Here is a 55763-nt window from a genome sequence, read left to right on the forward strand (position 1 = left end):
AGTCCCATCACACCTTGGGCAACGCATTCCATCCCCCCGTCTCAAATCACAGGAACGGACAAGAATCCACAATGCGGCCAATGTAAACAGTCCCCCTTGCAGGGGAGGAATGGGGGATCGGGTAATCTTGTCTCCCCCCCCTGCCCCCGCTACATCGCTTCGCGTGAAAATCGCTTCCTGGAACATCAATTCGGTGCGCTTCCGCGCCGCCATCGTCGAGCAATTCCTGACGGAAGCCGCGCCCGATGTGCTGTGTCTTCAGGAGACGAAGGTCGTCGACGACGACTTCCCCTTCGATCTGTTCCGCTCGCTCGGCTATGAGCATATCATCATCCATGGCCAGCGGATGCACCACGGCGTCGCGATCGCCAGCCGCGTCCCCATCACCGAGGACGACCGCCTCGACTGGCAGGCCAATGCCGAGGCGCGGCACGTCGGCATCCGCCTGCCGAACGGCGTGCGGCTGGAGAATGTCTATATCCCGGCGGGCGGCGACGTGCCCGACCGCGAGGTGAATCCGAAATTCGGCCAGAAGCTCGATTTCCTCGGCCGCATGATCGACTGGTCGGGCAAGCTCGACTGCCCCACCATCCTGACCGGCGACTTCAACATCGCGCCGCTCGAATCGGACGTGTGGAGCCACAAGCAGCTGCTCGACGTGGTCAGCCACACCCCCATCGAGGTGGAGACGCTGGCGAAACTGCAGGCATCGAACGACTGGGTCGATCTGGGCCGCCACTTCATCCCCGCGCCGGAGCGGCTCTATACTTGGTGGAGCTACCGCGCGAAGGACTGGGCGGCGTCGGATCGCGGGCGGCGGCTGGACCATATGTGGGCGACGCGCGACGTGGCCGAGAAGGCGGTGTCGCATCAGGTGTTCGAGGGGTGCCGCAGCTGGCTGAAACCCTCTGACCATATCCCGATCATGACGGAATTCGATTTTTGAGCGCTGATGCCAAGGCCGCGGCGCGCGCGATCGACGCGCTGCGCCGGGGCTGGCCGATCGCGATCGCGGGCCAGCCGCTGCTCGCGGTCGAGACGGCCGATCCGTTGCGGCTGGCCGCCTTCGATCCGGGGGCCCGCGCGCCGGTGCTGATCTCGGCGGGGCGGGCCGCGACGCTGAAGCTGACCAACCAGCTCGACGCCGCCGATCCCGACGCCGCCGTGCTGGTCGAGCGCGCGCCGTGGATCGACTTCGCCGCCGCCACCGCGCTCGCCGATCCGCAGTTCGACCTCGCGACGCCGCTCAAGGGCCCCTATCGCGCGCTCCCCCTGCCCGATCCGGCGGTCGCGGCGGCGGCGGTGCGATTCGCGCGCATCGCAGGGATGCTGCCCGCCTTCTTCGTCGGTGGGACCGGCGTCGAGGCCGAGCTGTCGCTCGCCGATATCGCCGCGCACGAGAATGCCGAGGCGCTGGCCATCGCCACCCGCGCACGGCTGCCCGTCGCGGGCGCTGAAAATGCAGAGATCGTCGCCTTCCGCTCGCCCCATGCGGCGGGCGAGCATGTCGCCCTGCAGATCGGCCAGCCCAATGGACAACCGCCTTTGGTGCGCCTGCACAGCGAATGCCTGACCGGCGACGTGCTGGGCAGCCTGAAATGCGATTGCGGGCCGCAGCTCCATGCCGCGATCCAGGCCATTGCCGAGGCAGGCTGGGGCATCCTGCTCTATCTGCGGCAGGAAGGGCGCGGGATCGGCCTGGTCAACAAGCTGCGCGCCTATCAGCTTCAGGATCAGGGTTTCGACACGGTCGACGCCAATACCCGGCTGGGCTTCGCGATCGACGCGCGCGATTTCGGGGTGGCGGCGCGGATGCTGACCCTGATGGGGCAGGACCGGGTGCGGCTGCTGACCAACAACCCGGCCAAGGTCGCGGGGCTGGAAGCGGCGGGGGTGCGCGTGGTCGAGCGCGTCGCGCACAGCCTGCCGCCCAATCCGCACAACGAACGCTATCTGGCGACCAAGCGCGACCGGACCGGGCACCAGCTTTGATAGGGGTCGCCCCGGCGCAGGCTGGGGCCTTTCGAGCAAGGTGGGTGCGGGGCGCGGAAAATCCCAGCTTTTGCCGGGCTGATGTCACCAGCCTCCGTTCAGCCTGAGCGAAGTCGAAGGCCATGGGCCGACCTTATGGCACGGTGCAGGGCGTGCACTTCGACTTCGCTCAGTGCGAACGGAGGGCAGGAAAACGGGACGGCCGGTTCACAACCCCAGTTCGCGCCGCACATCGGCATAATCCTGCGCGATCGCCGCGACGCCGATCTCGCGCAGCCGCTGGTCGTGGCCGATGCCGCAATGCGTCCCCATGCACATGCCGATGACATGGCCGCCGCTGGCCACCGCTCCGGTCGCGCCGACGGGGGAGTCCTCCAGGATCGCGCAATCCTCGATTCGCACGCCCAGCCGGTCGGCGGCAAAGAGATACAGGTCGGGCGCGGGCTTGCCGCGCGTCACATGCTCGCGCCCGCTATAGACATGGTCGCCGAACGCCTCGCGCAGGCCCAGATGGCGCAAGTGCCGGTCGAGCCAGACGGTCGGGCTGGATGACACCACCGCGCGTGGGAAATCGGCGGGCAGCGAGCGGACGAAATCGACCGCCCCCGCGATCGCCGCGACGCCCTCTTCCATCGCACGGACATCCTCGACCCGGCGCGCCTCGTAAAAGGCCTCGGGCAGCGTGTGGCCGATCCGCGCCTCGATGGTCGCGACGAAGTCCTTCCCCGCCAGCCCCATATAATGGTGCATCGCCTCTTCGGGCGTATGCGGGTGGCCATTGGCGGTCAGCCATTGGGCGAGGTGGCGATTGCCCTCATATTCGCTGTCGATCAGGACGCCGTCGAAATCGAACAGCAGCGCGGCGAAGCGGCTCATCCGCGTGCTCCGAACAGCGCGCTGCCGACCCGGACATGGGTGGCGCCCAGCATCGCGGCGACCTCATAATCCTCGGACATGCCCATGCTGAGCTTCGCCAGCCCCAGCTCGCGCGCCATCTTGGCGAGCAGCGCGAAATAGGGCGCGGCGTCCAGCCCGTGCGGCGGGATCGCCATCAACCCGACGATCGGCAGCCCGGCGGCGCGCGCCGTCTCCAGCATGGCGGGGGCCTCCGCGATGGCGCAGCCGCCCTTCTGCTCCTCCTCGCCGATATTGACCTGAAGGAAACAATCGGGCCGCCGCCCGCTCTTCTCCATCGCCTCGGCCAGCGCGGCGATCAGCGAGGGGCGGTCGACGGTGTGGATCGCATCGAACAGCGCGACCGCGTCACCGGCCTTGTTGGACTGGAGCTGGCCGATCAGATGGAGTTCGACGCCCGCATAATCGTCGCGCAGCGCGGGCCATTTGGCCGCCGCCTCCTGCACGCGATTCTCGCCGAAGACACGGTGCCCGGCATCCAGCAGCGGGCGGATCGTGTCGGCATCATGCGTCTTGGACACCGCGATCAGCGTCGGGCTGGGGTGATCGCCCAGCTTCGCGGCACGCTGGAGCTGGGTGGAGACGGTGGAGAGGCGGGAAACGCTGTCGTCGGTCATGCCCCGCGCTATAGTGCCCGCAATGGCCGACCGATACCCCGAGACATGGCTGATGACCGACGAGCGATTGGGGGACGGGCTGTGGTCCGCCTTACGGCGAGTGCCGCCGGGATCAGGGGTGGTCTTTCGCCACCATGCCACGCCCCCGGCCGCGCGACGGGCGATTCATCGGCGGGTGTTCCGAATCGCGCGCGCGCGGGGGCTGCTCCTGCTGGTGGCGGGCGGTGGCCTGCCCGGCGACGGCGTGCACAAGCGCGGCCGGGGTAAGGGTCTGCGGAGCTGGTCCGCGCATGACCGGGCGGAGGCGGTCGCGGGATGGAAGGCCGGGGCCGACCTGTTGTTCGTATCGCCGCTATTCCCCACCCGCTCGCATCCCGGCGCGCCGAGTCTGGGTCTGCCACGCGCCGCGCGGATCGGGCGGGGGCTGGACCTTCCCCGAATCGCGCTGGGCGGGATGACCGCGAAACGCTTCCGCCGGTTGCGCGGGCGATTCGAGGGCTGGGCCGCGATCGACGCCTGGGTGGCGGTTTAACGCAGCGAGCCGCCTCGCCATTTGATCCGTCATCCCAGCGAAGGCTGGGATCTTTGGCGATGATCCATTGTGGCTTTCAAATTTGGTTCGCGCAGAGGCGCGAAGGACGCAGAGAGTAGGGCATCCCTCTCATTCCTGCTTGTTGGGCATAGTAATAACACGTCGTCCGAAGCGTCGATGGGCCAGCCAATCCGAAGATCCCAGCCTTCGCTGGGATGACGAACTGGGGCCGATGACCATTCAGCGCTGCCTGTCCTTCCCTCGCCCTTCGCAGAGGGGAGAGGGTTGCGCAGACTTGGTCTTTGCGAAAGCAAAGGCCTAGTCGGAGCTGGGTGAGGGGTGGGCGCTCGCTTCGCGAGCGCGCGAGCCGGTCAGGCCCAGAGAGACGCCTCGGAACCGCTCGCTACCAAGCGGTTCGCGCTTAGAAGCGGAAGGCCGTACCCAGATACACCGCCTGGCTGTTGCGACGATCATCGTCGAGTCGCGCCAGACGCTCACGGTCCGAGCGATAGCGAACACCCGCGGTCACATCGAGATTACGCGTCAGCGAATAGGACCCGCCCATATCAAGCGAATAGCTGGACGGCATGTCGACCAGCTTGGCCGTCGCGTCGATCGGGCGATCGGTCGACGCCTTCACCCGGCCGGTGAAGCGATTCGCGGTATAGCTGACCGCGACATCGGCACTTTCGCGGCTGCCCGGCATGCCCGCCAGATCGACGCGAGTCACGTCACCCGACACCGCCAGCCGCTTCCAGCCGACCGCAACGCCCAGATTGTAGGAGATCGGCGCCAGGCCGACCGTCGGCGCGGTGTTGGCCGCGATCCGCTCGTCATTGGTGCGGCTGGTCCGCGCACGCACCGCGACGGTCACCGCACGGCTGACGCCGCGCTGGCTTTCCGCCGGGGTGAAGCGCAGATCGCCCGCGTCGAGCCCGCTCTTGGCGAACAGCGCCGCCAGCCGGGGATCGGCCGCCGCCGGGGTGAAGCCGCCGCTGGCGCGCAGCGACAGGCTGCGCTTGATGGGCTTGCCCCCCTGCTCCACCGCGCCGATGGCGGGCGCGACCAGAGCCGTCGTGGCGGCGAGCGCCCCGATAGCAATTCCGATCACCACACGCCCGAACGACACGGTCCACCCCTTTATGGAAACCCCTTTGTAGGGATCGTCCTAACATGAAAAGGCAGGTGAGCGATCCCATTGTTACGCGCCCATGGGCGAATCTTGTCCGACTGTTGCGCACGATCCACAGAATCGGGGAAACGCCGCCCATCGTCCGGGCGCTTGCCGGGGTGGCGGGGCCCCTGTAGAGGCTATAGCCAACCCTTATTCCCAGTCAGGACAATGCCGATGCTTCGCCGTTCCGCCACCGCGTTCGCGGTTATCGCCGCCCTGTCGCTCGGCGCCTGTGCCGGCAAGAAGGATCGCCCCCAGGCCGATCTGGCCGCGTCGAAGGTCACGACGATCGGCGTCAATTCCTATCTGTGGCGCGCCAGCCTCGACACGCTCAGCTTCATGCCGCTGGCCGAAACCGACTCGAACGGCGGCGTGATCGTCACCGACTGGTATATCAACCCGCAGGTCCCGTCCGAGCGGATGAAGGTCACCGTCACCATCCTCGACCAGGACCTGCGCGCCGACGCCCTGCGCGTCACCGCGCTGCGCGAGGTGAACCGTGGCGGCCAGTGGGTCGAGGCGCCCGTCCAGGCCGCGACCATCCAGAAGCTGGAAGACATCATCCTGACCAAGGCGCGCGACCTGCGCCGTGCGTCGATCACGAACTGATAAAAGACGAGAAGAATGGCCTCGCGTTTCAACGCCCTGAAATCGGATTCGACCTGGCAGCGGATCTGGGAGGAGCGGCGCACCTTCGCCGCCGACGATCACAGCCCCAAGCCGCGCAGCTATGTCCTTGAGATGTTTCCCTATCCTTCGGGGCGCATCCATATGGGGCATGTCCGCAACTATACGATGGGCGACGTGCTGGCGCGCTATCGGCGGATGATCGGGCATGAGGTGCTCCACCCGATGGGCTGGGACGCGTTCGGCATGCCCGCCGAGAATGCCGCGATGGAAAAGGGCGTCCATCCGGGCGGCTGGACCCGCGACAATATCGCGACGATGAAGGCGCAGCTGAAGCGGCTGGGCTTCGCGCTTGACTGGACGCGCGAGATCGCGACCTGCGAGCCCGATTATTACGGGCATGAGCAGGCGCTGTTCCTCGACCTGTATGCGGGTGGCCTGGTCTATCGCAAGGAATCGGCGGTCAACTGGGACCCGGTCGACATGACCGTGCTCGCCAATGAGCAGGTGATCGACGGACGCGGCTGGCGTTCGGGCGCGCTGGTCGAGAAGCGCAAGCTGAACCAGTGGTTCCTCAAGATCACCGACTTCGCCGACGAGCTGCTGGAGGGCCTCACCACCCTCGAGCATTGGCCCGACAAGGTGAAGCTGATGCAGGAGAACTGGATCGGCCGCAGCCAGGGTCTCCAGTTCCGCTTTGCGCCGGTCGCCCCCTTCGCGACGCCGATCGAGGTCTATTCGACCCGCCCCGACACGATCTTCGGGGCGAGCTTTGTCGCGATCGCGGCGGATCACCCGATCGCGCGGCAGCTGGCCGAGACGAATGCCGAGGCGGCCGCGTTCATCGAACGTTGCAAGGCGGGCGGCACGACCGCGGCCGAGCTGGAAACCCAGGAAAAGCTGGGCTTCGACACCGGCTATCGGATGCAGCATCCGATGGACGCCAGCATCACCCTGCCCGTCTATATCGCCAATTTCGTGCTGATGGATTACGGCACGGGTGCGGTGATGGGCGTGCCCGCGCATGACCAGCGCGACCTGGACTTCGCGCGCAAATACGGCCTGTCCGTCACCCGCGTCGTCGCCGATGGCGACACGACCGCCCCGGTGTTTGAGGGCGACACGGCCTATACCGGCACCGGCCAGCTGGTGAATTCGGGTCCGCTCGACGGCATGGACGTGGAGGCCGCGAAGGCCGCCGTCATCGCGCGCGCCGAGAGCGAAGGCTGGGGCCAGGGCCAGACCGTGTACCGCCTGCGCGACTGGGGCGTCAGCCGCCAGCGTTACTGGGGCACGCCGATCCCGATCATCCATTGCGAGGATTGCGGCGCGGTGCCGGTTCCCAAGGACCAGCTGCCGGTGACGCTGCCCGAGGACGTCACCTTCGACGTCCCCGGCAATCCGCTCGACCGGCATCCGACCTGGAAGCATGTCGACTGCCCCAATTGCGGCAAGCCGGCCCGGCGCGAGACCGACACGCTCGACACCTTCGTCGATTCGTCCTGGTATTTCATCCGCTTCGCCAGCCAGCCCAAGGATCGCCCGTTCGATCCCGAGGTCGTCAGGAAATGGCTGCCGGTCGGGCAATATATCGGCGGCGTCGAGCATGCGATCCTGCATCTGCTCTATGCCCGCTTCTGGACGCGTGCGTTGAAGCATATCGGCCTGATCGACGTGGCGGAGCCCTTTGCGGGCCTGTTCACGCAGGGCATGGTCACGCACGAAAGCTACAAGTCGTCGGACGGCCGCTGGCTGGCGCCGGGCGAGATCCGCGACGGCATCGAGATCGCGACCGGACAGCCGATCACCGTCGGCCGCGTCGAGAAGATGTCCAAGTCCAAGAAGAACACCGTCGATCCCGAACCCATTGTGGATCAGTACGGTGCGGACGCGGTGCGCTGGTTCATGCTGTCCGACAGCCCGCCCGAGCGCGATCTGCCCTGGTCCGAATCGGGCATCGAGGGGTCGTGGCGCTTCGTCCAGCGCTTGTGGCGCCTGTTCGACGGCTCGGAGGCCGCCGAGGGCGAGGACAAGGCGCTGTCCCGGAAGTTGCACCAGACCATTGCGGGCGTCGCGGCGGATATCGAGGCGCTGGCCTTCAACAAGGCGGTCGCCAAGCTGTACGAGCTGGTCAACGCGATCGAAAAGGCCAAGCCGTCGGCCGCCCGTAACGAGGCGATCCGCACCACCATGCTGCTGGTCGCGCCGATGGTGCCGCATCTGGCCGAGGAAGCCTGGGCCGGTATGGGCCAGGATGGCCTGATCGCCGACGCCGCCTGGCCGGTGGTCGACGAAAGCATGCTGGTCGAGGACGAGGTCACCGTCGCGGTACAGGTCAACGGCAAGCTGCGCGACACGCTGACCGTCGCCAAGGGGCTGCCCAAGGACGTATTGGAGGCGACCGCGCTGGCGTCGGACAAGATCGTCCGCGCGCTGGACGGCGCAACGCCCAGCAAGGTGATCGTGGTGCCCGACCGTCTGGTGAATATCGTCGCATGACCCGCCCCCTTCCCCTGCCCCTCTTCTGTCAAATCGCCGCCGGTCTGGCGCTGACGCTGGGCCTGTCGGGCTGCGGGCTGCATCCGCTTTATGCGGGGGGCGGCTCGGGCTCGGTCGCGACCGCCTTGTCGCAGATCGAGGTCGCACCGATTCAGGGGAAAGCTGGCTGGCTGATGGCCAATGCGCTCAACGACCGGCTGGGCGGCAAGACCGGGAATGCGCGCTATCGCCTGGACGTGAAGCTGGACGACCAGATTCGCGGGCTTGGCGTGCGGCGCGACGACTCGGTGGTGCGCGAGCGGCGAATCCTGCGCGCGCGCTATCAGTTGGTCGACCAGACGAGCAATGCGGTGCTGGTCGACGCCACCGCCGGATCCGATGCCGGGATCGACGTGGTCCGGTCCGAATATGCCACCATCGCGGCGGAAAATACCGCGCTGGAGCGGCTGTCGGTGATCGTCGCGGACGAAATCGTCGCGCGGCTGGCCACCTATGCCCGGTCGCGCCCCGGCGAGGCGATGGCCCCCGCGCGGCCGTGACGGCGCGACTGCTGTGAAGGCCCCCCTCTCTTGAAAGCCAGCGCCAACCAGATCCGCCAGGCGCTGGGCCGCCCCTCGCCCGACATCCGCCTCTATCTATTGCACGGGCCGGACGAGGCGGGGGCCGCCGAACTGGCGCGGTTGCTGGCCAATGCGATGGGGCGCGATGCCGAGCGGATCGATCTCGATTCGGCGACGCTCAAGAGCGATCCCGCCCGCCTGACCGACGAAGCCGCCGCGCTGTCGCTGTTTGGCGGGCCCCGGCATATCCGCATCGCCAGTGTCGGCGAGGAAGGGCTGGCGGCGTTCACCGCGCTGCTCGAAGCGGAATCGGCGGGCAATCCGGTCGTCGCCATCGCCCCATCGGTCAAGACGACCGCCAAGATCGTCAAGCTGGCGCTGGAATCGCCCCGCGCCATGGCCTTTGGCTGTTACGCCCCCACGGCGGCGGATGCCGAGCGGCTGGCGGCGACGATGGCAGGCGAAATGGGGCTACGGCTGGCGGCGGGCGTGGCGGCGCGGCTTGTCGATGCCGCTGCGGCCGATCGCTCGGTCATGACCCGCGAGTTGGAGAAACTCGTCCTCTATGTCGACGCCGCCCCCGATCGCCCGCGCGAGATCGACCATGGCGCGCTGGACGCCATCGGCGCCGATCTGGGCGAGGTCGAGATGGGCGATGCGGTCGAAGCGGTGGTCGAGGGCCGCGTCGCCGATCTGGGTGGCGAACTGGCCTTGCTGGACGAAGGCGGCGCCTCCCCCATCCCCTGGCTGCGCGCGCTGGCCCGCCGCCTGGTCGCGCTGGCCGAAATGCGCGCCGATATCGACAAGGGCGAGCCGGTCGATGCGGTGATGAAGCGCCACCGCGTCTTCTTCCGCGACGAGGCGCGCACTGCCAAGGCGCTGCGCCGCTGGACCCCGGCGATGCTGGCGCGCGCCCTGGCTCGGATTCGCGCGGCGGAGCGGGCGGTGATGGCGCCGGGCAATGCCGGTGCCGTGCTGGCGGAGGCCGAGGCGACGATCATCGCACAGGGCATTGCCCGGCGGGGGTGATCGCCCTTGGGCTTCGACTTCGCTCAGCCTGAACGGGGCTTGGAGTTCTTTACCAACACCCGTTCAGGCTGAGCGAAGCGGGGCCCACCCCATTCAGAATTCAAAAGCGAGTTGCGCCTGTCTGCGGAACAGACCAGCGTCCCCCTTTCAAATACCCTCACCGGTCAGCCGCTGGCATACCATGTCGAGCTGATCGAGCGTCGAATAGCTGAGGGTCAGCGTGCCGCCCTTCTCGCCATGCGCGATCCGCACCGACAGGCCCAGCAGATCGGCGAGTTGCCCCTCCAGTGCCGCGATATCCGCGTCGGCCGCGTCCATCCCGTTGCCGCGCGGACCCGATTTGTCCGACTCCGCCGACGCCTTGCGCCCACCGCCCTTGGCCTCGCGGGTCAGCTTTTCGGTCTCGCGCACGCTCAGCGCGCGTCCGATCACCTGATCGGCCAGCGCCTCGACATCCTCCGCCCCCAGCAGCGCACGGGCATGGCCCATCGACAGGGCGCCGGTGACGACCTGCTTCTGCACCGATTCGGGCAGTTCGAGCAGCCGCAGCAGGTTCGCGACATGGCTGCGCGACTTGTGGACGATCTTGGCCAGCGCCTCCTGGGTATGGCCGAACTCGCCTGCCAGCCGCTGATAGGCCTGCGCCTCTTCGATCGCGTTGAGGTCCTGGCGCTGGATATTCTCGATCAGCGCGATTTCGAGCGTCTGGGCGTCGTCAAAGTCGCGGACGACGACCGGCACCTCGTGCAGCCGGGCACGCTGCGCCGCGCGCCAGCGGCGCTCGCCCGCGACTATCTGATAATCCTTGCCATGGGGGCGCACGACGATCGGCTGGATCAGCCCGCGCGCCGCGATCGAGGCGGCGAGTTCGTCGAGCGCGGCTTCCTCGAAATGGCGACGCGGCTGGTCGGGGTGCGGCGACAAGGCCCCCACGGGCAGCATCCGCACGCCACCGGGGATCTGCTGGTCGCCCGGCTGGATCGGCGTCTCGCGCGCAATGTCACCGAGCAATGCCCCCAGTCCGCGCCCGAGGCCGGGACGCGGGCGCTTGGCCGTTTCCGTGCTCATGCCGCGGCCGCTCCCGGCTGGGTGGTCAGCGGCAGGCGCGCGATCAGTTCGCGGGCCAGCGCGATATAGGCCTGGCTGCCGACGCAGCGATGGTCATAGATCAACGCAGGAAGTCCATGGCTGGGCGCCTCCGACAGCCGGACGTTGCGCGGAATCACCGTATCGAACACCACACCTCCCAAAACCGCGCGCACATCCGCCGACACCTGATCGGTCAGCCGGTTGCGCCGGTCGAACATCGTCAAAGCCACGCCCAGGATCGCCAGCCCCGGATTGAACCGCGCGCGTATCCGCTCGACCGTGGTCAAAAGCTGCGACAGCCCCTCCAGCGCGAAGAACTCACATTGCAGCGGCACGAACAGCGAATCGGACGCCACCATCGCATTGATCGTCAGCAGCCCCAGCGAGGGCGGGCAGTCGACCAGCACGATGTCCCAATTGCCCTGCGAGCGGCGCATCGCATGGTCGAGCCGATGGGTGCGATTCTCATAATCGACCAGCTCCAGCTCGGCCCCCGACAGGTCGACCGTCGCAGGCACGACGTCGAGACGCGGCACCTGGGTATGGACGACCGCATCGTCGATCCGCGCTTCCCCCAGCAGGACGTGATAGCTGGAGAACATGCGCTGGCTGTTGGGAATACCCAGCCCCGTCGAGGCATTGCCTTGCGGATCGAGGTCGATCAGCAGGACATGCAGCCCGGTCGCGGCCAGCGCGGTCGCTAAATTGATGGCGCTGGTGGTCTTGCCCACCCCACCCTTCTGGTTCGCGATGGCAACGCAGATCATCGGGCCCCTACTCGGTCGAGGATCACGATCGACGAGTCCGCCGAGGTGATGCTATGTTCCACGTGAAACACGAAGCGCCAGTGCCGCTTGAGGGTCTTGATTTCGCGCTCGTCCAGGCGGCCGCGCGGGAGCAGCCACCGCGTATCCTGTTTGCCGCAATGGGCGGCTGCGCGCAAAAGATTTTCGACTGTCGCCACGGCGCGAGCAGAAATAATATCCGCCTTGATCTCAACCGCCTCGATCTTGGAGGCATGGACGCTGACCCGGTCGGCAATCCCCAGCGTCTCGGCACAGTCGCGCAGGAAATCGGCGCGGCGCTTGCGGGGCTCGACCAGCGCGACCTTGCCCGGCCAGGCCAGCGCCACGACCATGCCGGGAAAGCCACCCCCCGTGCCGATATCGACCCATTGCCCATCGGGCCGATCCGCCAGCGGGATCAGCTGTACCGAGTCGAGCGCGTGCCGCGACCAGATGGTCGAGATGGTCGAAGGCGCGATGAGATTCTGCTGGTCGTTTTCCACGACCACCAGATTGAGGAAATGGTCGATCCGGTCGGCGGCTTCCGCCCCGAAACGCGCGACGACCCAGTCGCGGGCCTGGTCTTCGGTCATGCCGCCATCTTTCGTGCGTGGAGAAGAACCGCCGACAAGGCGGCGGGGGTGATGCCGCGAATGCGCGATGCGGCCGCCAGCGTCGCGGGACGCGCCAGACCCAGCCGGTCGATCATCTCCTGCGACAAACCGGGAATGGCGGCATAGTCGATCGTGGCGGGCAACAGGATCTGCTCGTCGGCGCGCAACCGCGCGACCTCCTCGGCCTGACGCTCGACATAAGGCGCATAGCGCGCATCCTCGAGCGTCTCGGCCACGACGGCCGGGTCACACCCCTCGGCCGCCTCGGGCGCGACATGCGCCAGCGTGACGCCGTCGAAGCGCAGCCACTCATAGGCGGACCGGCGGGCGCCGTCCTGCGCGATCGCCGCTCCGCTGCGCGCCAAATCGGAGGCGGTGCGGATGACCGCCAAACGGTCGCGCAGGGTCGCCCGCTGCGCCTGCCGCCGCCGCCGATGCGCCAGCCGCTCGGGCGACAGGCATCCCGCCGCCTCGGCGATATCCCCCAACCGCGTCTCGGCATTGTCGGCCCGCAGCGACAGCCGATATTCGGCGCGCGCGGTCAGCATGCGATAGGGTTCGGTCACGCCCTGCAACACCAGATCGTCGATCATCACGCCCAGATAGCTGGAGGCGCGGTCGAGGATCACGGGGTCCAGCGCACAGGCCAGCGCCGCCGCATTGAGCCCGGCGATCAGCCCCTGCCCCGCCGCTTCCTCATACCCCGTCGTGCCGTTGATCTGTCCCGCACAGAACACGCCGGGAAGCGCGCCCAATGCCAGCCGCGCATCGAGCGCGCGCGGGTCGATATGGTCATATTCCACCGCATAGCCGGGCAGCGTGATGACCGCGCGCTCCAGCCCCGGCATGGAGGCGATCATCGCCGCCTGCACATCGGTCGGCAGCGAGGTCGACAGGCCGTTGGGATAGACGATCGGATCGTCCAGCCCCTCCGGCTCCAGAAAGATCTGATGGCTGTCGCGGTCGGCGAAGCGCTTGATCTTGTCCTCGATCGACGGGCAATAGCGCGGGCCATTGGCCTCGATCGCGCCGGTGAACAGCGGCGAGCGGTGAAAGGCCGCCGCGATGATCGCATGGGTCTCTTCGGTCGTCCGGGTGATCGCACAGGCGATCTGCGGCAGCGGTCGTGCCGCCGTCATCGGCGACATGGTCCAGGGATCGGTGTCGGACGGCTGCTCGTCCAGCCTGGCCCAATCGATGGTGCGCCCATCCAGACGCGGCGGCGTGCCGGTCTTCATCCGCGCCATCGGCAGGCCCAGGCCACGCAGCTGCTCGGCCATGCGGGTCGCGGCGCGCTCGCCGATCCGCCCGCCCAGATGCCGCTCCTCACCCCGGAACAGCCGTCCGCCCAGGAAGGTCCCGGTCGCCAGCACCACCGCGCGACACGCCAGCACCGACCCGTCGGCCAGCTGCACGCCGGCCACCCGGCCACCGTCCAGCACCAGCGCCTCGGCCTCGCCCTCGACGACCGTCAGGCCGGGTTGCGCCGCCAGCATCGCCTGGATCGCCCCGGCATAGCGCCGCCGGTCGGCCTGGACGCGGGGGCCCTGCACGGCCGTCCCCTTGCTCCGGTTGAGCATCCGATAGTGGATCGCGCCCTGATCCGCCGCGCGACCGATCAGCCCGTCAAAGGCGTCGACCTCGCGCACGATATGGCCCTTCCCCAATCCGCCGATCGCCGGATTGCAGGACATGGCGCCCAGGCCATGACGATCGAAGGACAAAAGGGCCGTCTGCGCGCCCCGGCGCGCGGCCGCTGCGGCGGCCTCGGTTCCCGCGTGACCGCCACCGATCACTACGACATCAAACATGCCCCCGCCCTATCGCAAGCGGCGCGCAGCGTCAAAGCGATCCGTGGCAAAACGTTCCACGTGGAACATCACTTGCCCAGGCAGAAGCGTCCGAACAGAGCATCGAGCATCGTCTCGGTCGCGCTGACCCCCAGCACCGCCGCCAGCGCCTGCCGCGCCACGCGCAACTCCTCGGCGATCAGCAGCACGTCATCGCTCTGAACGGTGAGCAGCGCCTGTGCCGCACGGCGGCATTGATCCTGCTGGTGCCGCTTGAAACCCAGCGCATCCTCGCGCGGGAGCAGCGTCGCCGCGTGCGCCGCAATCGCGGCCCAGACCATGGCGACCGTCGCCGCCTCGTCCCGCCGCACCGCCAGCGCCCGCCCCTCGGGCAAAGCCTCGCGCCCCGGCAGATCGGCGCGTCCGTGCAGCCAGATCGCATCGTCGCGCGGCGGTGGAGCATCGGCCATCCATAGCAGAATGTCGGCCTGCTCGATCGCCTCCTGCGCGCGCGTGACGCCGATCGCCTCGATCACATCATCGGTATCCTCGGCCAGCCCCGCCGTGTCGGTCAGCACATAGGCGATGCCACCGCGCAGCACGCTCGCCTCGATCCGGTCGCGCGTCGTCCCCGCAATCGGCGAGACGATCGCCGCCTCGCGCTCGACCAGCAGGTTGAGCAGGGTCGACTTGCCGCTATTGGGCGGCCCCGCCAGCACCACCCGGATGCCGTCGTGCAGCCGGTCGACCGGCGGCTGGTCGACCGCCGCCAGCATCGTGGCGGCCAGCGCCGTCATATCGCTTCTGATCCGCGCCACCATGGCAGCGTCGAGCGGCACGTCATCCTCCTCGGCGAAATCGAGCATCGCCTCGATCCCGGCGGACAAAGCCGAGAGCCGGTCCATCCAGCCGCGCAGCGCCTGGCTCACCCGTCCCTCGACCGCGCCGATCGCGGCCCGTCGCTGTCGCTCGGTCTGCGCTTCGAGCAGATCGGCCAGCCCCTCCGCCTCGGCCAGATCGATCCGGCCGTTGAGCAGGGCGCGGCGGGTAAACTCGCCCGGCTCGGCCCGGCGGACGCCGGGTGATGTCGCCAGCGCCGCCTCGACCGCCGCCACCACCGCGCGGCCGCCATGGCAATGCAGCTCGACCAGATCCTCGCCGGTCGCCGTCGCGGGGCCGGGGAAACAGAGCATCAGCGCCGAGTCCAGCACCGCCCCCGCCCCGTCGCGCAGGGTCCGCAGCCCCGCCCGACGTGGCGCGGGCAGACGCCCGCCCAGCCGCTCGGCCGTCGCGAACGCCGCCGGACCGCTGACCCGGATCACCGCGATGGCGGCCGGGGGCTGCCCGCTCGATACGGCGAAGATCGTGTCGCTCACCGGATCAGCCCTTCTGCCCCTCGAACATGCGCCGCCACATCGCCATGCCCGCCTCGCCCATCGGGGCCCAGCTGCGCATCATCGCCTCGACCATTTCGGGCTTCACCCCCGACTGCATCGTGTCGAGCATCATCTGGACATAGCGCTCGTGAATCGGGGTCAGGTCGGGCAGGCCCATCGCACGCCGCGCTTCTTCGGGCGTGCAGTCGATTTCCACATTCACTTTCATGCGCCATTCTCCATCGCGACCAAGCCGGGCATAAGGCGTTATGATCGCGTGGACCACAGGAGACCAGTAGACATGACCGGGACCAAGACCATCGCCGCCGGCCACGGCGACGGCCAGTTCAACGCCTATCACGCCGGGCCGCAGGGACAGCCGGGCGCGGCGATCATCGTCATCCAGGAAATCTTCGGCATCAATGCGGGCATCCGCCGCAAATGCGATACGCTGGCCGAGGCGGGCTATCTGGCCGTCGCACCCGATCTCTTCCACAAGATCGCGCCGGGTATCGAGCTCGACCCCGATGTCCCCGGCGAAATGCAGCAGGCGCTCGACCTGATGGGACAGTTCGACCAGGACGGCGGCATTCGCGATATCGAGGCGACGATCAAGGCGATCCGCGACGAACATGGCGCGGACTTCAAGGTCGGCGTGGTCGGCTATTGCCTGGGCGGACGGCTGGCTTTCATGACCGCGGCGCGGACCGATGTGGATGCCAGTGTCGGCTATTATGGCGTCGGCATCGACGGGCTGCTCGGCGAGAAACATGCGATCGCCAAGCCGGTGCTGCTCCACATTCCGGAGGAGGATCATTTCGTCGACAAGGACGCCCAGAAGCGGATGCACGAGGGGCTGGACGATCACCCCAAGGTGACGCTGTACGACTATCCCGGCGAGGATCACGGCTTTGCCGCCGAATTCGGCCAGCGCCGCTCGGAGGAGTCGGCCAGGCTGGCGGACGAACGCACCATGGCGTTCTTTGCGGAGCATCTCCGCTGATACGAAAAAGGGGGGAGCCGGTTGGCACCCCCCTTCCCTTTTACGCCGCCTTGGCGAGCGCCTCGGCGATCAGTTTGCGGCTGTTGTCCACACCATAGAGCGCGATGAAGCTGCCCATGCGCGGCCCCTGCGCCGATCCCAGCAGCGTCTCGTACAGCGCCTTGAACCAGTCGCGCAGCGACGGGAAGGCGTCGGTCTTGCCGATCTCATAGACGATGTTCTGGATATCCTCGGCACTCGCCCCCTCGGGAAGCGCGGCCAGCTGTGCGTCGAGCAGGCGCAGCGCCTCGGCCTCGTGCGGCTCGGGCGCGCGGCGCTGGAGCGTCGGGGCGACGAAATCGCGGGCATAGGCCAGCGCATGGTCGATCAGCCGGTCCAGCTCGGGATATTTCGCGGCCGAGGCTTCCGGCACATAATTGGCGAGATAGCCCCAGACCTGCTCCTTGCTCGCCTCGCCCATCACGCCGACCAAGTTGAGCAACAGGCCGAACGTCACCGGCAGCTCACCCTGCGGCAGCTTGCCGTCATGGATGTGATGCACCGGATTGCCCAGCTGCTCCTTGAGCGACTGGTTGGGATAGTTGACCCGGAACTGCCAATATTCGTCCACCGCGCGCGGAATGACGCCCATGTGCAGTTGCTTGGCCTTTTTGGGTTCGCGGTAAGCGAAGAAGGCCAGGCTCTCTTCGGGGCCATAGGTCAGCCACTGGTCGAGGCTCAGGCCGTTGCCCTTGGACTTGGAGATCTTCTCGCCATGCTCGTCGAGGAACATCTCATAGTTGAAGCCCTCGGGCGGACGGCCGCCGAGCACGCGCGCGATCTTGGACGACTGGGTGACCGAGTCGATCAGGTCCTTGCCCGCCATCTCGTAATCCACGCCCAGCGCGACCCAGCGCATCGCCCAGTCGACCTTCCATTGCAGCTTGGACAAGCCGCCCAGCGCGGACTGGACGATCCGCTCGCCCTCATCCTCGAACGCGATCAGGCCAGCCTCGGCATCCACCACCTCGATCGGCACCTGAAGGACGATGCCCGACTTGGGGCTGATCGGCAGGACCGGCGAATAGGTGGCGCGGCGCTCGGCGCGCAGGGTCGGGAGCATCACATCCTGGATGCCCTGGAAATGCTTGAGCACCAGCCGCAGCGCATCGTCGAACCGGCCCGAGGTGTAATAGTCGGTCGAGGACGCGAATTCATAGTCGAAGCCATAGCGGTCGAGAAACTGGCGCAGCAGCGCGTTGTTGTGCGCGGCGAAGCTATCGAACGTCTCGAACGGATCGGGCACCTGGGTCAGCGGCTTGCCGAGATGTTCGCGGAGCATCTCCTGGTTCGGCACATTGTCCGGCACCTTGCGCAGCCCGTCCATATCGTCCGAAAAGGCGATCAACCGGGTCTTCTGGTCCGACAGCGCATGGAAGGCATTGCGGACCATGGTGGTGCGCAGCACTTCGTTGAACGTCCCGATATGCGGGAGCCCCGAGGGACCATAGCCGGTTTCGAACAGGATCGGCTCGCCGCCCGGTTTGCCGTCGGGATAGCGTTTGAGGAGCTTGCGGGCCTCCTCATAGGGCCAGGCCTTGGACTCGAGAGCGGTGGAGCGAAGTTCGTCTGTCATGATTTTGCCTCTGGCAAGCCGGGGGGCAATTCACAACGTATTTTGCGATTTCCACCGGCTATCCGCTCTTTGCCCACAGAGTTATCCACATTGCGGGTTGTTCCACGTGGAACAGATCGGGTGGTCCTGTTTGGCCTTCCCTCCCCCATCCCCTCCCGCTTGCGGGAGGGGCGTGCGTTGTTGCAGCGTTATGCGCGCCATGAATGGTGCTCCTGCTGGGAAGGTCGGACACCAAACCCGTTGGCCTGAACGATTCCAACCCCATTCCCCGTTGCCAACCTGTTCCCACTCCCCCAAATCATCATCGTGACCGCGCTTCCCCACCCCGCTCTTCACGCCAGCCATAGCGGTGTGTGGATTTCCGCCGGCGGACAGACCCGCGCCGCCTCGCGCGGCGAGGCGATCGGGCTGGCGTCGGAAACCCCGGTGATCCTTCTCAACGCGCCCTTGATCGGGCAGCGGCTGGGCTATGCCGAATTGTCGGGGCTCGACATCCTCGAGCTGTTCGCATTCCTGCGCCCCGCCCAATTCGCGGTCCCGACCCCGCATGGCCTTGCCCGCGCCTGCGGACTGGAGCCGCCGGAAAGCGATGCCGACGTCGCGGCCTTCCTTCTCCGCGCGACCGAGACGTTGCTCGCCATGCCCGACGGCGCCTGGCCCGAGCGCGAGGGCGCCTGGACCGCCGCGCAAAGTCTGGCGCGACTCCGCTGGCCCTGGGCGCCACTGATCGGTCCGCGCCTGACCCGGCCCGAGCGTAACGAACGCTGGCTGTTCAGCGCGCTGCCCGAATGGGAAGAGGATGCCCCCCGCCCCGCCCCGCGCACCATCGACCTGCCGCCGCAGGATTCGGAGGAGCGGCTGGTCCGGCTGACCGGCGACGGGGCCGAGGAACGGCCGGGCCAGCGCGCCTATGCCGCCGCGGTCACCGCCGCCTTCGCACCGCGCGCGGTCCGCGACACGCCCAACATGGTCCTGGCCGAAGCGGGAACCGGCATCGGCAAGACCCTGGGCTATCTCGCCCCCGCCAGCCTCTGGGCCGAGCGAGCGGGCGGTGCGGTCTGGATCTCGACCTATACCAAGGCGCTGCAACGCCAGTTGAGCGGTGAGACCGCGCGCATCTTCCCCGACGCGGTGCTGCGCAAGGAACGCGTCGTCACGCGCAAGGGGCGGGAGAATTATCTCTGCCTGCTCAATCTGGAGGACGCGCTTCAGGGCGGGTTCGCGGGACGCGCGGCGGTGCTGGCGCAGCTGGTCGCGCGCTGGGCGGCCTATACCGGCGATGGCGATATGGTCGGCGGCGACCTGCCCGGCTGGCTGACCACCCTGTTCCGGCGCAACGGATCGGCGGCGCTGACCGACCGGCGCGGCGAGTGCGTCTATGCGGGCTGCCCGCATTATCGGAAATGCTTCATCGAGCGGGCGGCGCGCGCATCGGTGCAGGCGGATATCGTCATCGCCAACCATGCGCTGGTGATGGTCAACGCCGCGCGCGGGCGTGAGACGCAGACGCGGCCGACCCGCTATGTCTTCGACGAGGGCCATCACCTGTTCGACGCGGCGGACTCGATGTTCGCCACCGCGCTGACCGGATCGGAGACGATCGAGCTGCGCCGCTGGATCCTGGGCCCCGAGGCCGGGTCGCGCGGACGGCGGCGCGGTCTGGCGGCGCGGCTGTCCGATGTCGCCAGCTATGACGAGGGCGGCAATCGCGCGATCGGCGATGCGGTGCAGGCCGCGCATGCGCTGGCGAGCGAAGGCTGGCTCGGCCGACTAGCGGAGGGCCAGCCCTTCGGTCCGATCGAGACGCTGTTGGCGGCGGTGCGGGGGCTGGCCTTTGCCCGCGCAGAGCAAACCGGCGATGCGGGCTATGGCCTGGAGACCGAACTCGCCGCCCCCTCCCCCGAGCTGATCGATGCCGCCGGTCCCGCCGCGCACGCGCTCGACGCGCTGCTGCGCCCACTGGTGACGCTGGGCCAGCGGCTGGAGGCGGTGTTGCAGGAAGCGCCCGACTGGCTCGACGGCCAGGCGCGCGCACGGGTCGAGGGCGCGATCGCGTCGATCGCCTGGCGCGCCGAGACGGTCGCTGCCTGGCTGTCGCTGCTCGCGCGGATCGGCGGGCCCGCCGATCCCGACTTTGTCGACTGGCTGGCGGTCGACCGGGTCGAGGGGCGCGAATATGATATCGGGCTGCACCGTCACTGGCTCGACCCCACCCGCCCCTTTGCCGAAATCGTGCTGAAGCCCGCGCATGGCGCGCTCGTCACCTCGGCGACCCTGCGCGCGGGCGGCGACTGGGACGTGGCGGAGGCGCGGACCGGCGCGCCGCACCTGGCGCGTGGCCCCGCCCATTTCGTCGCCCCCAGCCCGTTCGATTATCCGAGCCGGGCCGAGGTGCTGATCGTCACCGACGTCAAGCGCGGCGACATTCCCCAGCTGGCCAATGCCTACGCCCGGCTGATCGCGGCGTCGCGCGGGGGCACGCTGGGGCTGTTCACCGCGATCCGCAGGTTGCGCGGCGTGCATGGCCGGATCGCCGACCGGCTGGCGCGCGAGGGGCTGGCGCTGCACGCGCAGCATGTCGATCCGATCGACACGGGGACGCTGGTGGATATCTTTCGCGACGATCCGTCGGCCTCGCTGCTCGGCACCGATGCGCTGCGCGACGGGGTGGACGTGCCCGGTGCCTCGCTGCGGCTGGTGGTGATGGAGGGCGTACCCTGGCCCAAGCCGACCGTGCTCCATGCCGCGCGCAAGCTGGCGGGGGGCGGCAGCGCCTATGACGACCGCATCGTCCGTGCGCGACTGGCCCAGGCGTTCGGCCGGTTGATCCGCCGCGCCGACGATCGCGGCGCCTTCGTGCTGCTGTCCGCCGCCATGCCGTCGCGCCTGCTCGACGCCTTTCCACCGGGCGTGGCGATTGCGCGCGTCACGCTCGACGAGGCGGTCGCGCGGGTCGCGGCCCGGCTTTCCTCCGACGCCGGGATCGGGCATGGATCGGTCGACACCCCGCTGGCCGCCGCGACGGAGAATCCGATCCGATGAAGACGCTGACGCTGCTTCGCCATGCCAAATCGAGCTGGGACGATCCCGTCGCCCGCGACTTCGACCGGCCGCTCAACGCCAAGGGGCGGCGTGCGGCGGCGATGATGGGACGCCATCTGAAATCGCTCGACATGGCCTTCGACCATATCCTCGCCTCGCCCGCCGTCCGTGTGATCGAGACACTGGACGAAGTATGGAGCGGTTATGGCCGCAAGCTGGCGCCGGTCTGGGACAAGGCGCTCTATCTCGCCTCCTCGGCCAGCCTGCTCGATCAGGTCCATGCGCTGCCCGATGCCTGCGACCATGTCCTGATGGTCGGGCATAATCCCGGGCTGGAGGATTTGGTCCTCGACCTGACCCGCGATGGCGAGTTGCGCGAACGGGTCGAGGAGAAATATCCCACCGCCACCGTCGCGCAGCTGACCCTGCCGATCACCCGGTGGGCGGATGCCGCTTCACACAGCGCGACCCTGATCGCCTTTATCCGGCCGCGCGACCTGGATCCCACGCTGGGGCCCGACACACCCTGACCTGACCCCTGATAGGCTGTGGGCCGATCTGTCGGAAAATGATCCCAAAAACCGTTGGCGACCTGTTGGCCATCTGTTGATAGCCTGTGGATAATCCGGAAAAAGTGGCGTGAATGAAGGAAGTTACTCCTTCCCCTCCAGCTTGGCCTTCAATCCCGCCAGCGCGCCGAACGGCCCGGCCTCATCCTCGCTGATAACCCCCGCTTCCTTCAAGGCCGCCGCCGCATGGGGGCTGCGCGGAAACGGGTCGAGTGAGAGCGCCATGGTTTCGGCCGCGGCCTCGCCCAGATCGATCGTGCCGCCCTCGATCTCGATCGTGTCGAGCGAATCCTCGGACAGCTCGATCTCCTCATCGCCGCCATGGGCCGAAGGTTCGACGAAGCGCAACGCCACCGGCTCGTCGACCGTGGCGGGCACCGGGTCGCCGGTCACCGAACAGGGCTGGGCCACCTTCGCGCGGACCGTGCCGGTGACGAGGATGCCCATCGCATCGCGCCGGACGACCAGATCGGCGGTAAGGGCGTCGATCGACACCAGTCCGAACCGCCCGGCCAGCGCGCGGCGCTCCTCTTCCGAGGCCTGGATCGTCACGGGCTTTTCGCGCTCGCCGATCGTGTCGATCTTTTCGGGGCGGCTCCATTCGGGGGTCACGGCAATTCTCCCATTCTCAATCGGGCCAGCGACACCGCCGCCAGCCGCTCAGACAGATCGCGCATCCGATCGCGCACATGGGCGACGGCGTCCGGACCGGCGGGCGCATCCCCCCGATACAGATTGCGGAGCAACGCGGCATCCAGCGCCGCCCCCTCCCCCGCCAGTCCGTCGCGATAGGCGGTCAGGCGGCCGCCGAGCATCGCCATCATCCGGCCGATATGCTTGCCGACCACGATGTCGCCGATGCCCAGCTCACGCAACTGCCCGTCCATGTCGGTGACGAAGCGTTCGGTCAACCGCGCGGCCAGCGCCGCCCCCTCGGACTCCCGCTCCAGCCGGATCAGGACCAGCGAGAGGATCGCCGCGATCATGTCGAACCGGCCATCGACCGTGTCGGGCACCGCGCCCTCGACATACCAGTGCGGTTCGCGCGCGCGCAGCACCACCGCATTGTAGAGCGGCAACGCCTCGTCCCCGTCGCGCCCGAAATAGCGCGCCACCATCCGCTTCAGCCAGCCCACGGCCATCCGCCCCTCCCTCGCCTTGCGCGATCACACCCGCGCGAGTGCTTGTATGCGTCTTTCCCTTGGCATATCGAGGGGGTGACGGTCGAGCGGATCGACCGCCTGTATATTTGCCTGTGCGGCCGATCCCCCGGCCCGGAGATGATGATGAGCGTTTCTTCGACCCGCGCCCTCGGGCTTGGCCTGGCGATGGCCTTGGCCGCGTCGGCCTGCACGCCGCTGCGGTCGCATCAGGGTTATGTGGTCGACACCGATCTCGTCAACTCGATCCAGCCGGGCGTGGATAACCGCCAGTCGGTGCTCCAGACGCTGGGCACGCCGACCATCTCCAGCCAGTTCGGCGGCGGCGACTGGTATTATGTCGCGCGCGACAGCCGCAATCTGGGCTTCAACCTGCCCAAGCCGGCGTCGCAGATCACGCTTCAGATCAGCTTCGACCAGGCGGGCAACGTGACGACGATCCGCCGCTCGGGCGTGGATCAGGTCGCCGACATCTCGCCCTATGGCAAGACCACCCCGACGCTGGGCCGCAAGCGCGGCTTCTTCCAGGACCTGTTCGGCAATATCGGCGCGGTGGGCGCACCCGGCGCGGGTGGCGGCCAGGGCGGTGGCATGGGCGGCGGGCGCACCCGGCCGTAAGGGCCGGAGCGCCTCTCACCTACCCTTCCGTACCTGCAGGGCGACGTCGAAGCGCAGGTGCGCGTTTCGCTAACGAAGACCCTTGGCCTTCGACTTCGCTCGGGCTGAACGGAGATTGGGGTGCCCCCCGTTTGGCCGCGTCGCCTGGTAAGCAACGACGCGGCCGTGCCGTGCTTGGACCGGCACGATCCCGAAAGGGGGTGGGATCGGGCCTGCTAACGCCCCAAAACGAAAATGGGTTCGCCAGCGGGACCAATTCCGCCGGCGAACCCCTATTTCCGTAGCGTCGCGGGGCCCGATGACCCCGCCGAGCGCCGGTTACTGGTTCATCGAGTCGAAGAAATCCTCGTTGGTCTTCGAGTTCTTCATCTTGTCGAGCAGGAACTCCATCGAATCGATCGTGCCCATCTGCATGAGGATGCGGCGCAGCACCCACATCTTGGACAGCTTGTCCTTTTCGACCAGCAGCTCTTCCTTGCGGGTGCCCGACTTGCCGACATCCATCGCCGGGAAGATGCGCTTGTCCGCCACCTTGCGGTCGAGGACGATTTCCGAGTTGCCGGTGCCCTTGAACTCTTCGAAGATCACTTCGTCCATGCGGCTGCCGGTGTCGATCAGCGCGGTGGCGATGATCGAGAGCGAGCCGCCCTCCTCGATATTGCGCGCCGCGCCGAAGAAGCGCTTGGGCCGCTGGAGCGCGTTGGCGTCCACACCGCCGGTCAGCACCTTGCCCGACGAGGGCACGACGGTGTTGTAGGCGCGGCCCAGACGGGTGATCGAGTCGAGCAGGATGACCACATCCTTCTTGTGCTCGACCAGGCGCTTGGCCTTTTCGATCACCATCTCGGCGACCTGGACGTGGCGCTGCGCCGGTTCGTCGAAGGTCGAGGACACGACCTCGCCGCGCACCGAGCGCTGCATGTCGGTGACTTCTTCCGGACGCTCGTCGATGAGGAGGACGATCAGGAAGACTTCGGGATGGTTGTCGGTGATCGCCTTGGCGATGTTCTGCAGCATCACCGTCTTACCCACGCGCGGGGGCGCGACGATCAGCGTGCGCTGGCCCTTGCCCTGGGGGCTGACGATGTCGATGACGCGCGCCGACTTGTCCTTCTGGGTCGGGTCGGCGGGGTCGAGGATCAGCTTCTGCTCGGGGTAGAGCGGCGTCAGGTTGTCGAAATTGACGCGGTGGCGGACCGCCTCCGGATCGTCGAAATTGACGCTGGTCAGCTTGGTCAGCGCGAAATAGCGCTCGCCGTCCTTGGGGGCGCGGATCTCGCCTTCCACCGTGTCGCCGGTGCGCAGGCCGTGCTTGCGGACCTGGTTGGGCGAGACATAGATGTCGTCGGGCCCGGCGAGATAGTTCGCTTCCGGCGAGCGCAGGAAGCCGAACCCGTCGGGCAGCACCTCGATCGTGCCCAGCCCCATGATCTGGTCGCCCTTTTCCGCCTGTTCCTTCAGGATGGCGAAGAGCAGGTCCTGCTTGCGCAGCGTGGACGCGCTCTCGACCCCCAGTTCCTCGGCCAGCTGCACGAGGTCGGCGGGGGTCTTCTTTTTCAGGTCTTTCAGATGCATGGGGATCGGTCCGGATGGTCGGAGGGCGTCGGTCGGCGAGGATCGCGGCGAAACGAGGCTGTCGATAAGGAAGCGTACGCGACGCGAGGACCGCGCCGTACAAGGTTTGAGTTAGGATTCGGGGAACCCCAAGTCAATGGGGAAAGGGCCCGCCCCCCATGAGACCCACGCCCCTCCCGCAGGCGGGAGGGGATGGGGGAGGGAAAGGCCGCAGGGGTTGGTCTCGGTGAGACTCCCTGCCCTCCCCCAACCCCTCCCGTTTACGGGAGGGGAGCAAATAGAAGAGCCCTCCCGCCTGCGAGCGGCGAGCAAGAAGGTCAGAACGGCTTGATGACCACCAGGACCACGATCACCGCCGCCGCCAGCGCGGGGACTTCGTTGATCATGCGCAACTGCTTGCCGGACAGCGTCATCTGCCCCCGCGCCAGCTTCCTGGAATAGCCGACCATCCAGCCATGATAGCCGCTGAGCAGCAGCACGAAGAACAGCTTGGCATGCAGCCATCCCAGCCCCGGCACGCCGGAAAACACCCCCAGCGACGCCCCCAGCAACAGCCCCAGCACCCACACCGCGATCATCGCGGGCGTCAGGATGATGCTGCGCAGCTTACCCTCGCGCTCGACCCAGCGCGCGGCGTCGGTCGCATCGCCCGCGACCAGCGCCTCCTGGTGATAGACCAGATAGCGCGGCATCATGAACAGCCCGGCCATCCAGAAGATCACGAAGATGATATGCGCCGCCTTCACCCATTCATAGGCGGCGCCGAGCAGTCCGATCATGATGCGCTCCGTACGCGGGCGATCAGCCGCTCGACATGCGCGATCGGCGTGTCGGGCAGAATGCCGTGGCCCAGGTTGAAGATATGCGGCCGCTCGGTGAACGCCGCCAGGATGCGGTCGACCGCGCCGTCCAGCGCCTCGCCGCCCGCGATCAGCGCCAGCGGGTCGAGATTGCCCTGCACCGGCAGGTCCTTGGGCAGATAGGTGTCGGCCCAGACCGGATCGACCGTCTCGTCCAGCCCGACCGCATCCACCCCCGTCTCACGGGCATAAGCGGGCAGCTTGCCCCCGGCCCCCTTGGGGAAACCGATGACCGGCACGCCGGGACAACGCGCGCGAAAACCCTCGACGATCGCGGCATTGGGGGCGATCACCCAACGCTCGAACTGCGCCGGGGACAGCGAACCTGCCCAGCTGTCGAACAGCTGCACCGCCTCGACGCCGTTTTCGACCTGGCCCGCCAGATAATCCACGGTCATCGCGACGATCGCATCGATGATCGCGCCGAAGCCTGCCGGATCGGCATAGGCGAAGCGCCGCGTCTCGCCCTGGTCCTTCGACCCCTGCCCCGCCACCATATAGGTCGCGACCGTCCAGGGAGAGCCAGCAAAGCCCAGGAAGCTGGTCTGGGACGGCAATTGCGCCTTCACCCCCGCCACGGTGGCATAGACCGGGTCGAGCCGCTCAGGGACGCGTTGAAGAGCACTCAGCGCATGATCGACCAGCGCAGGCGCCAGACGCGGCCCCTCCCCCGCCCCGAAGCTGAGATCCTGGCCCAGCGCCCAGGGGACCATCAGGATGTCGGAGAACAGGATCGCGCCGTCGAACCCGAAGCGCCGGATCGGCTGCACCGTCACCTCGGCCGCCGCCGCCGGATCGGTGGCCAGGGCCAGGAATCCGCCCTTCTGCGCCCGGAGTTCGCGATACTCGGGCAGATAGCGTCCGGCCTGTCGCATGAGCCACATGGGCGGTGTCGCCTGCCGCTCTCCGTTCAGCACGGCGAGCAGGGGCTTTTGAATCGCAACGTCGGTCAGGAGACCCCCCTTCTTCTAAATAAGAAGATTCTAAGAATGGATTGTTGAAGTGGTTGGCACGTTGGTTGTCGGGATTATGCGGCTCTCCCCGATATGCCAACACGTTGACTCATGGGGAATCGCCGATTCAACGGGATTCGGATTCATGACCCCCGTAACTCACAGGCTGTGGAAAAGAATCGGGCCTGTGAGATTCATTGTGGACGAATCGGTCGTTATCCACCACCGGTCCGCCGCTTGGCCGGTCGGCGAAGTTACGCTACCGATTCTTCCCATGTTATCCACAGAGTCATTAGGCCGGTCATGACGACGCGGCTCCACCTCCACCTTTTGTCCGATTCCACGGGCGAGACGCTGGAGAACATCGCCAAGGCGGCGCTGGCCCAATATGACGATGTGGAAACCGTCCGGCACTTCTGGCCGATGGTCCGCACCGAGAGCCATCTGGAACGCATCCTGCAGGAGATCGCGCAGAATCCGGGGCTGGTGATCTATACGCTGGTCAACCCGACGACCCGGCGCGTGCTGGAGAGCCGCTGCCATGCGCTGGGCCTGCCCACGGTCGCGCCGCTCGACCCGGTCAATGCCGCGCTATCGGGACTGCTGGGCGTGCAGGCCAAGATGCGGCCCGGTCGCCAGCATGTCCTCGACGCCGCCTATTTCGCGCGGGTCGATGCGATCCAGTTCACCATCGCGCATGACGACGGCATCGCGTGGGAGGAATGGGAGGAGGCCGATATCGTGCTGGCGGGCGTCAGCCGGTCGTCCAAGACGCCGACCTCCATCTATCTCGCCAATCGCGGGTTCAAGACCGCCAACATCCCGATCGTGGTCGAAAGCCCCCCGCCCCCCTTTCTGTTCACGCTGAAAAAGCCGCTGGTCGTCGGGCTGACCACCAGCGCCGACCGGCTGATCGCGATCCGGCGCAACCGGCTGCTCTCGCTGAACCAGGCGCCCGACACCGATTATGTCGAGCAGGAGGCGGTCAATCGCGAACTGACCTTTGCCCGGCGGATGTTCGCCGACAATGACTGGCCGGTGATCGACGTCACCCGCCGCTCGATCGAGGAGACGGCGGCGGCGATCATCTCGCTCGTGAATCAAAGAAAGGCCGAAGCATGATCATCCTGGCCTCGCAAAGCGCCTCGCGCCGGGCGATGCTCGACGCGGCCGGTGTCGCCTATGAAGCGCTGCCCGCGCGCGTGGATGAGGCAGGCGTCAAGGCGGCGATGGCGGGCGCCTCCCCCCGCGACCTGTCCGACGCGCTGGCCGAGATGAAGGCGGTGAAGGTCTCGGCGAATGCCGGGCCGGTCCCGGTGCTGGGATCGGATTCGATCGTCGCGCTGTCCGACGGCACGCTGCTCGACAAGCCCGAGAGCCGCGAGGAAGCGGCCGAGCATCTCGCGCGGATGAGCGGCGGCAGCCATGAATTGTGGAGCGCCGCCGTCATCGCCGAACATGGCCGCCCCGTCTGGCGGCATGTCGAACGCGCGAAACTCCATGTCCGCCCCCTTTCGGGCGCCTTTATCGACCGCTATCTGGATCAGGAATGGCCCGAAATCGCGGGCTGTGTCGGCTGTTTCCGGATCGAGGGGCCGGGCGTCCAGCTCTTCTCGCGGATCGAGGGGAGCCATTTCACCATTCTCGGCATGCCGCTGCTGCCCGTCCTAGGCTATCTGCGCGAGCGCGGCTGGATGGCCGCCTGACAGGATTCATGATGACCAAGCCTTATGCAGAGGTGATCGGCGACCCGATCAGCCATTCCAAATCGCCGATCATCCACAATTTCTGGGCCGAGGCGCTGGGCCTCGACGTGGAGTATCGCGCGGTCCACGTCGCGCCCGAGGGGCTGGCGGCCTATTTCGCCGAGCGCAAGGCCGATCCCGATTGGCGCGGCTGCAACGTCACCGTGCCGCACAAGGTCGAGGCGCTGGCGCATGTCGAGGATCGCGGCGACGTCCGCACCACGATCGGCGCGATCAACACGGTGATCCGGGCCGAGGACGGCGCGCTGGTCGGCACCAACACCGATGCGGCGGGATTCTATGCGCCGCTGAGCGGGCTGGACCTCGCGGGACAGCCGGTGACGGTGATCGGGGCAGGGGGGGCGGCGCGCGCCATCCTGTTCGCGCTGTCGCGCATGGGCGTCGGCCCGGTGACGCTGTTCAACCGCAACGTGCTCAAGGGTGCGGCGCTGCTGTCCTCCTTCGGCCTCAAGGGCCAGGCGCTGCCGATCGGGGCGGCGGTGCCGCCCTCGGCCCTGGTCGTCAACGCGACCAGCCTGGGGATGACCGGCCAGCCGCCGCTCGCGCTCGACCTGTCGGCGCTGCCCGAGGAGGCGGTGGTCTATGACATCGTCTATGCCCCGCTGGAAACCGATCTGCTGGCGGCGGCGCGGGCGCGCGATCTCGACACGATCGACGGTCTGGAGATGCTGATCGGCCAGGCGGCGGTGGCGTTCGAGCTGTTCTTCGGTGCCGAGCCGCCTCGCGACCGCGACGAGGAACTGCGCGGCCTTCTGCTCGGATGATCGTCCTCGGGCTGACCGGCTCGATCGGCATGGGCAAGTCCACCGTCGCGCAGATGTTCCGCGACGAGGGCGTGCCGGTGTTCGACGCCGATGCCTGTGTCCACAGGCTCCAGGGGCCGGGCGGGCGGCTGGTCGCGGCGATCGAATCGGCCTTTCCCGGCACCACCGATGCGAACGGCGTGAATCGCACGGCGCTGGGGCGCGCGGTGCTGGGCGATGATTCGGCGATGCGGCGGCTCGAGCGAATCGTCCATCCGGCGGTCCAGGCCGAGCGCGCCGCTTTTCTCCACCGCCATGCCGACGCGCCGCTGGTCGTCGTCGACGTGCCTTTGCTGTTCGAAACGGGCGGGGATAAGGCTGTGGATAAGGTGTTGGTTGTATCGGCAGAAACCGCCGTGCAGGAGGCCAGGGTGTTGGCAAGGCCCGGCATGACGCGCGAGAAATTCGACGCGATTCTCGCACGTCAGCTGCCCGATGCCGACAAGCGCACGCGCGCCGATCACGTCATTGCGACCGACATTCCCATCACCGACACAAAGCGCGCGGTGCAGCGGCTGATCACTTGCATGCGGGACTCCGAAGGCCGATAGTCGGGGCATGAGAGAGATCGTTTTCGACACCGAAACGACAGGGTTCAAATTTTCGGAAGGCGACCGGCTGGTCGAAATCGGCTGTGTCGAACTGGTCAACCGGGTCGAGACGGGGCGGACCTATCACGCCTATTTCAACCCCGAACGCGCCATGCCCCCCGAGGCGCAGGCGATCCACGGCCTGTCCGACGCCTTTCTGAAGGACAAGCCGGTCTTCGCCCAGGGCGTGGCCGAGTTTCTCGACTTCATCGGCGACGCGCCGCTGATCGCGCACAATGCGACCTTCGACTTCGGCTTCATCAATGGCGAGCTGGGCGCGCTGGGCTTTCCGCCTGTCTGCGAGAAGACGCGGATGGTCGATACGCTGGCCATCGCGCGCAGCAAGCATCCGGGGGCCAAGCATACGCTCGACGCGCTGTGTTCGCGGTACGGCGTCGACCGGTCGCACCGCGTGCTGCACGGCGCGCTGCTCGACGCGCAGCTGCTGGCGCAAGTCTATGTCGAGCTTATGGGCGGGCGCCAGATCGGGCTGGGCCTGCTGGCCGAGACCATGGTGGAGGCGGGGCCGGTGGTCGTCGCCCGCGCGCCCGCCAAAGTCCGGCCGCCGCGCATCTTCCGCCCCAGCGAGGGGGAACTTGCCGCCCATGCCGCGTTTCTAAAGGGTATCACCGATCCGATTTGGGGGGCCGAGGCGTCCGGTTGACGCCACGGGACAGGCCAAAAGGACCGTCCCAGTCGTGTAAGACAAGGAGAAGACGATGGATATCCGGATTTCTGGTCATCAGGTCGAAACGGGCGACGCGCTGCGGACCCATGTGACGGACCGGCTTCAGGGTATCGCCGAGAAATATTTCGCCCGCGCCATGTCGTCGGAGGTGACGTTCGGCAAGGGGCCGCACGATATCGGCTTCAAATGCGATATCGTCATGCATGTGACCCGCGGCCTCGTCCTGAAGGGCCGCCACGATGCACAGGACGCGCATCTGTCCTTCGACGGTGCCGCCACCAAGATCGAAAAGCAGCTGCGCCGTTACTCGCGCCGCCTGAAGGATCGCAATGCGGGCCAGGCGATCGAACTGGCCGAGGCGGGGGCCTATGATGCGGGCTATACCCTGTTCGCCGAACAGGTCGATGAAGATGAGGCGGGCGATGCGCCCCTGATCATCGCCGAAACCCGCGTCGACATTCCCGATGCCAGCGTGTCCGATGCGGTGATGATGCTCGACCTGCGCAATACAGCCGCGCTGTTGTTCAAGAATTCGGGCACCGGATCGTATAACATGGTGTATCGCCGTGGCGACGGAACCATTGGCTGGGTCGAACCGCAGCGGGGCGGCTGACCTTTAAGCCCCTATCGTTCTTCCGCGTGGCCCGCTAATAGCCGGGCCGCGCGGGGGCGCACCGGAAAAAACGATGAACGACTTTAGCGATCTGTTGCGCCACGAAACCGTGCTGGCCGGTGTTACGGCCGCAAACAAGAAAAGCCTGTTTCCGGTTCTGGCGACGGCGGCGTCCGGTCCTGCCGGACAGAGCGCCAAGATACTGACCGACGTGCTGGTCGAGCGCGAGAAGCTGGGCTCCACCGGTTTCGGCGGCGGCATCGCCATTCCGCATGGCAAGGTCGCCGGGCTGGACCAGATCGTCGGCGTGTTCGCGCGGCTGGCACAGCCGGTCGATTTCCAGGCGGTCGACGACATGCCGGTCGACCTGGTCTTTGCGATGTTTTCCCCCGCCGATGCGGGCTCCGCGCATCTCAAGGCGCTGGCGCGGGTCTCGCGGCGGCTGCGCGACAAGGGCTTCGTCGCCAAGCTGCGCGGGGCCGGGTCGCCCGACGCGATCTGGGCGCTGCTGACCCAGGACGAGGCGCGTGACGCCGCGGCCTGAAGGCGAGGCCGCGCATTTCCGGGCGCTGGAGGCGCTCTATGCCGAGGCACCGATCAACCGGCTGTTCGACTCCACGCTGGAGATTCCCGAACCCGGCGTCGCGCGCATCCGCTTCCGGGTCGACGAACGCCATTATCACGCGGCGGGGGCGGCGCATGGCACCAGCTATTTCAAGATGCTGGACGATGCGGCCTTTTATGCCTGCAACAGCCTGGTCACCGATCGCTTCCTGCTGACGACGCAGTTCAACCTGCTGCTCACCCGGCCGATGCGGGCGGGGGCGGTCGTCGCCGAGGGGCGCTGGGTCAGCGGACGGCGCCGGGTGTTCGTCGCGGATGCGCGGTTGATCGATGCCGATGGCGAAGAGGTCGCGCGCGGCACCGGCACCTTCATGCGCTCGCAGATCGCGCTGGCGGGGCTGCCCGGCTATCGGGCGGGTTGAGGCGATGGACGGTCGCCTGCCGAGCGGGATGCTGGTCACCGCGCTGCTCCGCCGGATGAACGATAGCGGCGGCATGGGCATGGTGCTGGCCAAGGGCGATCCGCAGGCGGGGGGCATATTGGTGATCGTCGTCGATACCGACCCCGCCACCGCCGAGCGCCGCGAGCGCGTGCTGGAGCGGGGGCTCGGCTCCGACGGCCGAACCGCGCTGATCGATTCGACGCCTGCAAACGATATTTTAAGCTATTGGCGCCGCCGCCGGTCGCGCGATCCCGACCTGTGGGTGATCGAACTGGACGGCGCTGCGGCGGAACGCTTCACCGCTGAAACGATCCTGCAACATTGACGAACGCGGCCGGATCGGCCACGAGCCCCCCCATCTTAAAGTCGCGTTGTGCCGCGCTGGGTGCGATCCGGTCGGTTACGCAGTCGGGGGGAAGCCCGGACGAGTGCCCTTTGGCTGCTCGGGTCCGTGATCCAACCGCATGTCTGTTCGAGTGAATGACGGTTTTCAAGCGAGTCGCGGCTACTGCGGCCATGGCTCTTTCCCTGGCGGGACTTCTCGCCACCAGCACCCCCAGCCTGGCGACCAATGTCGCCGCCAATGCTGCCGGTGGTGCCGTACCAGCCACAGCGATGGCTGTTTCCGGGATCAACGCCGCCGATCTGGCGATGGTTCCCCAGAGCGCCCGGGCCACCATGTCCGCGCTTCCCGATCTTTCCCAGCTTTCCGAAGCGGATGACGCCGGCGAATATGAAACGCTGGCCGAGGCCGTGGCCGCCCAGGACGAGATGGCGTCGAGCGAAGAGCTCCGCTGCCTTGCCGGTGCGATTTACTTCGAGGGTCGCGGCGAACCGCTCGCCGGTCAGCTCGCCGTCGCCCAGGTCATCCTGAACCGCACCAAGTCGGGCCGTTTCCCGACCAGCGTGTGCGACGTCATCAAGCAGCGCGGGCAGTTCAGCTTCGTGCGCGGTGGCGAAATCCCTTCGGTCAGCCCGTCGCGCGCCGCCTATCGCACCGCCATCGCGGTCGCGCAGGTCGCGCTGTCCCAGGCGTGGGACAGCACCGCGGGCAAGGCGCTGTACTTCAACACCCCCGGCAACCGTCCGGGCGTGCGGGTGCAGAAGGTCGCCGCGATCGGCAATCACATCTTCTATCGCTGATCCGGTCCCGCTCTGGCGGGGCTTTGCGTTTGTTCGTCAAATGTTCTAAGCGGGTGGCATGTTGGACATGCCGCCCGCTTCGTGTGTCGACGATCCCGCCTCGCCGCTCTGCGCCGCCGATGTCGCGCGCGGCGTGACGCGGATGCTGCTCCGCCACGACCTGATCACGATCCCTGAGGTTCCGCTGGAGGGCGGCCGCCGTGCCGACCTGATGGCGCTCGACGCGCGCGGGCAGGCGGTGATCGTTGAGATCAAGGTGTCGCGCGCCGACATGCTGGGCGACGGCAAATGGCCCGACTATCTGGCGCATTGCGACCGCTTCTACTGGGCGGTGCCCGCCGGTTTCGACTGGTCGCCGCTGGAGGGCGCCGCCTTCCTGCCCGAGCGGACCGGGATCATCGTCGCCGACCGCTATGACGCCGCGATCGTCCGGGAGGCGCACAGCGTGCCGCTGCCCGCGCATATCCGCAAGAAGGTGACGCTGAACTTCGCCAGGCGGGCGGGGCGGCGGATGATCGGGCTGACCGATCCCGATGCGGGGATGTGAGGCTGGTGGCCCCGGCAGGACTCGAACCCGCAACCTGGCGGGGATGTGTGATTCCCTTGGCCTTCGACTTCGCTCAGGCTGAACGGCGTGAGGGAATGGAGATGCCCCCCAAACCCCGTTCAGCCTGAGCCCCCGTTCTACCTGAGCAAAGTCGAAGGCCACGCCCCCAACGCCCCGAACTACCGAGTCAAAACCAGCGTCACGATCGAGCGCGGCGGTGCCACCGTCGAATCGACCGCCTCGGCATGATGCCCCGCATCGGTCAGGAACGCGCGCCGCTGCCACCGCCCCGGCACCGCGACGGTCAGTGGGCGAGGGGATAGCCCCGGATTGACATGGACCAGCACCAGCCGCCGTCCGTCGGGGGACAGCGCCGCGACCGTGTCCATGTCGTCCACCGGCACCAGTCGATCCCCCGGCCGGATGAAGCGGCTGAACTGCGCCATCGCCCAATATTTGCCGGTGACGTGAATCGCATGCGGGCGATCCGCCGCGCCTTGCAGATCGGCCTTGACGATGCCCCAGTTCGATCCCTTCTGCCCGTCGCGGGTGCTCAGATCCTCGACCGCCTGCCAGAAGACCCAGGCGGCGGGTTCCAGCCGCTTGATGTCGCCCACGACATGCTCGGCGAAGGCGAGGGGCGTCGCCATGCCGGTAAAGTCCTCGGGATCGCGCGACAGCGGGGTGTCGTTCTCGCTCATCCACAGCCGGATGCCCGACGATCGCGCGATGTCGCGCACCGCCGTTTGGTGGACGCTGCCATAGCTGTGGACGTTGAGCTGGCCGATCGCCGCGCGGGTCGCGGGCGGATAAGCGGCCCAGTCCTCGACGAACAGATGCGAGGCGGTCTCGTCGGGCGCGCCGACCACGGTCGCCAGGCCCTGCGCCTTCAGCGCGGCGGCGGTCGCGTCGATCATCATCGCCTGTCGCCGGGGCGACCAGTGCGCGCCCTCCTGCGTGTTGGCGGCGAACCAGTAATCGGTGTTGGGCTCGTTGACCGGCGACAGGGTGCGAAAGGCGATATGGTGGCGCTGCTGCAATTCGCGGGTCGCGCGGACCAGATAGGTGGCGAAGGCGCCCTCCATGCCGGGGCGCAGATTGTCGTCAATGCCCTTTTCCGAGCCCGACACGCGCCCGCTGACCGTCATGAACCAGGGCGGCGAGTTGGAAAAGGCCTCGAAGATCGGCTGCTTCACCCGCACCCGGATCGCGTCCAGCCACCAGCGCTGGTTGGCGTCCTGGTTCCAGTCCCACATGGCGGGGTCCTCGGGTCGCCACCAGTCCTTGCCCGTCACACCGGCGGGCTGCCGCCAGAAGCCCGGAACCGCGCGACCGACCTTCATATAGGGCTTGGTATCGGCGGCATTGCCCCCGCCGATATTATAGCGCGCGATCGTCCAGCCCAGGCCGCCCGGTCCATAGAAGAGATCGGCCAGCCGCGTCCGCTCCGCCTCAGGCCAGCCGCCGGTGACATGCGCGAACCAGGCGAGCGCGGTGCCCCAGCCCTCGAACACGGTCGAGGGGCGATCGATGGCGGGGCGCAGCGTGACGGGCACCGGGCGATCCGGCGCGGGCGCCTGCGCCCCCACCGACGACGCCGACAAAATCATCCCCAGCATGGCCGCGACCCGACCGCCGCGCCTTGCCCGATCCGCCCAAAACCCCATCGCCTGCTCCCCGCCTGACCCGATTACGCAGGCATCTTAGCGGAGGAGGGGATGATCGCGTCAATCCATGGTGGAAAGGGGGCTGTTTTTTACTCGGACAATAATCCATCATGCCCGCATCAGGCAGAGGAGAATCCATGAAAAGGGCAACCAAGTTTCTGTTCGCGGCGGCGCTCGCCACCCTGTCGCTGAACGGAGCGTCGGCAACCGCGCAGACGGCACCGACGAGCGGCGGCGATCAGGTGGCTGTGCATGGCGACCGTCCCGGCGCGGTCTATGACCGCCACATCTTCGGCCAGTTCGCCGAGCATCTGGGCACCGGCATCTATCCAGGCATCTGGGTGGGCAAGGGCAGCAAGATCCCCAACATCAACGGCTATCGCCGCGACGTGATCGACGCGCTGAAGGCGATTCGCGTGCCGGTGATCCGCTGGCCGGGCGGCTGCTTCGCCGACGAATATCACTGGCGCGAAGGCGTCGGTCCGCAGGCCAAGCGCCTGACCAAGGTCAACACCAACTGGGGCGGCGTGACCGAGGACAACAGCTTCGGCACCAATGAATTCATGAACTATACCGAGCTGGTCGGCGCCGAGGCCTATGTCTCGGGCAATGTCGGCTCATCCGCGCCGTCCGAAATGGCCGAGTGGGTCGAATATATGACCTTCCCGTCCAAATCGACCTATGCCGAGGAGCGCCGCCGGAACGGCCGCGACAAGCCGTGGAAGCTGGCAATGTTCGGCATCGGCAACGAGCTGTGGGGCTGTGGCGGCAATATGCGCCCCGAATATGCCGCCGACGTCACGCGTCGCTATTCCACCTTCCTGAAGGTGCCCGCGGGCGAGAAGCTGATGAAGATCGCCAGCGGCGCCAACAGCGACGACTATAACTGGACCGAGGTGATGATGCGCGAGGCGGGCAACCACTTCGACGGCATCGGCGTCCATTATTACACCATCCCCGGCTCGTGGGAAAAGAAGGGTGCGGCGACCGGCTTCGACGAGGAGGCCTGGGCGCGCACCCTGTCCAAGACGCTGAAGATGGACGAGCTGATCACCCGCCATGCGGCGATCATGGACAAATACGACCCCCGGAAGCGGGTCGCGCTGCTCGTCGACGAATGGGGCACCTGGTATGATGTCGAGCCCGGCACCAATCCGGGCTTCCTGTTCCAGCAGAACAGCCTGCGCGACGCGATGGTGACGAGCCTGAACCTCGACATCTTCGCCAAGCATGCCGACCGCGTGCGCGGCGCCAATATCGCGCAGATGGTCAATGTGCTCCAGGCGATGCTGCTGACCGATGGCGCGCGGATGGTGAAGACGCCGACCTATTGGGTGTTCGACATGTACAAGGACTATCAGGACGCCACCGTCCTGCCGGTCGATGTCCAGTCGCGCTGGTACAGCAAGAACCAGTGGGTGATGAAGGCGGTCAGCGCCTCGGCGGTGCGCGACAAGGCGGGCGTGGTCCATGTCGGCCTGACCAATGTCGATCCCAACCAGCCCGCGACCGTCACCGTCAAGCTGGACGGCCTGAACGCCGCGCAGGTGTCGGGCCGCATCCTGACGGGTGCGACGATGGACGCGCACAACACGTTCGACGCGCCCAGCCAGGTCGCGCCGCAGCCGTTCAGCGGCGCGACGCTGTCGGGGGGCATGCTGAGCGTGCAGATCCCGGCCAAGTCGGTCGTGATGCTGGACCTGCGCTGATGAAGGTCCGCGCCGGGGCGCTGCTCGCCGCCATCCTGTTCGCCCCTATGGCGATCGTCGGGACGGCGGGGTCCGCCGCGCCCCGGCGCGACCTTTCGTGGAACAGTCCGGGAGCGGGCAATCCGCTGCTGCCCGGCTATTTCGCCGACCCCTCCATCGTGCGCGATGGGGGGCGTTGGTATATCTTCGCGACGGTCGATCCCTGGGGCGACGACCGGCTGGGGCTCTGGACCTCGGACAATGGCCGCGACTGGACCTTCTCTCAGCCGAACTGGCCGACCAAGCAGGCGGCGACCAGCCCGACCTCGGGCGATGCCAAGGTCTGGGCGCCGTCGGTGGTCAAGGCGGCGAACGGCCGCTGGTACATGTATGTCTCGGTCGGCAGCGAGGTGTGGGTCGGCTCCGCACCGTCGCCGGCAGGGCCCTGGGCCGATGCCAATGGCGGCAAGCCGCTGATCGCGCGGGATTTCGCGCCCCAATATCACATGATCGACGCCGAGGCGTTCGTCGACGATGACGGCCAGGCCTATCTCTATTGGGGATCGGGGCTGAACTGGGTCAACGGGCATTGCTTCGTCGTGAAGCTGAAGCCCGACATGGTGCATTTCGACGGCGAACCCCGCGACGTGACCCCGGCGAACTATTTCGAGGGCCCCTTCATGGTGAAGGAGAAGGGCCGCTATCTGCTGACCTATAGCGACGGCAACACGACCAAGGACACGTACAAGGTCCGCTATGCGGTCGGCCGCTCGCCGATGGGGCCGTTCACCGAGGCCGCCGACAGCCCGATCCTGCAGACCGATGCGGCCAGGCAGATCATCAGCCCCGGCCATCACGCAATCTTCGCGGACAAGGGGCGATCCTATATCCTCTATCACCGACAGGCGCTGCCCTTCGTGATGGGCAGCGAGCGGGTGTTGCGGCAGGTGGCGGTCGATCCGCTGACCGTGCGTGCCGACGGGACGCTGGCGCAGGTCGCGCCCAGCCATGACCCGGCCATCCCCGCCTTCGCCGCGCAGCGGACGCGCGGGCTGCGTTGGACGGGGCAGGGGGCGGCGGCGCTGGCGGCGGACGACAATTATGCGACCGCCTGGCGGCCCGAAGCGGGGCAGCCGCCGGTGCTGACCGCCGATCTGGGCCGGATGCGCGCGATCCGCGAAAGCCGGATCCGCCCGGCCTTCGTGATCCAGTCGCAGGATATCCGGATCGAGGCATCGCCCGACGGCCGCCAGTGGCGCGAGGTCGCGGCGGCGAAGGGGGTGAGCGGGTCGCCGATCGTGCTGCGCCATCCGGTCACGGCACGCTTCCTGCGCATGACGGTGCAGGCCAGGGAGCCCGCCATCCTGGAATGGTCGCTCTTCTGATCCGCCTGTCATAAAAAACGGCGAGAAGGGCGGTAGCGACCGGACTCCGTCCTTCGCCGTGAAGGGAAAGTCCGTGGCGCCATCACCGCACTGGTCCGCCGAATGGCTGTCCACCTGGGAAGCCCCGGACGGCTGGCTCCATCGCCGCTATGATCGTCCGCACGCAGAGGGCAGCGTGCGGCGCGGGCGGTTGCTGTTCCAGACCGGGCGCGCCGACATGATCGAGAAATATGGCGATGCGATCGACCATTTCCGCACCCTGGGGTGGGATGTGACCGCATTCGACTGGCGCGGGCAGGGCGGATCGGGGCGGCTGGCCGAAGGGGATACCGGGCATGTCGAGGGGTTCGACCGGCTGATCGACGATCTGGCCGCCTTCCATGCCGATTGGGTGGCGCAGGGCGAGGGGCCGCATGTCGTGCTGGGCCATTCCATGGGTGGGTTCGTCACGCTCGCCGCGCTGGCGGCCGGGCGGATCGCGCCCGATGCGGTGGTGCTGGTCGCGCCGATGATCGCGATGCGCTCGCCGATCGGGCAATGGGCGGGGGCGCGGTTCGCACGCTGGCAGGCGGGGCGGGGCGATCGCTTCCGTCCCGCCTGGCGTCGGCTGGAGACGCCCGCCGCCGCCACCGCCCGGCAAAAGCGGCTGACCCATGACCTTGCGCGCTTCGCCGACCAGCAGGCGTTTCGGCGGATGCGGCCCGAACTCTGTCTCGGCTCGCCCAGTTGGCATTGGGTGGCGGAGGCTTTCCGCGCGACGGCGGCGCTTCGCGACGATCCGGGGTTGGCGCGGATCGAGACGCCGGTGCTGATGCTGGTGGCGCAGGCCGACCGGCTGGTCGATGCGCGCGCCGCCGGGCGCGTGGCGGCGCGGATGCCGAACGCCACTTTGGTCTGTTTCGGCCAGGGATGCGCGCATGAGATCTTGCGCGAGGCCGATCCGGTCCGCGCCAACGCCCTGGCGGCGATCGACGCCTTTCTGGCGCGGCGGGTGGGGGCGCCCGGCTGATCCTATCGCGCGCCGCAGCGGGTCGTGCCACCGCCGAGGATGCGGCATTTGGGCGTGCCGTCGACCGTCACCCGGCCCACTCCGTTATTGGCGATGGTCGCGCTATAGCGAGCCCGCGCCGTCACCTCGCCCGGTCCCTCCAGCGTGACGGCCAGGTCGCCGACCTCCAGCCCCTCGGCGGCGATGGTCACGGTGCCGTTGCCCGCCAGCCGCGCCTTGCCGACCCGCCCCCCGCCGATCGCCAGCCTGCCCGATCCCATCAGCGACACGGCCAGCTGCTCGCCCTCCACCCGGTCGATCCGGACATCGGAGGGCCCCGCGATCGACAGGCTCAGGCCGGGACCGCGCAGCGCCTGCGCGGTGATCCGCGATCCGCCGATGACGGTGATCGCCGACAGCGGCGGCGCGGCGAGGGTCAGCGTGACCGGCTGGCTCGCCGGGCGTCGCATGGCGGGATCGCCCGGCATCATCCGGACGACCAGGCTATGCCCGGCGACATGCGCATCGACCCGGCGCAGCGTCTCCGCATCCCCCGACAGCATGGCGCGTGGCGAGGGCGCGGTGGTCAGCGCGACGACGAACGCCCCCTCGACCCGCAGCGAGTCGAAGCTGCTCAGGTCGACCCGCCGATCCGCCGCCCCGGCGCCGGTGACGGGAATCAGGGCGGCCAGGATCAGAGCGGACGGCAAAAGGTGACGCATCGCCCTATCCTCGTCCCGATCGCGCCGCTCGGCAAGCGCCGCCAGCCGGTCCTTATTGCCGTCCGCAGCGTACCGATCCCGAACCCGCCTTGCCGACCGTGCAGACCGAATTCGGGCCCAGATCGGCACTGCCCGACCCGGTCAGACCCACCTGGGCGGGACCATCGACCCGAACGGTCACATCGCCCGATCCGCTGATCCCGACCTTAGCCTTTTGGGCATGCAGACCGGCGGCGTTGAGGCTGCCCGATCCGGCGACGCCGATCTTCAGCGCATCGGCGGTGCCGGCGGCGCTGATCGAACCCGATCCGGCGATCCCCAGATCCGCATCGCCCACCCGCATCGCGGCGATGGCGAGCTCGCCCGAGCCCGCGACACCGCCCTTGAAGCGCGCCCCCTCGACCCGGTCGATCGTCATCCGGCCCGATCCGCCGACTCCGGCGCCGGTCAGGCGGGGCAGGGTGACCAGCACCCGGACGCCGGAGCGCTTGCCCCAATGCACGCCCTTTTTCAGCCCGATCAGCAATTTGTCGCCGTCGCGCGCGACGCGCAGCTGGTCGAGTTCGGCGCTGGGCCCCTCGGCCCGGACCGAGAAGTCGCGGCCGACCCGGATATCGACCGGATCGCTGCCGCTCGACTCGACGCTGGTGAAGGCGGTCGCGGCATAGCTGCGCGCACCGCCCGATCCCTGAGCGGGGATGTCCTGCCCCCGCGCCTCGCTTTCGAAGGAACAGGCGGCGGTGGGGATGGCCAGCGCGACGATGGCCAGGAGCGAGGGAAGAGCGAGGGACTTCGTCATGGGCGACCTCCTGTGTATTGTGCAGACAATACACGCGGTCGGGGCATGGGCGCAAATGAAAAGGGCGGCCCCATCGGGACCGCCCTTTTCGGTTCGGAACTGGCGAACGGCCTCAGGCCGCAGGCTTTTCCTTGTTGTAGATGGCGGCGGCGGCGCGCAGGATTTCCAGGATCTTTTCCTGGGCGCGGGGCTCGTCCACCTCTTCCATCGCGGCGAGTTCGCGCGCGAGGCGGCTGGTAGCGGCCTCGAAGATCTGCCGCTCGGAATAGCTCTGCTCGGGTTGGTCGTCGGCACGGAACAGGTCGCGGACCACCTCGGCGATCGACACCAGGTCGCCCGAGTTGATCTTGGCTTCATATTCCTGCGCGCGGCGCGACCACATGGTGCGCTTCACCTTGGGCTTGCCCTTCAGCGTTTCCATCGCCTCGCGCATGGTCTTGTCCGAGGACAGCTTGCGCATGCCGACCGACTCGGCCTTGTTGGTGGGAACGCGGAGCGTCATGCGCTCCTTTTCGAACCGCAGCACATAGAGTTCGAGCTGCATCCCTGCGATTTCCTGCTTTTGCAGCTCGATGACGCGGCCCACGCCATGTTTGGGATACACGACATAGTCACCGACGTCGAAGTGGAGCGCCTTGGCAGCCATTGGGGGCCTTTCCGGATCAAGGCCTTCGCGCGAGCGCCGAACGAGCGGAAATGGGTCCACTGATCAAGCCGGCCTCGGGAAGGAAGGGTCGAACACATCAAGGCGGGCCGTCGCGAGAAAAAGCTAGGCCCGTCGCGGAACCATATAGCATGGTCGCAACAAAATTACCAGCATATCCGCATGGCTACCCGTCGCACGACGGTGCCGGTGCGGATCGGTCGACTCCGGTCGTTACCCCCGCTCAGTCGCCCCGCTTAGTCACCCTTGCCGGGTTCGGGGCTGAAGAACTGCTCATATTTGTTCTCGACGCCCTTCATCGCATCGGCGTCGGGCGGGGTCTGGTCCAGCTTGCGCGTGACGTTGGGCCACTGGGCGGAGAAGGTGTTGTTCAGCTCCAGCCACTGTTCCAGACCGCTCTCGGTGTCGGGCAGGATCGCCTCGGCCGGGCATTCCGGCTCGCACACGCCGCAGTCGATGCACTCGGACGGGTTGATGACGAGCATATTCTCGCCCTCATAGAAGCAGTCGACGGGACACACCTCGACACAGTCCATATACTTGCAGCGAATGCAGGCATCGGTGACGACGTAGGTCATGACAACTCCCAAGGTACGAACGCGTGCTGCTATGCCGCATGCGACGATCCGTCAACGCTTGAAACCGGGGAAGTGACCAGATCGCAGTAACAGGCGCGCCCCTCGGCGGGCGGTCCGCGCCGGACGGGGAGCGATTCGACCCGCAGCACGCGCACCTGGCCATGATGCGCGAAGGTCAGGATGCTGCCGATCCGCACCGGCGCATGGGCGCGGTCGATGGCGCGCCCGTCCATCCGGAAATGCCCGTCGCACGCCATCGCCTGCGCCGTATCCCGCGACTTGGCGATCCGCGCCCACCAGAGGAAACGGTCGAGCCGCATCGACTCGGGGGCAGGGGCGCGGGTGGTCATGGGGTCAGGCGGTCCTTTCGATGGGAAATAAAGGTCACGGCGTGCGCCCCCAGTCGGCGAGCGCGGCGAAGGCGTTGCCGGGGCGTGCCGCGGCGCGCGGGGCGGGGCGAGCAGGGGGACGGCCCCGCCAGATCCAGCGGGGGGCATCGCCCTCGGCGGCGGGGCGGACCTTGCGGAAACCCAGATCGCCCATCAGCCGGTCGAGCGTCGCGGGCTCCAGCCCGATCGAGGTGGCGAGCGCCGGGTCGGGCGCGAACGGCCCGCGCCCGTCGCGCGCGTCATGGGTGGCCCGCGCGATGCGTTCGACCAGATCGATCCGCACCGCCTGGTCGCCCAGCGGGCGGAAGCCCGAGGCGACGCTGCGCCCCGGCTCGTCACGGCGCAGGGTGGTCGCGCCGATCCGCGCCAGTTCGGGGCTTTGTCCCCAAAGCGTCATCAGCGTGCGCCGCCACGCCGCCGCGGCGGGCTTGAGCAGCCGCGCATCGAAGATGTCGAGCGTCCCGATGGTGATCCCCAGCCCGCGCAGCCGCCGCCGCTCCTCGGGCGACAGCGCATCGATCATCAGCCGCAGCGGCTGGCGCGGCACGATCCCGCCCGCATCCTCCAGCGCGGCGGCGACGGCGCGCAATGCGGGCGAGACCTTGGCCTCGCGCGCCAGGGCGGCGAGCCGGACGAGCGCGGGCACGTTCCGGTCGAGCGCCCGCGCCACCCAGCCATCGAGGCGCGCCTTCACCCGCTCGCGAAGCGGCTGGCTCAGGCAATCGAGATCGCGCTCCAGCCGCACGACCGGCCGCCCCAGCGACGGCCCCGCCACCAGCCGGGCCACGCCATGCCCCTCCCAGACCAGCCGGTCCTCGACCAAAGTGAGCGCCTCCTGCCCGGCGGCGATCAGCGCCTCGGCCCGCCGCGACCGCTCGGTGCCGAGCCGCTTTTCGGCCGCCGTCAGCAACAGCCTCTTGTCATTGGCGCGCGCCCCCGCCTCGACGGTGAAGCGGAACCCCTCCAGCCGCCCGATGGGGTGATCCTCGACCAGCACCTCGCCCTCCGGCCCGATCGTGACGGGCAGCGCGCCCGCATCCGCGCCGATGCGGCGGATCAGCGCGGTGGTGCGCTTGTCGACGAAACGCTGGGTCAGGCTGGCATGGAGCCCGTCGGACAGCCGCTCCTCGATCTCGCGGGTCCGCTCGGCCCAATGTTTCGGGTCGGCCAGCCAGTCGGCGCGCTGCGCGATATAGGCCCAGCTGCGGATCGCGGACAGTCGCCCCGCCAGCGTCTCGACATCGCCCGCCATGCTGTCCAGCCGGGCGATCTCGTCGGCGAACCATTGGTGCGGGACATGGCCCAGCCCCTCGGACAGATGGCCGAACACGCGCGAGACGAAGCGGGCATGCGGATCGATGCCGACCTTGCGGAAATCGGGAATGCCGCACGCCGCCCACAGCCGCGCGACCATGGCGGGCCGCCGCACCCGGTCGCGGACCCAGGGCTCGTCGGCCAGCCGCTTGAGCACCTGCAGATCGGTGGCGAGCGGCGCGGCGCGCAGCACGCCGGGTTCGGGCTTGCGCTCCAGGCTCTTGATCAGCGCGTCGATGCTCGACAGGTCGGGATCGCCGTCGCGCCAATAGAGATGGTCGAGCCGGGGGAAGCGATGCTCCTCGATCGCCAGCATCTCTTCGGGAAGAAAGGCGTCGGGGCCTTCCTCGGCCAGCGCGCCGAAGGTGCCGTCGCGGTGATGCCGCCCGGCGCGCCCGGCGATCTGGGCCATTTCGGCGACCGTCAGGCGACGGCGGCGGCGGCCGTCGAACTTGTGCAGCCCGGCAAAGGCGACATGCGCGACGTCCATGTTCAGCCCCATGCCGATCGCATCGGTGGCGACGAGATAATCGACCTCGCCCGCCTGGAACATCTGGACCTGCGCGTTGCGGGTGCGCGGGGACAGCGCCCCCATCACCACTGCCGCGCCCCCGCGCAGGCGGCGCAGCATTTCGGCGACGGCATAGACCTCCTCGGCGGAGAAGGCGACGATGGCCGAGCGCTTGGGCAGGCGGCTGATCTTCTTGGCGCCCGCATAGGACAGGGTCGAGAAGCGCGGCCGTGCGACGATCTCCGCCTCGGGCACCAGCGCGCGGATCATGGATTTCAGGGCCTCGGAGCCCAGGATCATCGTCTCGTCCCGGCCGCGCGCGTGCAGCAACCGATCGGTAAAGACATGACCGCGTTCGGGATCGGCGCCCAGCTGCGCCTCGTCCAGCGCGACGAAGGCGACGTCGCGGTCGGGCATGGATTCGGCGGTGCACAGAAACCAGCGTGCGTCGGGGGGAACGATCTTTTCCTCGCCCGTCACCAGCGCGACCTTTTCCGGTCCCTTCAGCGCGACGACGCGGTCATAGACCTCGCGCGCGAGCAGGCGGAGGGGAAAGCCGATGATGCCGCTGCTATGCGCGCACATCCGCTCGATCGCGAGGTGCGTCTTGCCGGTGTTGGTCGGCCCGAGAACGGCCGTCACGGTGCCCGATACGCGGCTGGTCATGATCCCTACATCGGGCTTCGCGCGGCCGGTTGCAACGGCATGAAGCAAGATGGCGGATGTCGGGCCGGTTTCGGCCCGAACCGGCCACGCCCGGTCGCAGCATCGGGGCGGGGGGCGGCGCGGGCGTTTGACTTTGCGGCCCCGGGTTCGCACGGCGATCCTCGTGCGCCGGGGGGATCGGCGACGCTGATCGACGACAGACGGACGCATCATCCACCCATGTTCCTGACCACCGACGATACATTGATGGCCTCGGGCGGCTTCGGCTCGGGCGGTACGGCCGTCCGGCTGCCGGGCAGCGCGCTGGCGCCGATTGCCGGCGGACGGCTGGCACGCTGGCGCGCGGAATTGCGCGGCATCGACTGGGTGCCCGATCTGGGCGCGCAGATCGGCAGCCGTGCCTGGTGGCGCGGACTGGCGACGTGCACCGGGCTGTGCGCCGCGACGATCGCGATGACGCCGGGCTTTCACCGCCCGATCCTGTCCCCCTCGCCCGCCGCATGGACCGGAGAGGCGCGGAGCAACGCCCGGGCCCAGGCGATCGCGCCGCTGGCGCTGGGGGCCGATAGCGGTCGGCACATGGCCGCGAACGAACTGGTGGCCAATCTGGCCGAGGCGCCCGAGCGGCCGGTGGTCGAGCTGTCCGCCACCGTCGGGTCGGGCGACCGGCTGGCGCGCGTGCTGCAACGCGCCGGGGTGGCGCGCGACCAGGCGCAGGCGGCGGCCGATCTGGTCGCGCAGGCGACGGACGGCGCGGACATCGCCTCGGGCACCCGCGTCATGCTGACGCTGGGAAGGCGGCCCAGCCGGACGGTCGCGCGGCCGCTGGAATCGATGACGCTGCGCGCGCGCTTCGACCTGGCGGTGACGCTGACCCGCACCGCGCAAGGCCTGGCGATGACGCAGCAGCCGATCGCGATCGATCACACCCCGCTACGCCTCCAGGGGCTGGTGGGATCCAGCCTGTACCGTTCGGTCCGCGCGGCGGGCGCCCCCGCCAAGGCGGTCGAGGCCTATATCAAGGCGCTGTCGGCGCGGCTGTCGGTCGGGCGCGACGTCCGGCGCTCGGACAGTTTCGACCTGATCATCGAACGCGAACGCGCCGCCACCGGCGAGACTCGGCTGGGCAAGCTGCTGTTCGTCGGGCTGAACCATGGCGGTCGCCAGATGCAGCTCGCGCGGCTGGCGGGGGACGAGGACAGCCCTTGGTATGACGTCAACGGCCAGGGCGAACGGCGCGGCGCGATGGCGGTGCCGGTCGCGGGGCGTATCACCTCGTCCTTCGGCAAGCGGATGCACCCGATCCTGGGCTTCATGCGGATGCACAAGGGAACCGATATCGGCGCCCCTTACGGCGCGCCGATCCATGCGATCATGGACGGCATCGTCCAGTTCGCCGGGCGATCGGGCGGCTATGGCAATTTCGTGAAGCTGACCCATGCGGGCGGGATCGCCAGCGGCTATGGCCATATGAGCCGTTTCACGGTCCGCTCGGGCGCGCGCGTCCGCCAGGGGCAGGTGATCGGCTATGTCGGCTCGACCGGCATGTCGACCGGGCCGCATCTGCATTGGGAGGTGTGGAAGAACGGCGTGACCGTCAATCCCTACAGCCTGAAGCTGACGAGCATGGCCGCGCTGTCGGGCGCCAGGCTGCGCGCCTTCCGCCAGGAGGTTCGCGCGCTGCTGGCGGTTCAGCCGGGTCGCTGAGCCGTTATTTTCCTGCCCCGCGCCAGCGGGCGACGGTGTCGGCCAGCATCGCATCCCCGCGGGCCGGACGCGCCCATAGCTCGGTGATCGTCATGTCGCCGGAGGCGGGGCAGAGCTCCTCGTCCAGCGTGTCCAGGCTCGCGCGCATCGGCAGGGCGACGCCCTCGCCGCACAGGATCGCCTCGCGGTTGCGCAGCGCCGAGATGGTGTCGAGCAGGCCGCGCCCACCCTCGGGCATCGCCGCGCGGACCACCGCCTGATCGCGTTCGTTGTTCAGCCGCATCGCGATGATCGTGCCGCATTGCGACAGCACGCCCTCGGCCAGATCGGACGGACGCTGGGTCACCAGCCCCAGCGAGACGCCATATTTGCGCCCCTCCTTGGCGATGCGCGACAGGATGCGCCCCGCCGCCGAATTGCGTTCGGCATGCGCGGGGATGTAGCGATGCGCCTCCTCGCAGACCATCAGCACGGGGCGGCGATCCTCGGGCCGCGACCAGATCGCATGGTCGAAGATCATCCGCGCCAGCATCGCGACGACCACGCTCGTCACCTCGGAGGGGACGCCCGACAGGTCGATGATCGAGATCGGCCGCGATCCGCCCGGCATGCGCAGGATGCGCCCCAGAAACGCCGCCATGGTGTCGGCGACCAGCATGCCGGAGAACATGAAGGCATAGCGGGAATCACCCTTCACCTCCTCGATCCGTGCCTTCAGCCGCTGATAGGGCGCGGTGTCGCCCGCGCGGTCGAGCTTGCCCATCTCCTGCGCGATCGCGGCGGTCAGGTCGGACAGCAGATAGGGGATGGGGGTGTCGATCGTGACGCGGGGCAGCTCGGCCGCCGCCCGGTTGCGCATCCGCGCGGCGAGCAGGCAGCGGGCCAGGATGTCGACCTCCGCCTGGCGTTCGGCCGGACTGGCGGAGAGCAGCATCTCGGCATGTTCCTCGAAGGTCATCAGCCAATAGGGCATGCGCAGATTGCCGACATCGTGGATCTCGCCCCGGTCGGAAAAGGCGCGGGCATATTCGCCGTGCGGATCGATCATCACGACATGGCCCAGCGGCGCGAGCGCGCAGATTCGGTGCAGGATCAGCGCGGTGGCGGTCGACTTGCCGGTGCCGGTCGATCCCAGCATCGCGAAATGGCGGCCCAGCAGCGCGTCCACCGCCAGCATCGCGGGCACGCTGCGCCCCGGATGGACGGTGCCGATCCGGATGGTGGTGGCATGGCGCTGGCCATGGATCGCCGCCAGCTCGGTCACCGAGACCGCATGGACGGTGCTGCCCGGCATCGGATAGGCGGTGACGCCGCGTCGAAAGCCGTACAGCTCGCCCGTCTCGGGGTTGCGCATCGCCTCGCCCATCAGCTCGATCTCGGCGGCGATGGCGGCGGCGTCCTGTGCCGGGTTGAGCGTCAGCGAGCGGATGCTGCCCACGATCCAGCGCTCGCCATGGCGCAGCTTGACCGGGGTCGCGACCTGTCCGGCCTGCGCCAGCACGGGATCGGCATCGCCGGACAGCAGGGCGAGTGCCTCGCGGTCGAGCAGGACGCGCCCGCCCGCCCCCGCGATGCCGAGCAGCCAGCCGATCGCGGGCGTGTCATGGGAAAGCGTATCGGACGGTCGGGGCAGGGGGGCGTGCATCGGCCAGCACATATCCGGTCAGGGGAGGAATCAGCCCCGACCGTTAGGGATCAAAGACTTAAGAAGCCGTATCGATCCCGCCTCAGACCCGCCGCGCGATCCATCCGGCGGTCCAGCCCAGCAGGACCGAGAGCGCGACCACGGTCAGGCCATAGGGAATGGCGGCGCGGTCGGCGGCGCGCGCGACGAACCGCTCGAACCCCGATTTGCGGATGTCGATATCGCGCACCGCGGCGGCCAGCACGCGGCCGTCGCGGATCAGGAACGTCTCCGCGGTGAAGCGTCCCACCGGCACGCGCGCGGGGATGGTCACGCGTGCGCGGTAGAGGACATTGTCGGTGATCTCGACCGCGCGCGGCGCCTCGACATATAGCCCCGCGCGGCGGCGCTGGTCGACCAGCCCGGCCTGGAACCGCGCCTGCACATTGGCGGGCGCGTTGGAGGCGGGGGAAAGCTGCAGGCTGTCCAGCCCCAGTTCGTAGATGGCGCGCGTCCGGTCGTCGACGATCCGCGCAATCGGGCGGGACGAGGCGATGGCGTAGAAGGACGGCGCCGACTGATAGCGCAGCCGCCCGGCATTGACCCACAGCCCGGCGATCTTCTCCTTCTCGCGGATCAGGATCGACTGGGTCGGGCCCTTCACCACCACGACGATGTCGGTCGGCCGGTCGTCGCTGGGCGGGCGACCGCCGGGATAGAGGATCGCGCCGAACAGCAGCAGCTCGGCGCCGGTGAAGCTATACACGATCTCGATATCGCGCTGCGACACGTCGGGGACCAGCACCGGCTTGGCCTGTCCCATCAGCAGCGGCGCGAGCAGCGTCAGGAGCGCGGCCTTCCTCACAGCAGCTGGACCGTGAAAATCTCCTCGGGCCGCCAGACCAGCCCCAGCAGGATGCGCAACCCGACGAGCAGGACGATGACCGCCAGCGCCAGGCGGAGATATTCGGGTTTGACGTTGGTCGCCAGCTTCGCCCCGACCTGCGCGCCCGTCACCGAACCGATCAGGAGCAGCGCGGCCAGCACGATGTCGACCGCCTTGGTCGTGGTCGCATGAACCATGGTCGCGGCGGCGGTGACGAACAGCGTCTGGAACAGCGAGGTGCCCAGCACGACATTGGTCGCCATGCCCAGGATATAGATCATCGCGGGGACAAGGATGAATCCGCCGCCCACGCCCAGCAATATGGTCAGGATGCCGATGAAGAAGCCCAGCAGCAGCGGCGCCAGCGGCGAGATATAGAGCCCCGAGGCGTAGAATCGCGTACGAAAGGGCAGGGCGGCGACCATCGGGTGATGCCGTCGCCGCGCCGCGCGCTGGGCGACGCCCCGGCGCTGCGCGATGATCGCGTTCGTCGCCTCGCGCGCCATGACCGATCCGATCCAGCCGAGCATCAGGACATAGACGATGGCGATGACCGTATCGATCTGTCCGCTCGCCTGGAGCAGGCGGAAGATCCAGGCCCCCGCGAACGACCCGACGATGCCGCCCGCGACCAGCACCCCGCCCATCTTCACATCGACCCCGCCGCGCCGGAAATGCGCGAACACGCCCGAGACGCTGGCCCCCGTCACCTGGCTGGCGGCGGAGGCGGCGGCGACGGTGGGGGGAATGCCATAGACGATCAGCAACGGCGTGGTCAGGAACCCGCCGCCGACCCCCAGCATGCCCGACAACAGGCCCACGCCCGCGCCCAGCGCGACGATGACGAGCGCGTTGACCGACAGGTTGGCGATCGGAAGATACAGGTCCACGGCGGCGTTATAGCCCGATAGGCCTTGCCGAACAGTATCGGCGGATCAGAAATCGCCCGCCAGCGACAGGGCCGGACCCGAGTTCGGCGCGGCGCGCCCCGCGATCCTCTGTCGCCAGTCGAGCGACAGGCGCACCCACCGCCCGGCGAGCGGCACGCCCACCCCCAGCGTGGGACCGATATCCAGCCGCCGCACCTCGCGCTGCGCCCCGCCCCACAGACCCAGCCCGAGGTCGATGCCGGCCGCCAGCGGCGTCGTCACCCGGGCCGCGCCGTCGGCAAAGGGCTCGACCGTTCCCCGTGCGACCGCGCCGCCTTGCGCATAGGCGGTAACGATCATCCCCGGCGCCACCGGACGCGGGCCGAAGCCGGTCACGGCGAGCATCGCGGTGCCGTTCTTCCCTGAATCGAGAGCCAGCCGCTGTTCGACGATGATGCGGAGCGGAAGTGCGCGCGCTGGCCGCCAGTCAAACCCCAGCGCCATCTCCGACCCGATCCCGTCCAGCGGTGCGGAAACCCGAAGGCTCGCCGCGAGGTGTCCCTCGTGGTCCAGGCGTCGTAGCAGCCGCAGTCCCGCCTGCGATCCGCCCAGCTGACCGCCGGGCAAGGGCGCACCATTGCCCGGACGCGCGACCGCCCACAGGCTGGCGCTCCATCGGTCCGGCGGCGCGGGTTGGGCGGGCCATGACGGCAGGACAGAAGAGGGCGGGATAGGAGAGGAGGGCGAGGCGTGAAGTTCGCCTTCCGGAGTCATTTCCGGCTCCGAAGCATGCGGGGCTGCCGTCGATGATGCGGACGGCTCTGCGAACGCAGGGCTAGGGGGCCGCGCCCTCGGGATCGCTTCTCGATCTGCCATGATGACCGGCTGCCGAACCGGCTTTGCCCTTTGTCCCGGCGATGTCGCTTTCGCAGGAGGGATGGGGGTGGCCAAGACCAGATCCTGCTCGGACGGCAGCAGGAAGGCGACCCGCCCCAGCGTCCATAGCGCCAGCGTACCGCCCAGAAAGCGCAGCGGCCGCCCACTCATGGCGGGGGCGCCATGTCCGGAAAGACATGCCGGGTCTTGTCCCACATCACCGGCTGCCCGCGCAGGATCAGCAGATAGCGGATCATCGCCCGCGGCGCGGCGGCGAGCGCCACGAAGTTTCCGACGATGAACCGCGGCAGCGACCAGAACGCCTCACGGACCCCGTACGTCCGCCCGGTAAAGCGCATCCGCACCGCCAGCCGCCACCAGAGCAGCAGCCCGTTGGCCAGGAACAGCCAGCGCAGTCCGGCATCGATCGGCGGCCGGGCGACATTCTCGACCGCGTGCAGGACGATCGCCAGCGCGTCGGCGAACAACCCCAGATAGGCCGCCGCCAGCACCAGCATGGCCAGCGGTCCGCGCCGGTCGCGCAGCCGCCACCAGTGATCGCCCAATGCCATCGGCCGACCCCAGCCGGTCCTGTCCCAACCGACCAGCGCGATGCCGGTCATCCACCGCGCCTTTTGCCGGACCGAGGCGACCAGGTCGGCGGGAAAGAAGGCCCGGACGGCGACGATCTCGCCATCTGTGTCCGTCACCCGCGCAAACAATCCCTCGCCGCCCAGCTCGGCGATCCGCAGCCCCAGTTCATAATCCTCGGTCAGGCTGGTCGAATCGAACGGATCGCCGCCGCGCCGCGCGGCGATCTCCGCCAGCATCGCGGGCGCGATCGCGCACCCGGTTCCCGCCAGCGGCATCCCCGCCCCGATCCAGGTCCGGACGACCAGCTGTTTCCGATGGCTCTCCGAAAACTCGTCGGCATAGTGGCCGGACACCAGCCGCGATCCGGGCACCACCAGCGGCAGCACGGGCAACTGCACCACCGCGCGGCCCTCGATCAGCGAGTCGAACACCGACAGCTCGGCCGGATGCACGACATCCTCGGCGTCGTGCAGGACGATCGCCTTGACCGCAAAGGCTTCGACGTTGCGGTCGCGTTCGAGTGCGTGCCACAGGCTATTGAGGCAATCCGCCTTCGTCGTCGGTCCGTTGCGACCACCGATGACCAGCCGGACGCGCGCATCCCGCTCCGCCACATCCGCCGCCGCGCCGATCGTGGCGGGGTCGTTGGGATAGAGCCCGACATAAAGCCGGTAATCGGCATGGTCGAACCGCGCGAGTGCGGTCGTCAGCATCGCACCGATCACCTCGGCCTCGTCCCAGGCGGGAATGAAGACGATCATCCGCCCCGACACGGTCGGTGGCGGCAGATTGTCGCAGCAAAGCGGGGCCGCGTCCCGAAACCCGATCCGCCGCACCAGATACAGCAGGTCGACCAGCAGATCGTCCAATCCCCCGATCAACAGCCCCGCGCCCGCGAAGAGCAACAGCTCACGCGTGACGACATCGATCCCCGCGATGATTCCGTCCACCCCCGGCAATCTCCCCTTGCCGACCGGAAGACTGCCTGTCCGATTTGGCCGGTTCAACGTCAAAATCGCGGCCGTACCGGGCGAACCGGTATCGCAACCTTGGGGACCGAAAAATCCCCTTCAAAATCAGAAAGAAGATTCTCCCCGGTTGCACCCTGTGCTGCGGTGCAACATATGGGTTCGCGAAAGGACTGCATGATGGCGCGGACATTTCCCCCCGGCATCGTCCATACCGCGCTGGCGGTGGGCGGCTTTGCGATCGGCACCACCGAATTCGCCGCGATGAGCCTGGAGCCCGATCTGGCGCGCGGGCTGGGCATCGATGCGCCGACCGCGGGCCATGTCATCAGCGCCTATGCGCTGGGCGTGGTGGTGGGCGCGCCGATGCTGGCGGTGCTGTCGGCCCGGCTGGCGCGGCGCACGCTGCTGATCGCGCTGATGCTGATGTTCGCGGTCGGCAACGGCCTGTCCGCGCTGGCGCCCGATTATCACTGGATGCTGTTCTTCCGCTTCCTCAGCGGCCTGCCGCACGGCGCCTATTTCGGGATCGCGGCGCTGGTCGCCGCCTCGCTGGTGCCCGAGGATCGGCGGACGGTCGCGGTCGGGCGGATCATGCTGGGGCTGACGGTGGCGACGGTCATCGGCGTCCCGCTGGCGCAGATGCTGGGGCAGTGGCTTAACTGGCGCTGGGTGTTCGGGGTGGTCGCGGGGCTTGCGCTGCTGACCGCGACCCTGGTCTGGATTGCCGCGCCGCATGACCGGCCGGATGAGGGCGCGACCATCCGGCGGGAGCTGGCGGCGCTGGGGCGCGGGCAGGTCTGGTTGACGCTGGCGATCGGGGCGATCGGCTTTGGCGGGATGTTCGCGGTCTATACCTATCTGGCCGCGACGTTGACCGAGGTGACAGGCGCGTCCACCGCGACCATCCCGCTGGTGCTGGCGGTCTTCGGGCTGGGGATGACGATCGGCAATATCGTCGTGCCGCGCTTCGCCGACCGCGCCTTGATGCCGACGGCCGGGGGGCTGCTGCTCTGGTCGGCGGCGATGCTGGCGCTCTATCCGCTGGCGGCGGGAAGCCTGTGGACGATCCTGCCCAATGTCTTTGCCATCGGGCTGGGCGGCGCGCTGGGCACGGTGCTCCAGACGCGGCTGATGGACGTGGCGGGCGAGGGGCAGGGGCTGGCCGCCGCGCTCAACCATTCGGCGTTCAACACCGCCAATGCCATCGGCCCTTGGGCAGGCGGCCTGGCGATCGCGCACGGGCTGGGCTGGACCTCGACCGGCTATGTCGGCTGCGGGCTGGCGCTGGGCGGCTTTGCGATCTGGCTGGTCGCGATGCGATTCGCCGGAGACACGCTCAACGGGCCAGCGGATCGATCGAATCGTCCGGTGCTGTCGCACTGAGGTCTTTCGCCACCGCCTCGACCTGTTCCATCACGCGCAGGATATTGCCGCTGGTCAGCCCCGCGAGATCGGCATCGCTCCAGCCGCGCCGGACCAGCTCGGCCAGCACCAGCGGATAGCCGTCGACGCCGGTCATCCCCTCCGGGCCGGTGCCGTTGATCCCGTCATAATCGCCGCCAAAGCCCACCGCGCCGCGCCCTGCGATCCGGGCGATATGCTCGATATGATCGGCGACCATCGCTGCGGTCACGCGCGGGGCGGGGTTCGCGGCGTCCCAGGCGACCAGCGGCGCGGGACTGCGCGCGCCATAGACATTGGCGGGCACGCCGACCGACCGGGCATAGGCGGTGCGCGCCGCATCCCAGGCTCGCCAAGCGCTGGATAGAAAGGCGGGATAGCAATTCACCATCACCACCCCGCCGCCCGCGCCGATCCGGCGGAGCAGCGCGTCGGGGATGTTGCGCGGCGCATCCGCCAACGCGCGCGCGTCGGAGTGCGAGGCGATGACCGGCGCCTTGCTGATGTCCAGCACCGCCGCCATCGTCGCGTCCGAGACATGCGCGACATCGACGATCATGCCGATCCGGTTCATCTCCGCCACGACCGCGCGGCCAAAGGCGCTGAGCCCGTTCGCATGTGGGGCATCGGTCGACGAATCGGCCCAGGCCAGGCTGCGGCCATGGGTCAGCGTCAGATAGGCGACGCCGAGCGCCTTATACTGGCGCAGCACCGACAGCCGCCCGTCGATCTGATGCCCGCCCTCGACCCCGATCAGCGAGGCGATGCGGCCCGTCTGCGCGATCCGGCGGACGTCCCCGGCGGTGCGCGCCATCGCCATCCGGTCGGGATGCGCGGCGACGAGGCGGTGGACGCGGTCGATCTGTTCCAGCGTCATCTCGACCGCGCGCGGGCCGGTGACGTCGGCGGGAATCCAGACCGACCAGAATTGCCCACCGACCCCGCCCCGCTTCAGCCGGGGCAGGTCGGTCTGGAGCGGATGGGGCAGCGCGGCGGTGTCGGTCGCGAGCGAGGGCGACTCGGGGGTGACGCCCGTGTCGCGCAACTCCCAGGGCAGGTCGTTATGCCCGTCGACGATCGGCGCGCGGGCGAGGACCGAGTCGACGCGCCGCGTGACGGCGGGATCGGCGGCCTGGGCGAGGAAGAGCGCGATCAGCATGTCGGCCGCTGCTCGAAACGGGTGAGCATGGCATCGACCGGCTGCTCGGCGGTGTCGATCTGATCGACCTGCGCGGCGGGCGGTCCCGACCGGGCCTCGGCGACGATTGCCGCGACCTTGTCCTCGGGCCCTTGCACCACCGCTTCGACCGAGC

General features: G+C 68.3%; 56 protein-coding genes (1 of these 56 running past the window's edge). 27 read left to right on the forward strand and 29 right to left on the reverse strand.

Annotation, left to right across the window (positions count from 1 at the left end):
- Window positions 1-109 precede the first annotated feature (109 nt).
- Together ABIC44_RS09945 and ribA are read left to right on the forward strand one after the other, a co-directional pair.
- Window positions 110-946, forward strand: a complete 837-nt coding sequence (locus tag ABIC44_RS09945; protein ID WP_354295191.1) for an exodeoxyribonuclease III — start codon at window positions 110-112, stop codon at window positions 944-946.
- Window positions 943-1992 (forward strand): GTP cyclohydrolase II, encoded by a 1050-nt coding sequence (gene ribA, locus ABIC44_RS09950; RefSeq protein ID WP_354295193.1) that lies wholly within the window; start codon window positions 943-945, stop codon window positions 1990-1992. Before ABIC44_RS09945 ends, ribA begins: the two co-directional genes overlap by 4 nt.
- Window positions 1993-2199: 207 nt before the next feature.
- On the opposite strand, the gene ABIC44_RS09955 is transcribed toward ribA, so the two are convergent.
- A complete protein-coding gene (locus ABIC44_RS09955; protein ID WP_354295195.1) occupies window positions 2200-2868 on the reverse strand; it encodes an HAD family hydrolase in 669 nt (222 codons plus the stop codon).
- Window positions 2865-3524 carry a YggS family pyridoxal phosphate-dependent enzyme gene (locus tag ABIC44_RS09960; RefSeq protein ID WP_307101839.1) on the reverse strand — a complete coding sequence of 220 codons (660 nt, stop codon included), beginning with the start codon at window positions 3522-3524 and terminating at the stop codon, window positions 2865-2867. The genes ABIC44_RS09955 and ABIC44_RS09960 overlap by 4 nt, the downstream gene beginning before the upstream one ends.
- 22 nt (window positions 3525-3546) lie before the next feature.
- On the opposite strand from ABIC44_RS09960, the gene ABIC44_RS09965 reads away from it, so the two are divergent.
- On the forward strand, window positions 3547-4056 hold the full coding sequence (locus tag ABIC44_RS09965; protein WP_354295196.1) for a thiamine phosphate synthase: 510 nt from the start codon (window positions 3547-3549) through the stop codon (window positions 4054-4056).
- A 421-nt stretch (window positions 4057-4477) separates the two neighbouring features.
- Here ABIC44_RS09965 and ABIC44_RS09970 read toward each other — a convergent pair whose 3' ends face one another.
- Window positions 4478-5185: a hypothetical protein gene (locus tag ABIC44_RS09970; RefSeq protein ID WP_307101835.1), complete on the reverse strand. Its 708-nt coding sequence runs from the start codon at window positions 5183-5185 to the stop codon at window positions 4478-4480.
- 219 nt (window positions 5186-5404) lie between these two features.
- On the opposite strand from ABIC44_RS09970, the gene ABIC44_RS09975 reads away from it, so the two are divergent.
- From ABIC44_RS09975 to holA, 4 genes are read left to right on the forward strand one after another with little or no spacing between them, the layout of a single operon-like run.
- Window positions 5405-5839, forward strand: a complete 435-nt coding sequence (locus tag ABIC44_RS09975) for a DUF3576 domain-containing protein (protein WP_354295197.1) — start codon at window positions 5405-5407, stop codon at window positions 5837-5839.
- Between the two features lie 15 nt (window positions 5840-5854).
- Window positions 5855-8356, forward strand: coding sequence for a leucine--tRNA ligase (gene leuS / locus ABIC44_RS09980; RefSeq protein ID WP_354295198.1), 2502 nt, complete (start codon window positions 5855-5857; stop codon window positions 8354-8356).
- A complete protein-coding gene (gene lptE / locus ABIC44_RS09985) occupies window positions 8353-8895 on the forward strand; it encodes an LPS assembly lipoprotein LptE (RefSeq protein ID WP_307101829.1) in 543 nt (180 codons plus the stop codon). The genes leuS and lptE overlap by 4 nt, the downstream gene beginning before the upstream one ends.
- A 30-nt stretch (window positions 8896-8925) precedes the next feature.
- Complete coding sequence (holA, locus tag ABIC44_RS09990) at window positions 8926-9945, forward strand: DNA polymerase III subunit delta (RefSeq protein WP_354295199.1); 1020 nt, start codon at window positions 8926-8928, stop codon at window positions 9943-9945.
- Window positions 9946-10092: 147 nt separating this feature from the next.
- Here holA and ABIC44_RS09995 read toward each other — a convergent pair whose 3' ends face one another.
- The 6 genes from ABIC44_RS09995 to ABIC44_RS10020 form a co-directional block, all read right to left on the reverse strand.
- Window positions 10093-11013, reverse strand: coding sequence for a ParB/RepB/Spo0J family partition protein (locus tag ABIC44_RS09995; protein ID WP_354295200.1), 921 nt, complete (start codon window positions 11011-11013; stop codon window positions 10093-10095).
- The gene (locus ABIC44_RS10000) at window positions 11010-11801 is read right to left on the reverse strand and encodes a ParA family protein (protein WP_307101824.1); all 792 of its coding nucleotides are present in this window, start codon (window positions 11799-11801) and stop codon (window positions 11010-11012) included. The genes ABIC44_RS09995 and ABIC44_RS10000 overlap by 4 nt, the downstream gene beginning before the upstream one ends.
- On the reverse strand, window positions 11798-12412 hold the full coding sequence (rsmG, locus tag ABIC44_RS10005) for a 16S rRNA (guanine(527)-N(7))-methyltransferase RsmG (RefSeq protein WP_309700011.1): 615 nt from the start codon (window positions 12410-12412) through the stop codon (window positions 11798-11800). The genes ABIC44_RS10000 and rsmG overlap by 4 nt, the downstream gene beginning before the upstream one ends.
- Complete coding sequence (mnmG, locus tag ABIC44_RS10010) at window positions 12409-14244, reverse strand: tRNA uridine-5-carboxymethylaminomethyl(34) synthesis enzyme MnmG (RefSeq protein ID WP_354295201.1); 1836 nt, start codon at window positions 14242-14244, stop codon at window positions 12409-12411. The genes rsmG and mnmG overlap by 4 nt, the downstream gene beginning before the upstream one ends.
- A gap of 68 nt (window positions 14245-14312) precedes the next feature.
- A complete protein-coding gene (mnmE, locus tag ABIC44_RS10015; protein WP_354295202.1) occupies window positions 14313-15599 on the reverse strand; it encodes a tRNA uridine-5-carboxymethylaminomethyl(34) synthesis GTPase MnmE in 1287 nt (428 codons plus the stop codon).
- A gap of 4 nt (window positions 15600-15603) precedes the next feature.
- Window positions 15604-15828: a DUF6489 family protein gene (locus ABIC44_RS10020; RefSeq protein ID WP_306997208.1), complete on the reverse strand. Its 225-nt coding sequence runs from the start codon at window positions 15826-15828 to the stop codon at window positions 15604-15606.
- Window positions 15829-15900: 72 nt separating this feature from the next.
- On the opposite strand from ABIC44_RS10020, the gene ABIC44_RS10025 reads away from it, so the two are divergent.
- On the forward strand, window positions 15901-16602 hold the full coding sequence (locus tag ABIC44_RS10025) for a dienelactone hydrolase family protein (protein ID WP_354295203.1): 702 nt from the start codon (window positions 15901-15903) through the stop codon (window positions 16600-16602).
- A 40-nt stretch (window positions 16603-16642) separates the two neighbouring features.
- Here the strand turns inward: ABIC44_RS10025 and ABIC44_RS10030 are convergent, their stop codons facing one another.
- Window positions 16643-18217, reverse strand: a complete 1575-nt coding sequence (locus ABIC44_RS10030) for a lysine--tRNA ligase (RefSeq protein ID WP_354295204.1) — start codon at window positions 18215-18217, stop codon at window positions 16643-16645.
- Between the two features lie 306 nt (window positions 18218-18523).
- On the opposite strand from ABIC44_RS10030, the gene ABIC44_RS10035 reads away from it, so the two are divergent.
- Together ABIC44_RS10035 and ABIC44_RS10040 are read left to right on the forward strand one after the other, a co-directional pair.
- Complete coding sequence (locus ABIC44_RS10035) at window positions 18524-21259, forward strand: ATP-dependent DNA helicase (protein ID WP_354295205.1); 2736 nt, start codon at window positions 18524-18526, stop codon at window positions 21257-21259.
- On the forward strand, window positions 21256-21789 hold the full coding sequence (locus ABIC44_RS10040) for a SixA phosphatase family protein (protein ID WP_354295206.1): 534 nt from the start codon (window positions 21256-21258) through the stop codon (window positions 21787-21789). The genes ABIC44_RS10035 and ABIC44_RS10040 overlap by 4 nt, the downstream gene beginning before the upstream one ends.
- A gap of 123 nt (window positions 21790-21912) precedes the next feature.
- Here the strand turns inward: ABIC44_RS10040 and ABIC44_RS10045 are convergent, their stop codons facing one another.
- Together ABIC44_RS10045 and ABIC44_RS10050 are read right to left on the reverse strand one after the other, a co-directional pair.
- Window positions 21913-22440, reverse strand: coding sequence for a YceD family protein (locus tag ABIC44_RS10045; protein WP_354295208.1), 528 nt, complete (start codon window positions 22438-22440; stop codon window positions 21913-21915).
- Complete coding sequence (locus ABIC44_RS10050) at window positions 22437-22970, reverse strand: ubiquinol-cytochrome C chaperone family protein (RefSeq protein WP_354295210.1); 534 nt, start codon at window positions 22968-22970, stop codon at window positions 22437-22439. Before ABIC44_RS10050 ends, ABIC44_RS10045 begins: the two co-directional genes overlap by 4 nt.
- Window positions 22971-23108: 138 nt before the next feature.
- On the opposite strand from ABIC44_RS10050, the gene ABIC44_RS10055 reads away from it, so the two are divergent.
- Window positions 23109-23606: an outer membrane protein assembly factor BamE gene (locus ABIC44_RS10055; protein ID WP_373424720.1), complete on the forward strand. Its 498-nt coding sequence runs from the start codon at window positions 23109-23111 to the stop codon at window positions 23604-23606.
- 318 nt (window positions 23607-23924) lie between these two features.
- Here the strand turns inward: ABIC44_RS10055 and rho are convergent, their stop codons facing one another.
- The 3 genes from rho to hemE all read right to left on the reverse strand — a co-directional run bounded on the left by rho (window position 23925) and on the right by hemE (window position 26979).
- Complete coding sequence (rho, locus tag ABIC44_RS10060; RefSeq protein ID WP_042486922.1) at window positions 23925-25181, reverse strand: transcription termination factor Rho; 1257 nt, start codon at window positions 25179-25181, stop codon at window positions 23925-23927.
- Window positions 25182-25498: 317 nt separating this feature from the next.
- Window positions 25499-25960, reverse strand: coding sequence for a CopD family protein (locus tag ABIC44_RS10065; RefSeq protein WP_354295212.1), 462 nt, complete (start codon window positions 25958-25960; stop codon window positions 25499-25501).
- Entirely contained in the window at window positions 25957-26979 is a 1023-nt protein-coding gene (hemE, locus tag ABIC44_RS10070) for a uroporphyrinogen decarboxylase (protein ID WP_354295287.1), read from the reverse strand. The genes ABIC44_RS10065 and hemE overlap by 4 nt, the downstream gene beginning before the upstream one ends.
- A gap of 318 nt (window positions 26980-27297) precedes the next feature.
- On the opposite strand from hemE, the gene ABIC44_RS10075 reads away from it, so the two are divergent.
- The 11 genes from ABIC44_RS10075 (at window position 27298) to ABIC44_RS10125 (ending at window position 34151) form a co-directional block, all read left to right on the forward strand.
- Window positions 27298-28116 (forward strand): pyruvate, water dikinase regulatory protein, encoded by an 819-nt coding sequence (locus tag ABIC44_RS10075; RefSeq protein WP_307101798.1) that lies wholly within the window; start codon window positions 27298-27300, stop codon window positions 28114-28116.
- A complete protein-coding gene (locus ABIC44_RS10080) occupies window positions 28113-28700 on the forward strand; it encodes a Maf family protein (protein ID WP_354295214.1) in 588 nt (195 codons plus the stop codon). Before ABIC44_RS10075 ends, ABIC44_RS10080 begins: the two co-directional genes overlap by 4 nt.
- An 11-nt stretch (window positions 28701-28711) precedes the next feature.
- Complete coding sequence (aroE, locus tag ABIC44_RS10085) at window positions 28712-29524, forward strand: shikimate dehydrogenase (RefSeq protein ID WP_354295289.1); 813 nt, start codon at window positions 28712-28714, stop codon at window positions 29522-29524.
- Window positions 29521-30114 (forward strand): dephospho-CoA kinase, encoded by a 594-nt coding sequence (gene coaE / locus ABIC44_RS10090; RefSeq protein WP_354295215.1) that lies wholly within the window; start codon window positions 29521-29523, stop codon window positions 30112-30114. The genes aroE and coaE overlap by 4 nt, the downstream gene beginning before the upstream one ends.
- Before the next feature lie 7 nt (window positions 30115-30121).
- Window positions 30122-30817 carry a DNA polymerase III subunit epsilon gene (gene dnaQ, locus ABIC44_RS10095; RefSeq protein ID WP_354295216.1) on the forward strand — a complete coding sequence of 232 codons (696 nt, stop codon included), beginning with the start codon at window positions 30122-30124 and terminating at the stop codon, window positions 30815-30817.
- Window positions 30818-30872: 55 nt separating this feature from the next.
- Window positions 30873-31454, forward strand: a complete 582-nt coding sequence (hpf, locus tag ABIC44_RS10100) for a ribosome hibernation-promoting factor, HPF/YfiA family (RefSeq protein WP_307101788.1) — start codon at window positions 30873-30875, stop codon at window positions 31452-31454.
- Window positions 31455-31527: 73 nt separating this feature from the next.
- Entirely contained in the window at window positions 31528-31998 is a 471-nt protein-coding gene (locus ABIC44_RS10105; RefSeq protein ID WP_307101786.1) for a PTS sugar transporter subunit IIA, read from the forward strand.
- The gene (locus ABIC44_RS10110; protein ID WP_307101784.1) at window positions 31982-32440 is read left to right on the forward strand and encodes a PaaI family thioesterase; all 459 of its coding nucleotides are present in this window, start codon (window positions 31982-31984) and stop codon (window positions 32438-32440) included. Before ABIC44_RS10105 ends, ABIC44_RS10110 begins: the two co-directional genes overlap by 17 nt.
- 4 nt (window positions 32441-32444) lie before the next feature.
- Window positions 32445-32786 carry a DUF1491 family protein gene (locus ABIC44_RS10115; RefSeq protein ID WP_354295217.1) on the forward strand — a complete coding sequence of 114 codons (342 nt, stop codon included), beginning with the start codon at window positions 32445-32447 and terminating at the stop codon, window positions 32784-32786.
- Window positions 32787-32977: 191 nt separating this feature from the next.
- Window positions 32978-33604: a cell wall hydrolase gene (locus ABIC44_RS10120; RefSeq protein ID WP_354295219.1), complete on the forward strand. Its 627-nt coding sequence runs from the start codon at window positions 32978-32980 to the stop codon at window positions 33602-33604.
- Between the two features lie 58 nt (window positions 33605-33662).
- Window positions 33663-34151, forward strand: coding sequence for an MmcB family DNA repair protein (locus tag ABIC44_RS10125; RefSeq protein ID WP_309691323.1), 489 nt, complete (start codon window positions 33663-33665; stop codon window positions 34149-34151).
- Between the two features lie 179 nt (window positions 34152-34330).
- On the opposite strand, the gene ABIC44_RS10130 is transcribed toward ABIC44_RS10125, so the two are convergent.
- Complete coding sequence (locus tag ABIC44_RS10130) at window positions 34331-35770, reverse strand: glycoside hydrolase (RefSeq protein WP_354295220.1); 1440 nt, start codon at window positions 35768-35770, stop codon at window positions 34331-34333.
- Between the two features lie 185 nt (window positions 35771-35955).
- Here ABIC44_RS10130 and ABIC44_RS10135 point away from each other — a divergent pair, with 185 nt between their 5' ends.
- From ABIC44_RS10135 to ABIC44_RS10145, 3 genes are all read left to right on the forward strand, one after another.
- Window positions 35956-37527: an alpha-N-arabinofuranosidase gene (locus ABIC44_RS10135; protein WP_354295221.1), complete on the forward strand. Its 1572-nt coding sequence runs from the start codon at window positions 35956-35958 to the stop codon at window positions 37525-37527.
- The gene (locus ABIC44_RS10140; RefSeq protein WP_354295222.1) at window positions 37527-38891 is read left to right on the forward strand and encodes a family 43 glycosylhydrolase; all 1365 of its coding nucleotides are present in this window, start codon (window positions 37527-37529) and stop codon (window positions 38889-38891) included. The genes ABIC44_RS10135 and ABIC44_RS10140 overlap by 1 nt, the downstream gene beginning before the upstream one ends.
- A gap of 73 nt (window positions 38892-38964) precedes the next feature.
- Complete coding sequence (locus ABIC44_RS10145; RefSeq protein WP_354295223.1) at window positions 38965-39900, forward strand: alpha/beta fold hydrolase; 936 nt, start codon at window positions 38965-38967, stop codon at window positions 39898-39900.
- A 2-nt stretch (window positions 39901-39902) separates the two neighbouring features.
- Here the strand turns inward: ABIC44_RS10145 and ABIC44_RS10150 are convergent, their stop codons facing one another.
- From ABIC44_RS10150 to ABIC44_RS19635, 6 genes are all read right to left on the reverse strand, one after another.
- Window positions 39903-40601 carry a GIN domain-containing protein gene (locus tag ABIC44_RS10150; protein ID WP_354295224.1) on the reverse strand — a complete coding sequence of 233 codons (699 nt, stop codon included), beginning with the start codon at window positions 40599-40601 and terminating at the stop codon, window positions 39903-39905.
- A gap of 52 nt (window positions 40602-40653) precedes the next feature.
- Window positions 40654-41400, reverse strand: coding sequence for a head GIN domain-containing protein (locus tag ABIC44_RS10155; RefSeq protein ID WP_354295226.1), 747 nt, complete (start codon window positions 41398-41400; stop codon window positions 40654-40656).
- A gap of 112 nt (window positions 41401-41512) precedes the next feature.
- A complete protein-coding gene (locus ABIC44_RS10160) occupies window positions 41513-42046 on the reverse strand; it encodes a CarD family transcriptional regulator (RefSeq protein ID WP_042486954.1) in 534 nt (177 codons plus the stop codon).
- A 254-nt stretch (window positions 42047-42300) separates the two neighbouring features.
- Window positions 42301-42642, reverse strand: a complete 342-nt coding sequence (fdxA, locus tag ABIC44_RS10165; RefSeq protein WP_125959090.1) for a ferredoxin FdxA — start codon at window positions 42640-42642, stop codon at window positions 42301-42303.
- A gap of 29 nt (window positions 42643-42671) precedes the next feature.
- The gene (locus tag ABIC44_RS10170; RefSeq protein WP_354295229.1) at window positions 42672-42992 is read right to left on the reverse strand and encodes a S4 domain-containing protein; all 321 of its coding nucleotides are present in this window, start codon (window positions 42990-42992) and stop codon (window positions 42672-42674) included.
- Window positions 42993-43026: 34 nt separating this feature from the next.
- Entirely contained in the window at window positions 43027-45522 is a 2496-nt protein-coding gene (locus tag ABIC44_RS19635) for a helicase-related protein (RefSeq protein WP_502959837.1), read from the reverse strand.
- Between the two features lie 219 nt (window positions 45523-45741).
- Between ABIC44_RS19635 and ABIC44_RS10185 the strand changes: the two genes are divergently transcribed.
- The gene (locus ABIC44_RS10185; RefSeq protein WP_354295230.1) at window positions 45742-47229 is read left to right on the forward strand and encodes a M23 family metallopeptidase; all 1488 of its coding nucleotides are present in this window, start codon (window positions 45742-45744) and stop codon (window positions 47227-47229) included.
- 4 nt (window positions 47230-47233) lie between these two features.
- Here the strand turns inward: ABIC44_RS10185 and ABIC44_RS10190 are convergent, their stop codons facing one another.
- The 5 genes from ABIC44_RS10190 to ABIC44_RS10210 form a co-directional block, all read right to left on the reverse strand.
- On the reverse strand, window positions 47234-48874 hold the full coding sequence (locus ABIC44_RS10190; protein ID WP_354295232.1) for an ATP-binding protein: 1641 nt from the start codon (window positions 48872-48874) through the stop codon (window positions 47234-47236).
- Window positions 48875-48956: 82 nt separating this feature from the next.
- Window positions 48957-49676 carry a TIGR02186 family protein gene (locus ABIC44_RS10195; protein ID WP_502959839.1) on the reverse strand — a complete coding sequence of 240 codons (720 nt, stop codon included), beginning with the start codon at window positions 49674-49676 and terminating at the stop codon, window positions 48957-48959.
- A 38-nt stretch (window positions 49677-49714) separates the two neighbouring features.
- Window positions 49715-50629, reverse strand: a complete 915-nt coding sequence (locus ABIC44_RS10200; protein WP_307101754.1) for a sulfite exporter TauE/SafE family protein — start codon at window positions 50627-50629, stop codon at window positions 49715-49717.
- Window positions 50630-50674: 45 nt separating this feature from the next.
- The gene (locus ABIC44_RS10205) at window positions 50675-51382 is read right to left on the reverse strand and encodes a hypothetical protein (RefSeq protein WP_354295235.1); all 708 of its coding nucleotides are present in this window, start codon (window positions 51380-51382) and stop codon (window positions 50675-50677) included.
- 269 nt (window positions 51383-51651) lie between these two features.
- Window positions 51652-53028 (reverse strand): glycosyl transferase family protein, encoded by a 1377-nt coding sequence (locus ABIC44_RS10210; RefSeq protein WP_354295236.1) that lies wholly within the window; start codon window positions 53026-53028, stop codon window positions 51652-51654.
- Between the two features lie 198 nt (window positions 53029-53226).
- Here ABIC44_RS10210 and ABIC44_RS10215 point away from each other — a divergent pair, with 198 nt between their 5' ends.
- A complete protein-coding gene (locus ABIC44_RS10215) occupies window positions 53227-54432 on the forward strand; it encodes an MFS transporter (RefSeq protein ID WP_354295238.1) in 1206 nt (401 codons plus the stop codon).
- Here the strand turns inward: ABIC44_RS10215 and ABIC44_RS10220 are convergent.
- Both ABIC44_RS10220 and ABIC44_RS10225 read right to left on the reverse strand, forming a co-directional pair.
- Complete coding sequence (locus ABIC44_RS10220; protein WP_354295240.1) at window positions 54386-55609, reverse strand: dipeptidase; 1224 nt, start codon at window positions 55607-55609, stop codon at window positions 54386-54388. The genes ABIC44_RS10215 and ABIC44_RS10220 overlap by 47 nt on opposite strands.
- A protein-coding gene (locus ABIC44_RS10225) for an acylphosphatase (protein ID WP_354295241.1) crosses the window boundary here: on the reverse strand, window positions 55603-55763 show its 3' portion. It continues 118 nt past the right edge of the window; only the last 161 of its 279 coding nucleotides appear in the window; its start codon lies off the right edge, out of view; its stop codon occupies window positions 55603-55605. The genes ABIC44_RS10220 and ABIC44_RS10225 overlap by 7 nt, the downstream gene beginning before the upstream one ends.

Source organism: Sphingomonas sp. 1185, assembly GCF_040544655.1.
Taxonomy (GTDB): Bacteria; Pseudomonadota; Alphaproteobacteria; order Sphingomonadales; family Sphingomonadaceae; genus Sphingomonas.

What these genes read in the sequence shown, in the direction of transcription:
- ABIC44_RS09945 (WP_354295191.1), top strand. Translation starts at nt 110, where the DNA reads ATGGGGGATCGGGTAATCTTGTCTCCCCCCCCTGCCCCCGCTACATCG.
- ABIC44_RS09955 (WP_354295195.1), bottom strand. Translation starts at nt 2,868, where the DNA reads ATGAGCCGCTTCGCCGCGCTGCTGTTCGATTTCGACGGCGTCCTGATC.
- ABIC44_RS09960 (WP_307101839.1), bottom strand. Translation starts at nt 3,524, where the DNA reads ATGACCGACGACAGCGTTTCCCGCCTCTCCACCGTCTCCACCCAGCTC.
- ABIC44_RS09965 (WP_354295196.1), top strand. Translation starts at nt 3,547, where the DNA reads ATGGCCGACCGATACCCCGAGACATGGCTGATGACCGACGAGCGATTG.
- ABIC44_RS09975 (WP_354295197.1), top strand. Translation starts at nt 5,405, where the DNA reads ATGCTTCGCCGTTCCGCCACCGCGTTCGCGGTTATCGCCGCCCTGTCG.
- leuS (WP_354295198.1), top strand. Translation starts at nt 5,855, where the DNA reads ATGGCCTCGCGTTTCAACGCCCTGAAATCGGATTCGACCTGGCAGCGG.
- lptE (WP_307101829.1), top strand. Translation starts at nt 8,353, where the DNA reads ATGACCCGCCCCCTTCCCCTGCCCCTCTTCTGTCAAATCGCCGCCGGT.
- ABIC44_RS09995 (WP_354295200.1), bottom strand. Translation starts at nt 11,013, where the DNA reads ATGAGCACGGAAACGGCCAAGCGCCCGCGTCCCGGCCTCGGGCGCGGA.
- ABIC44_RS10000 (WP_307101824.1), bottom strand. Translation starts at nt 11,801, where the DNA reads ATGATCTGCGTTGCCATCGCGAACCAGAAGGGTGGGGTGGGCAAGACC.
- rsmG (WP_309700011.1), bottom strand. Translation starts at nt 12,412, where the DNA reads ATGACCGAAGACCAGGCCCGCGACTGGGTCGTCGCGCGTTTCGGGGCG.
- mnmG (WP_354295201.1), bottom strand. Translation starts at nt 14,244, where the DNA reads ATGTTTGATGTCGTAGTGATCGGTGGCGGTCACGCGGGAACCGAGGCC.
- ABIC44_RS10020 (WP_306997208.1), bottom strand. Translation starts at nt 15,828, where the DNA reads ATGAAAGTGAATGTGGAAATCGACTGCACGCCCGAAGAAGCGCGGCGT.
- ABIC44_RS10025 (WP_354295203.1), top strand. Translation starts at nt 15,901, where the DNA reads ATGACCGGGACCAAGACCATCGCCGCCGGCCACGGCGACGGCCAGTTC.
- ABIC44_RS10030 (WP_354295204.1), bottom strand. Translation starts at nt 18,217, where the DNA reads ATGACAGACGAACTTCGCTCCACCGCTCTCGAGTCCAAGGCCTGGCCC.
- ABIC44_RS10040 (WP_354295206.1), top strand. Translation starts at nt 21,256, where the DNA reads ATGAAGACGCTGACGCTGCTTCGCCATGCCAAATCGAGCTGGGACGAT.
- ABIC44_RS10050 (WP_354295210.1), bottom strand. Translation starts at nt 22,970, where the DNA reads ATGGCCGTGGGCTGGCTGAAGCGGATGGTGGCGCGCTATTTCGGGCGC.
- ABIC44_RS10055 (WP_373424720.1), top strand. Translation starts at nt 23,109, where the DNA reads ATGATGATGAGCGTTTCTTCGACCCGCGCCCTCGGGCTTGGCCTGGCG.
- rho (WP_042486922.1), bottom strand. Translation starts at nt 25,181, where the DNA reads ATGCATCTGAAAGACCTGAAAAAGAAGACCCCCGCCGACCTCGTGCAG.
- ABIC44_RS10065 (WP_354295212.1), bottom strand. Translation starts at nt 25,960, where the DNA reads ATGATCGGACTGCTCGGCGCCGCCTATGAATGGGTGAAGGCGGCGCAT.
- ABIC44_RS10075 (WP_307101798.1), top strand. Translation starts at nt 27,298, where the DNA reads ATGACGACGCGGCTCCACCTCCACCTTTTGTCCGATTCCACGGGCGAG.
- ABIC44_RS10080 (WP_354295214.1), top strand. Translation starts at nt 28,113, where the DNA reads ATGATCATCCTGGCCTCGCAAAGCGCCTCGCGCCGGGCGATGCTCGAC.
- aroE (WP_354295289.1), top strand. Translation starts at nt 28,712, where the DNA reads ATGACCAAGCCTTATGCAGAGGTGATCGGCGACCCGATCAGCCATTCC.
- coaE (WP_354295215.1), top strand. Translation starts at nt 29,521, where the DNA reads ATGATCGTCCTCGGGCTGACCGGCTCGATCGGCATGGGCAAGTCCACC.
- dnaQ (WP_354295216.1), top strand. Translation starts at nt 30,122, where the DNA reads ATGAGAGAGATCGTTTTCGACACCGAAACGACAGGGTTCAAATTTTCG.
- hpf (WP_307101788.1), top strand. Translation starts at nt 30,873, where the DNA reads ATGGATATCCGGATTTCTGGTCATCAGGTCGAAACGGGCGACGCGCTG.
- ABIC44_RS10105 (WP_307101786.1), top strand. Translation starts at nt 31,528, where the DNA reads ATGAACGACTTTAGCGATCTGTTGCGCCACGAAACCGTGCTGGCCGGT.
- ABIC44_RS10115 (WP_354295217.1), top strand. Translation starts at nt 32,445, where the DNA reads ATGGACGGTCGCCTGCCGAGCGGGATGCTGGTCACCGCGCTGCTCCGC.
- ABIC44_RS10120 (WP_354295219.1), top strand. Translation starts at nt 32,978, where the DNA reads ATGGCTCTTTCCCTGGCGGGACTTCTCGCCACCAGCACCCCCAGCCTG.
- ABIC44_RS10125 (WP_309691323.1), top strand. Translation starts at nt 33,663, where the DNA reads ATGTTGGACATGCCGCCCGCTTCGTGTGTCGACGATCCCGCCTCGCCG.
- ABIC44_RS10130 (WP_354295220.1), bottom strand. Translation starts at nt 35,770, where the DNA reads ATGCTGGGGATGATTTTGTCGGCGTCGTCGGTGGGGGCGCAGGCGCCC.
- ABIC44_RS10135 (WP_354295221.1), top strand. Translation starts at nt 35,956, where the DNA reads ATGAAAAGGGCAACCAAGTTTCTGTTCGCGGCGGCGCTCGCCACCCTG.
- ABIC44_RS10140 (WP_354295222.1), top strand. Translation starts at nt 37,527, where the DNA reads ATGAAGGTCCGCGCCGGGGCGCTGCTCGCCGCCATCCTGTTCGCCCCT.
- ABIC44_RS10150 (WP_354295224.1), bottom strand. Translation starts at nt 40,601, where the DNA reads ATGCGTCACCTTTTGCCGTCCGCTCTGATCCTGGCCGCCCTGATTCCC.
- ABIC44_RS10155 (WP_354295226.1), bottom strand. Translation starts at nt 41,400, where the DNA reads ATGACGAAGTCCCTCGCTCTTCCCTCGCTCCTGGCCATCGTCGCGCTG.
- ABIC44_RS10160 (WP_042486954.1), bottom strand. Translation starts at nt 42,046, where the DNA reads ATGGCTGCCAAGGCGCTCCACTTCGACGTCGGTGACTATGTCGTGTAT.
- fdxA (WP_125959090.1), bottom strand. Translation starts at nt 42,642, where the DNA reads ATGACCTACGTCGTCACCGATGCCTGCATTCGCTGCAAGTATATGGAC.
- ABIC44_RS10170 (WP_354295229.1), bottom strand. Translation starts at nt 42,992, where the DNA reads ATGACCACCCGCGCCCCTGCCCCCGAGTCGATGCGGCTCGACCGTTTC.
- ABIC44_RS19635 (WP_502959837.1), bottom strand. Translation starts at nt 45,522, where the DNA reads ATGACCAGCCGCGTATCGGGCACCGTGACGGCCGTTCTCGGGCCGACC.
- ABIC44_RS10185 (WP_354295230.1), top strand. Translation starts at nt 45,742, where the DNA reads ATGTTCCTGACCACCGACGATACATTGATGGCCTCGGGCGGCTTCGGC.
- ABIC44_RS10190 (WP_354295232.1), bottom strand. Translation starts at nt 48,874, where the DNA reads ATGCACGCCCCCCTGCCCCGACCGTCCGATACGCTTTCCCATGACACG.
- ABIC44_RS10195 (WP_502959839.1), bottom strand. Translation starts at nt 49,676, where the DNA reads ATGGGACAGGCCAAGCCGGTGCTGGTCCCCGACGTGTCGCAGCGCGAT.
- ABIC44_RS10205 (WP_354295235.1), bottom strand. Translation starts at nt 51,382, where the DNA reads ATGACTCCGGAAGGCGAACTTCACGCCTCGCCCTCCTCTCCTATCCCG.
- ABIC44_RS10215 (WP_354295238.1), top strand. Translation starts at nt 53,227, where the DNA reads ATGGCGCGGACATTTCCCCCCGGCATCGTCCATACCGCGCTGGCGGTG.
- ABIC44_RS10220 (WP_354295240.1), bottom strand. Translation starts at nt 55,609, where the DNA reads ATGCTGATCGCGCTCTTCCTCGCCCAGGCCGCCGATCCCGCCGTCACG.